The organism is Fibrobacter sp. UBA7003 (assembly GCA_002449765.1).
In the GTDB taxonomy this organism is placed as follows: domain Bacteria; phylum Fibrobacterota; class Fibrobacteria; order Fibrobacterales; family Fibrobacteraceae; genus Fibrobacter.
Genome location: DJXN01000005.1, coordinates 57,672 through 115,342 on the forward strand (window position 1 = coordinate 57,672; position 57,671 = coordinate 115,342).

48 protein-coding genes and 2 tRNA genes (2 of these 50 cut by a window edge) are annotated in these 57,671 nt (G+C 55.5%); 20 read left to right on the forward strand and 30 right to left on the reverse strand.

All coding sequences use genetic code 11. The features are described 5' to 3' along the window. Positions 1 to 1,169, forward strand: the 3' portion of a protein-coding gene (thrC, locus tag B2952_RS03990; RefSeq protein WP_290735025.1) for a threonine synthase. Its footprint begins 172 nt before the window's first position; only the last 1,169 of its 1,341 coding nucleotides appear in the window; its start codon lies off the left edge, out of view; it ends in the stop codon at positions 1,167 to 1,169. An 89-nt stretch (positions 1,170 to 1,258) separates the two neighbouring features. Here the strand turns inward: thrC and B2952_RS03995 are convergent, their stop codons facing one another. The 3 genes from B2952_RS03995 to hemW all read right to left on the reverse strand — a co-directional run bounded on the left by B2952_RS03995 (position 1,259) and on the right by hemW (position 9,471). Next, entirely contained in the window at positions 1,259 to 5,446 is a 4,188-nt protein-coding gene (locus B2952_RS03995; RefSeq protein WP_290735028.1) for a hypothetical protein, read from the reverse strand. 24 nt (positions 5,447 to 5,470) lie between these two features. Further along, a complete protein-coding gene (locus B2952_RS04000) occupies positions 5,471 to 8,206 on the reverse strand; it encodes a hypothetical protein (RefSeq protein WP_290735031.1) in 2,736 nt (911 codons plus the stop codon). A gap of 119 nt (positions 8,207 to 8,325) precedes the next feature. After that, positions 8,326 to 9,471 carry a radical SAM family heme chaperone HemW gene (gene hemW, locus B2952_RS04005; protein ID WP_290730336.1) on the reverse strand — a complete coding sequence of 382 codons (1,146 nt, stop codon included), beginning with the start codon at positions 9,469 to 9,471 and terminating at the stop codon, positions 8,326 to 8,328. A gap of 102 nt (positions 9,472 to 9,573) precedes the next feature. Here hemW and B2952_RS04010 point away from each other — a divergent pair, with 102 nt between their 5' ends. From B2952_RS04010 to B2952_RS04020, 3 genes are all read left to right on the forward strand, one after another. Further along, the gene (locus tag B2952_RS04010; RefSeq protein ID WP_173364805.1) at positions 9,574 to 9,717 is read left to right on the forward strand and encodes a hypothetical protein; all 144 of its coding nucleotides are present in this window, start codon (positions 9,574 to 9,576) and stop codon (positions 9,715 to 9,717) included. Between the two features lie 5 nt (positions 9,718 to 9,722). Continuing rightward, complete coding sequence (locus B2952_RS04015; RefSeq protein WP_290735034.1) at positions 9,723 to 10,808, forward strand: adenylate/guanylate cyclase domain-containing protein; 1,086 nt, start codon at positions 9,723 to 9,725, stop codon at positions 10,806 to 10,808. 23 nt (positions 10,809 to 10,831) lie between these two features. Beyond that, positions 10,832 to 10,904 (forward strand) — tRNA-Gly (locus tag B2952_RS04020). Positions 10,905 to 11,124: 220 nt separating this feature from the next. On the opposite strand, the gene B2952_RS04025 is transcribed toward B2952_RS04020, so the two are convergent. The 11 genes from B2952_RS04025 to B2952_RS04075 form a co-directional block, all read right to left on the reverse strand. Beyond that, on the reverse strand, positions 11,125 to 11,571 hold the full coding sequence (locus tag B2952_RS04025; RefSeq protein ID WP_290735038.1) for a hypothetical protein: 447 nt from the start codon (positions 11,569 to 11,571) through the stop codon (positions 11,125 to 11,127). 173 nt (positions 11,572 to 11,744) lie between these two features. Then, positions 11,745 to 13,007, reverse strand: coding sequence for a fibrobacter succinogenes major paralogous domain-containing protein (locus tag B2952_RS04030; protein ID WP_290735040.1), 1,263 nt, complete (start codon positions 13,005 to 13,007; stop codon positions 11,745 to 11,747). 13 nt (positions 13,008 to 13,020) lie between these two features. Then, positions 13,021 to 14,397: a PEGA domain-containing protein gene (locus B2952_RS04035; protein WP_290735043.1), complete on the reverse strand. Its 1,377-nt coding sequence runs from the start codon at positions 14,395 to 14,397 to the stop codon at positions 13,021 to 13,023. A gap of 508 nt (positions 14,398 to 14,905) precedes the next feature. Further along, positions 14,906 to 15,466, reverse strand: a complete 561-nt coding sequence (gene nrdG, locus B2952_RS04040) for an anaerobic ribonucleoside-triphosphate reductase activating protein (protein ID WP_290735046.1) — start codon at positions 15,464 to 15,466, stop codon at positions 14,906 to 14,908. Between the two features lies 1 nt (position 15,467). Beyond that, entirely contained in the window at positions 15,468 to 15,614 is a 147-nt protein-coding gene (gene nrdD, locus B2952_RS04045; RefSeq protein ID WP_173364802.1) for an anaerobic ribonucleoside-triphosphate reductase, read from the reverse strand. 36 nt (positions 15,615 to 15,650) lie between these two features. Beyond that, positions 15,651 to 17,981 carry an anaerobic ribonucleoside triphosphate reductase gene (locus B2952_RS04050; protein WP_290735049.1) on the reverse strand — a complete coding sequence of 777 codons (2,331 nt, stop codon included), beginning with the start codon at positions 17,979 to 17,981 and terminating at the stop codon, positions 15,651 to 15,653. Between the two features lie 389 nt (positions 17,982 to 18,370). Then, entirely contained in the window at positions 18,371 to 19,780 is a 1,410-nt protein-coding gene (locus tag B2952_RS04055; RefSeq protein WP_290735052.1) for an SIMPL domain-containing protein, read from the reverse strand. Positions 19,781 to 19,897: 117 nt separating this feature from the next. Beyond that, positions 19,898 to 21,367: a sodium:solute symporter family transporter gene (locus B2952_RS04060; RefSeq protein ID WP_290735055.1), complete on the reverse strand. Its 1,470-nt coding sequence runs from the start codon at positions 21,365 to 21,367 to the stop codon at positions 19,898 to 19,900. A gap of 9 nt (positions 21,368 to 21,376) precedes the next feature. Further along, a complete protein-coding gene (locus tag B2952_RS04065) occupies positions 21,377 to 23,257 on the reverse strand; it encodes a sensor domain-containing diguanylate cyclase (RefSeq protein ID WP_173366073.1) in 1,881 nt (626 codons plus the stop codon). Between the two features lie 8 nt (positions 23,258 to 23,265). Beyond that, entirely contained in the window at positions 23,266 to 24,408 is a 1,143-nt protein-coding gene (locus B2952_RS04070; RefSeq protein WP_290735058.1) for an LptF/LptG family permease, read from the reverse strand. Continuing rightward, positions 24,405 to 25,805 (reverse strand): LptF/LptG family permease, encoded by a 1,401-nt coding sequence (locus B2952_RS04075; RefSeq protein ID WP_173366071.1) that lies wholly within the window; start codon positions 25,803 to 25,805, stop codon positions 24,405 to 24,407. Before B2952_RS04075 ends, B2952_RS04070 begins: the two co-directional genes overlap by 4 nt. 64 nt (positions 25,806 to 25,869) lie before the next feature. Between B2952_RS04075 and B2952_RS04080 the strand changes: the two genes are divergently transcribed. Genes B2952_RS04080 through B2952_RS04095 form a run of 4 tightly spaced genes read left to right on the forward strand, consistent with a single transcriptional unit; the run spans position 25,870 to position 30,393 of the window. Further along, on the forward strand, positions 25,870 to 26,724 hold the full coding sequence (locus B2952_RS04080) for an outer membrane protein assembly factor BamD (protein WP_173366070.1): 855 nt from the start codon (positions 25,870 to 25,872) through the stop codon (positions 26,722 to 26,724). A 27-nt stretch (positions 26,725 to 26,751) separates the two neighbouring features. After that, complete coding sequence (locus tag B2952_RS04085) at positions 26,752 to 27,738, forward strand: hypothetical protein (protein ID WP_290735063.1); 987 nt, start codon at positions 26,752 to 26,754, stop codon at positions 27,736 to 27,738. Further along, a complete protein-coding gene (locus B2952_RS04090) occupies positions 27,739 to 29,316 on the forward strand; it encodes a PHP domain-containing protein (protein WP_290735066.1) in 1,578 nt (525 codons plus the stop codon). It abuts the gene before it with no gap. A 12-nt stretch (positions 29,317 to 29,328) separates the two neighbouring features. Beyond that, entirely contained in the window at positions 29,329 to 30,393 is a 1,065-nt protein-coding gene (locus B2952_RS04095) for a rhomboid family intramembrane serine protease (protein WP_290735069.1), read from the forward strand. On the opposite strand, the gene B2952_RS04100 is transcribed toward B2952_RS04095, so the two are convergent. Next, positions 30,390 to 31,076: a tetratricopeptide repeat protein gene (locus tag B2952_RS04100; RefSeq protein WP_173382061.1), complete on the reverse strand. Its 687-nt coding sequence runs from the start codon at positions 31,074 to 31,076 to the stop codon at positions 30,390 to 30,392. The genes B2952_RS04095 and B2952_RS04100 overlap by 4 nt on opposite strands. Positions 31,077 to 31,194: 118 nt before the next feature. Here B2952_RS04100 and B2952_RS04105 point away from each other — a divergent pair. Together B2952_RS04105 and B2952_RS04110 are read left to right on the forward strand one after the other, a co-directional pair. Beyond that, positions 31,195 to 31,267, forward strand: a tRNA-Thr gene (locus tag B2952_RS04105). 113 nt (positions 31,268 to 31,380) lie between these two features. Next, positions 31,381 to 33,162, forward strand: coding sequence for a DNA repair helicase XPB (locus tag B2952_RS04110; RefSeq protein WP_290735073.1), 1,782 nt, complete (start codon positions 31,381 to 31,383; stop codon positions 33,160 to 33,162). 169 nt (positions 33,163 to 33,331) lie between these two features. Here the strand turns inward: B2952_RS04110 and B2952_RS04115 are convergent, their stop codons facing one another. Beyond that, positions 33,332 to 34,204 carry a flavodoxin gene (locus B2952_RS04115; RefSeq protein WP_290730365.1) on the reverse strand — a complete coding sequence of 291 codons (873 nt, stop codon included), beginning with the start codon at positions 34,202 to 34,204 and terminating at the stop codon, positions 33,332 to 33,334. 41 nt (positions 34,205 to 34,245) lie between these two features. Next, complete coding sequence (locus tag B2952_RS04120; RefSeq protein ID WP_290730368.1) at positions 34,246 to 34,656, reverse strand: very short patch repair endonuclease; 411 nt, start codon at positions 34,654 to 34,656, stop codon at positions 34,246 to 34,248. A 161-nt stretch (positions 34,657 to 34,817) separates the two neighbouring features. Between B2952_RS04120 and B2952_RS04125 the strand changes: the two genes are divergently transcribed. Together B2952_RS04125 and cysS are read left to right on the forward strand one after the other, a co-directional pair. Beyond that, positions 34,818 to 36,197 carry an endo-1,4-beta-xylanase gene (locus B2952_RS04125; RefSeq protein WP_290735075.1) on the forward strand — a complete coding sequence of 460 codons (1,380 nt, stop codon included), beginning with the start codon at positions 34,818 to 34,820 and terminating at the stop codon, positions 36,195 to 36,197. Between the two features lie 178 nt (positions 36,198 to 36,375). Then, positions 36,376 to 37,827, forward strand: a complete 1,452-nt coding sequence (gene cysS, locus B2952_RS04130; protein ID WP_290735078.1) for a cysteine--tRNA ligase — start codon at positions 36,376 to 36,378, stop codon at positions 37,825 to 37,827. 58 nt (positions 37,828 to 37,885) lie between these two features. Here the strand turns inward: cysS and B2952_RS04135 are convergent, their stop codons facing one another. Further along, positions 37,886 to 38,056 (reverse strand): hypothetical protein, encoded by a 171-nt coding sequence (locus B2952_RS04135; RefSeq protein WP_173366904.1) that lies wholly within the window; start codon positions 38,054 to 38,056, stop codon positions 37,886 to 37,888. A gap of 86 nt (positions 38,057 to 38,142) precedes the next feature. Between B2952_RS04135 and B2952_RS04140 the strand changes: the two genes are divergently transcribed. Then, positions 38,143 to 38,796 carry an MBL fold metallo-hydrolase gene (locus tag B2952_RS04140; RefSeq protein ID WP_290730376.1) on the forward strand — a complete coding sequence of 218 codons (654 nt, stop codon included), beginning with the start codon at positions 38,143 to 38,145 and terminating at the stop codon, positions 38,794 to 38,796. 105 nt (positions 38,797 to 38,901) lie between these two features. Further along, the gene (locus B2952_RS04145; RefSeq protein WP_173382067.1) at positions 38,902 to 40,008 is read left to right on the forward strand and encodes an acyltransferase family protein; all 1,107 of its coding nucleotides are present in this window, start codon (positions 38,902 to 38,904) and stop codon (positions 40,006 to 40,008) included. Here B2952_RS04145 and B2952_RS04150 read toward each other — a convergent pair. Beyond that, positions 39,991 to 40,290 carry a hypothetical protein gene (locus B2952_RS04150; protein WP_290735081.1) on the reverse strand — a complete coding sequence of 100 codons (300 nt, stop codon included), beginning with the start codon at positions 40,288 to 40,290 and terminating at the stop codon, positions 39,991 to 39,993. The two genes, B2952_RS04145 and B2952_RS04150, sit on opposite strands and share 18 nt — an antisense overlap. A gap of 226 nt (positions 40,291 to 40,516) precedes the next feature. Continuing rightward, positions 40,517 to 41,773 (reverse strand): phosphoglycerate kinase, encoded by a 1,257-nt coding sequence (gene pgk / locus B2952_RS04155; RefSeq protein WP_073055898.1) that lies wholly within the window; start codon positions 41,771 to 41,773, stop codon positions 40,517 to 40,519. 195 nt (positions 41,774 to 41,968) lie between these two features. Here pgk and B2952_RS04160 point away from each other — a divergent pair, with 195 nt between their 5' ends. Together B2952_RS04160 and B2952_RS04165 are read left to right on the forward strand one after the other, a co-directional pair. Then, a complete protein-coding gene (locus B2952_RS04160; protein WP_290723604.1) occupies positions 41,969 to 43,033 on the forward strand; it encodes a hypothetical protein in 1,065 nt (354 codons plus the stop codon). Continuing rightward, a complete protein-coding gene (locus B2952_RS04165) occupies positions 43,027 to 43,392 on the forward strand; it encodes a dihydroneopterin aldolase (protein ID WP_290723606.1) in 366 nt (121 codons plus the stop codon). Before B2952_RS04160 ends, B2952_RS04165 begins: the two co-directional genes overlap by 7 nt. A gap of 2 nt (positions 43,393 to 43,394) precedes the next feature. On the opposite strand, the gene B2952_RS04170 is transcribed toward B2952_RS04165, so the two are convergent. Together B2952_RS04170 and B2952_RS04175 are read right to left on the reverse strand one after the other, a co-directional pair. Then, positions 43,395 to 44,915: a YifB family Mg chelatase-like AAA ATPase gene (locus B2952_RS04170; RefSeq protein WP_173366847.1), complete on the reverse strand. Its 1,521-nt coding sequence runs from the start codon at positions 44,913 to 44,915 to the stop codon at positions 43,395 to 43,397. A 10-nt stretch (positions 44,916 to 44,925) separates the two neighbouring features. Beyond that, positions 44,926 to 45,249, reverse strand: a complete 324-nt coding sequence (locus B2952_RS04175) for a SpoVG family protein (RefSeq protein WP_290723610.1) — start codon at positions 45,247 to 45,249, stop codon at positions 44,926 to 44,928. A 189-nt stretch (positions 45,250 to 45,438) separates the two neighbouring features. Here B2952_RS04175 and B2952_RS04180 point away from each other — a divergent pair, with 189 nt between their 5' ends. The 3 genes from B2952_RS04180 to B2952_RS04190 are packed head-to-tail and all read left to right on the forward strand — an operon-like array spanning position 45,439 to position 48,656. After that, complete coding sequence (locus tag B2952_RS04180; RefSeq protein ID WP_290735084.1) at positions 45,439 to 45,990, forward strand: carbohydrate-binding family 9-like protein; 552 nt, start codon at positions 45,439 to 45,441, stop codon at positions 45,988 to 45,990. Between the two features lie 50 nt (positions 45,991 to 46,040). Next, positions 46,041 to 47,333: an aminotransferase class I/II-fold pyridoxal phosphate-dependent enzyme gene (locus B2952_RS04185; RefSeq protein WP_290731123.1), complete on the forward strand. Its 1,293-nt coding sequence runs from the start codon at positions 46,041 to 46,043 to the stop codon at positions 47,331 to 47,333. A 33-nt stretch (positions 47,334 to 47,366) separates the two neighbouring features. Then, positions 47,367 to 48,656: a citrate synthase gene (locus B2952_RS04190; protein WP_290731126.1), complete on the forward strand. Its 1,290-nt coding sequence runs from the start codon at positions 47,367 to 47,369 to the stop codon at positions 48,654 to 48,656. Between the two features lie 86 nt (positions 48,657 to 48,742). Here B2952_RS04190 and B2952_RS04195 read toward each other — a convergent pair whose 3' ends face one another. The 3 genes from B2952_RS04195 to B2952_RS04205 are packed head-to-tail and all read right to left on the reverse strand — an operon-like array spanning position 48,743 to position 53,239. Next, positions 48,743 to 49,081, reverse strand: a complete 339-nt coding sequence (locus tag B2952_RS04195; protein ID WP_290731130.1) for a DUF1232 domain-containing protein — start codon at positions 49,079 to 49,081, stop codon at positions 48,743 to 48,745. Positions 49,082 to 49,084: 3 nt separating this feature from the next. Next, positions 49,085 to 52,042, reverse strand: a complete 2,958-nt coding sequence (locus B2952_RS04200; RefSeq protein ID WP_290735085.1) for a glycoside hydrolase family 44 protein — start codon at positions 52,040 to 52,042, stop codon at positions 49,085 to 49,087. A 33-nt stretch (positions 52,043 to 52,075) separates the two neighbouring features. Next, complete coding sequence (locus B2952_RS04205) at positions 52,076 to 53,239, reverse strand: tRNA dihydrouridine synthase (RefSeq protein WP_290731138.1); 1,164 nt, start codon at positions 53,237 to 53,239, stop codon at positions 52,076 to 52,078. Between the two features lie 135 nt (positions 53,240 to 53,374). Here B2952_RS04205 and B2952_RS04210 point away from each other — a divergent pair, with 135 nt between their 5' ends. Beyond that, positions 53,375 to 53,722, forward strand: a complete 348-nt coding sequence (locus B2952_RS04210; RefSeq protein WP_173382507.1) for an HU family DNA-binding protein — start codon at positions 53,375 to 53,377, stop codon at positions 53,720 to 53,722. Positions 53,723 to 53,773: 51 nt separating this feature from the next. On the opposite strand, the gene B2952_RS04215 is transcribed toward B2952_RS04210, so the two are convergent. The 5 genes from B2952_RS04215 to B2952_RS04235 form a co-directional block, all read right to left on the reverse strand. After that, positions 53,774 to 54,478, reverse strand: a complete 705-nt coding sequence (locus B2952_RS04215) for a pseudouridine synthase (RefSeq protein WP_290731141.1) — start codon at positions 54,476 to 54,478, stop codon at positions 53,774 to 53,776. Next, the gene (locus B2952_RS04220) at positions 54,478 to 55,425 is read right to left on the reverse strand and encodes a hypothetical protein (protein ID WP_173382505.1); all 948 of its coding nucleotides are present in this window, start codon (positions 55,423 to 55,425) and stop codon (positions 54,478 to 54,480) included. Before B2952_RS04220 ends, B2952_RS04215 begins: the two co-directional genes overlap by 1 nt. Continuing rightward, complete coding sequence (locus tag B2952_RS04225; RefSeq protein WP_173366575.1) at positions 55,425 to 56,003, reverse strand: MlaC/ttg2D family ABC transporter substrate-binding protein; 579 nt, start codon at positions 56,001 to 56,003, stop codon at positions 55,425 to 55,427. Before B2952_RS04225 ends, B2952_RS04220 begins: the two co-directional genes overlap by 1 nt. Before the next feature lie 9 nt (positions 56,004 to 56,012). Beyond that, positions 56,013 to 57,377 carry a TolC family protein gene (locus tag B2952_RS04230; RefSeq protein ID WP_290731146.1) on the reverse strand — a complete coding sequence of 455 codons (1,365 nt, stop codon included), beginning with the start codon at positions 57,375 to 57,377 and terminating at the stop codon, positions 56,013 to 56,015. Between the two features lie 74 nt (positions 57,378 to 57,451). After that, positions 57,452 to 57,671, reverse strand: the 3' end of a protein-coding gene (locus B2952_RS04235) for a lytic transglycosylase domain-containing protein (RefSeq protein WP_173366573.1). Its footprint extends 482 nt past the window's final position; 220 of the gene's 702 nt are visible here — the last part of the coding sequence; the start codon falls outside the window, past its right edge; its stop codon occupies positions 57,452 to 57,454.

A 57,671-nucleotide genomic window follows, 5' to 3' on the forward strand; every position in this document is an offset into this window, starting at 1 on the left:
GCATGAGCTTTGAACCGGCCGACATGAGCGGCATCTGGAGCAAGCGCGAAATGGTGCTCCCCGACATGCCCCTCGAAGACATCGTCACGATGCGCGAAGGCTGGAGCCCGCTCTTTGACGCGGCCCCGCTGGCCAAGGAAATGGGCATCAAGAGCCTGAAGGTGAAGCTCTGTGGCAACTCCCACACGGGCAGCTTCAAGGACCTCGGCATGACGGTCCTCGTGAGCCAGGTGAACCACATTATCAAGAAGAAGATTCACGAAATAGACGCCGTGGCCTGCGCCTCTACCGGCGACACCTCCGCAGCCTTGAGCGCCTACTGCGCGAAGGCCGGCATTCCGAGCATCGTGTTCCTCCCCGCCGGGAAGACCAGCGTCGCCCAGCTGATTCAGCCGATTTCTAACGGCAGCATCGTGCTCGCCCTTGACACCGACTTTGACGGTTGCATGAAGATTGTGCAGCAGGTCACCGCCGACAACCGCATCTACCTCGCAAACTCCATGAACAGCCTCCGCGTGGAAGGCCAGAAGACCATTTCTCCGGAAATCTGCCAGGAAATGGGCTGGAAGGTTCCCGACACCGTAATTATCCCGGGCGGAAACCTCGGCAACGTGAGCGCCCTCGCGAAGGGTTTCGAAGACTGCAAGGCTATGGGCCTTATCGACCGCATTCCTCGCATTATCGTCGCCCAGGCCGAGAACGCCAACCCGTTCTACCAGGCCTACGAACGCGGCTTCGACAAGCTCGTCCCGATGCAGGCGAAGAAGACGCTCGCATCTGCCATCCAGATCGGTAACCCGGTCAGCTACCCGAAGGCCGTACGCGCCATCCAGAAGACGAACGGCATGGTGGTGAGCGTTACCGAAGAAGAACTCGCGAACGCCGCCCACCGCGGCGACCGCATCGGTCTCTACTGCTGCCCGCATACGGGTGTCGCCCTCGGTGCCCTCGAAAAGCTCGTGGCCGCGGGCAAGATTGACAAGGAAGAGAACGTGGTCGTCATCAGCACGGCACACGGACTCAAGTTCACCGAATTCAAGGTGGGCTACCACGAAAAGAAGCTCGAGAATATCTGCTCCAAGTTCGCGAACCCCGTGTTCAAGGCTCCGGCAGACCTCGGCGCCGTCATGGACATCCTCAAAAAAGAGATGGCTGAACGCCGCCGCTAGCGATTGTCATCCCCGCGCAGGCGGGGATCTTTTTTTAATGAAAGGAAAAGGCCCCGCTTTTGCGGAGCCTTTCTCATATCCATTCTAGGCTATTTCTTTTTCTTGCGGCGCACGCCCCACTTGTCCTTGATTTCTTCTTCGATCCTCTTCTTCTCGTAGCGCACGACCATCTTGAACTGAACGGTGTAAACACCCGTTCCTACGAAGCGTCCGCGGTGATCCTTGAAGTTCCAGTTCACGAAGATCTTCTGGTCAGACTCAAGGCAGTTTCCGCCGAACTTCGGGCTGTTGCACGGCACTATGATAGTCGTGTCGTTCACGTACTGTCCCAGATGATCGTAGTAGTTCACGACGAAGGTAATGAACACCTTTTCCGGGTCGAGAGAATCGAGGACGGACGGGTCCACAGTACCGTCGGCAGATATCTGCGCGCGGTCAAGCAACTGCGGCACAAACCTCTCGCCTAGCTGCACCAGCTGGCCCAGCGCACCCTCCTTCTCCATGTCCTCCTTGGTCGTGGAGCCCGGCATGTAGCGCAGGGTAACGGAACTGAGCGTCTGCAACACTTCGTCTTCGCCATCGAAGGTTCCCATGTTGGTCGCTTCCACGAGGTGGTTCAGGAGGCCTGCAATCACGACCGGGCTCGGATCCTCACCCGCGACGTTGCCGAAGTTGTCCTGGATGACGCTCTTTGCGCCCTTCACGACCATGAGCGAATCGCCCGGGAGAATCGTCGAGACGCTACCGTCGATGATGACCTTCGCGCTCAGGCCGTCCGGAGACCAGTCGATACCCTTCGGCATGATGTCGATTGTATCCTTGCCGTGGATGTAGCTGAAGAAGTCGTTGCCCTTCAAATCCTTGTACTTGATAACCTCGGAGAAGTAGACAATCAGCGTGTCCGCCTTCTTGCCGTAGCTGAGCGTCACGGCAGAAACTACCGGCGACATCTTGTCGACAATAGGTGCGGCCTCTTCGCTAACGAAAGTCTGGCCCAGCACGTCGTAATAGCTATACACCGTCGCCGGCGGGAGCGACTCACTAATGTCCGTCACGCCCTTCGCAATCTGGGTCGTCGAATGGACCTTCCAGACCACGCGGCTAGAATCCTTTCCGTCGAAGCTCAAGTCGGCAGGCTGGGCCTGCAGCTGGATCATCATTCCACGCTGGCTGTACCACGGGAATGTCATGTAGAGCATGGAGAGTTCCTTCGCGGTCAGAGGCTCATCAAAATTCGTGACAATCTGGTCGAGGACACCATCGCCATCCGTATCCCAGTATTCCGCATTGGCCACAGAAGGCAGGCGGTCCACAACAGATACCGGCACCTCGCGGTCAAACTCGTCGGAAGTAATATATTTCAGGTTCGAGAGTTGAACATTGGGATGCAGGGACACGCTGTCGCGCATGTCGCCCTTGAGGCCCATCTTTTCGCCCACGAGAATCACCATGTTCCTGGTCGGCATGTAGATGTTGGTAATCTGGTCCAGGTTGAAACCGTAGCGCTCGGCTTCCTGCTTGAGCATCAACAACTGTTCCGGAGACGAGACATCCTTCGGGATGAGGTCGATGTTGAATTCCACGAACAGAGAATCGCGGCCTCTCTCGTTCCTGATGGCAAACGCATTCTTGATGACCTGGCTACCGACCTCGACAAGGTTGGCATCGCGGACGTAGGTCGTCCCGTCGTTTTCATCGGCATACGTGATAATTGCACGCGCGTTATCCGGGAACTTTTCGGGGAAGACGTCTTCCAGGTCGGACACATCCAGCAAAATGCGGTCTCGGCCTGCATTCAGCTGCGGCAAATTCTTGGTCTTGAGCGTATCGCCGTTCACATAGAGCATCACCGAGGCCACCTTCAAATCGGAGCGCACGGAATCCTTCAGGACAATTTCCACATAGTCAAGTGCCTTGTTTCCGTCGGAGTCCTTGATATAGCCAAGTTCCGAATCAGGGATCGGGTCGTAGAAGTTGATGTTGTCTATAATCACCGTCGTATTCTTCACGGGATCGTAGACGATGATGGAACCGCCATCGACAACCTTGTCCGCAGTCACCCAAATCGTAACGGAACCGTCGGCATTGACGTGGATGGTATCGCTCGCGTTCGGATTTTTGGGGTCAATCAAGGTCAGGCCCGAATTGGTCGCGAACACGAGACTATCCAGATCCGTTCCAAAATACTCCGCGATCTTTGCGGAATCGAGCGTAAGGGCAACCACCTGGCCTACGCGAGCGGAATCGAGATTCGAATTCACATGGAGGTCGAGAGAAATGCTCGAGGGGTTATTCTCTTCCATGTAGTAGTTTTCGCCTATCTTAATCAGGCCCGTTCCGCTTGCAGAATCCACAGGAATGAGGACGACCACTTCCGAAACGATGGAGTCACCCTTCTCGAATTTGTCATCGGACGGATAGAAGTCGATACCTCCGCTGCTGGAGAGGTCGAAATCCTCGAAGCCAACATATACCCTAGAGGAACTGGAGCCGAAATCGATATCCTCGGAACCGGCCTTGTTGCTCGAAGAGCTGACCGTCGAAGAACCGTCCGAACTTCCCGGATTCTCACCGGCAGACGAGCCGGGGTTGTTGCCGCTGCTGCTGCCCGGATTTTCGCCCGTAGAGGAACCGGGGTTGTTGCCGCTAGAACTGCCCGGATTCTCGCCAGTAGAGGAGCCGGGGTTGTTGCCGCTGCTGCTGCCCGGATTCTCGCCGGTAGACGAGCCGGGGTTGTTGCCGCTGCTGCTGCCCGGATTTTCGCCCGTAGAGGAACCAGGGTTATTGCCGCTGCTGCTACCCGGATTCTCGCCGGTAGAGGAACCGGGATTGTTGCCCGAAGAACTGGACTTCGCGCTGCTGCTCGACTTGCCAGAACTGGAGCTCTTGCCGGAGCTGCTCGATTTCGCGCTGCTGGAAGACTCCTCGTAAGTAATACGCGAAGAACTGAAACCGACGCTGCTGCTCGAGAGATCCTCGTCCTCGCCCGTATTCGCACCGGTACGCACGACACCTGCACCCGAAAGCGGAGCCAGGTCATCGAGGAAGTTGTCTATCCACTGCAAGTGAACGAGCACGTTGTCGTTGATGTACTTGTTCGGGTTCGCCGCATAGTCCACGAACACGAGGTGACCCGTATTGCTAGCGACAAACAGGTGACCCATGCCATCGACCGTACCCTGGTCCAGACGCCAGCCAACATACGTTCCGTTGTCCTTGGTTCTCGGCAAGGTAAGGTGCGTAGAATCTTCTTCGAAGAAATAATCGCGCAAATCAATAAAAGCGACAACTTTTGCCGTCATTTTGTTGTTCTTTACTTCGGGCTTAATCTGTACAATGCGGGCACCACCGAACACGAAAATTGTCTCGGAATACGGGTCGTACGTACCGCCGTGCGCCCCTTCCAGGGAGTCTATCAAGATTTTCGTTTTTAGCTTCGTAATGACGGAATCGTCCACCTCGCCACCGATAGAATCCTTGTTCGAACTGGTCACCTTGGTCCAAATCGTATCGGTAACGTAGCCGAAATAGGCGCCAGCCCTCTTTTTCGCCTTGGATTCAGGAGAGCAAGGCGTTCCCGTGACGCTAGTTTCACAGCCTCCCCCAAAGTAGTCGGAATACGTGAAGAACGCATTGCCGTCCTTGTCCCATATAAGTGTCGCCAGTTTATCTTTTTTCAGGCGGTCCGAGGGGTCGGGCTCCAGCACCACCTTGTAGCCCTTGTCCGCAAAATTTTTCTTTTCGGGGTGATCCTTGTCTATCTTGGTCGAGAACCTGAAGAGGTAGCCGGGGATACCTGCCGCCCAGAGCCAATCCTGGTTCGGGTCCATCATCAAATGCCAGAAACCGTCCGTGCTGCCAAACGGGGTCGCAGTCTTCACAACGCACTTACCGCCTTCCTTCTTTGCAGTCTTGCTCACCTTGTGAATGTTTCTGCCCTGTGCCGCAACGAGGAGGTCTCCGTCCGGGTGATGCACGATACCATCAGCACCGACCATGCCGTCAGACGCATTCGAGGTACAGAGAGTCTCCTTATTGAGAAGCTGCAGGTAACCCGCGCCATCGTAATAGTAGCTCAGGTTCTTCACACGGTCGCTCTGGCTATACTTCGTATAATACAGGGTCGCCTTAGTGGAGGCGTGAGGAACAATATCGCCGACCTGCTGAATCCAGATACCGGTCGCCGGGTTTTCCGGCGCCGCAATGGTCCCTCCCGCAGCAAGGGCAGTCCCCGCAGCAGCGACACACATCAAGAACAATTTTGCCAACGTTTTCATAGCGTCAACCTCCGAAAAATTCTACTACCTGGAACGAATCTTGCGAGACCCGGTGATGCCCCAGTTGTAGAACCTTTCCACCTTGAAATTTTCCTTGGCACCGTAGACGCGAACCTTGAAGTGCGCGACATAGGCACCGACCGCCACACGCCTACCGTTGTCGGCAAGCATGTTCCAGCGCAAATACAGCTGATGGGGATTCTCGAAGCAGTTGCCATCGAACAAATCCTTGTCGTCGCAGCGAATCTTCTGCGATGCACCTGCGACATACGTCCCCAAATTCGTGTAGACGCGGAGTTCCCATTCGAGCCCGACCTTCGAGAGGTCCATCTCGCGGGAATCCTTTTCCATAATCGTAGAGAAGCTCACATCCATCAGCACGCCCAGGTTCTTCTTCGCCTCCTCGGAGGAAAGGTTGTCGGCGACATCGAAAGTAATGGCGTCCTGCGCCGACTCGTCAATATCTTCCCTCGAAGCAAAGGCGTAGTTCTGCATGATAACGCGCGGGTCGCCCTCGACCATTTCGGCAGGAGCAAGTCCCGAAGCGCCGTTTCCATCCTTGTCGACAAAGCTCGCGCACTGCGTATCGAGTTTCACGGAATCGGCCGGATTCATGCGTTCCACGAGCCGTGTGCCGCTTTCCATGCGGATTTCGGCAGACTTGCCGTCGGCAGTCCATTCGACCGCAGAGAACGGAATCGACTTCCACTCGCCATCCACGTAGAACTGGAAGGCGTTCTCGAATTCGAGCGTGCTCACGTTCTTGTAGTCAATTGCTTCGGAGAACTCTATCTTGAACACGTCGGAGGCCATCTTCTGGTAGGACTCCGGCATGAGGAACGTTCCCGATATGACCGGCGCCATGCGGTCATTCATCGCGACTTCCTTCGTCACCTCCGAATCCTTCCCGTCCTTGGTCTCGGTGTAAGTGTAGGTGACGTAGCCATAGCGTTCGCCCTGCGCTGCGTAGCTCCTGTCGTCGACAGCGGTGAGCTTCTCCTTGATGGGATACTCGTCCTTCTTCAGGTTCAGGGCAAAGCCGACAACAGTGCCGTCGGCAGAAAGGGTCAGCATGTCGGGATCGGGTTCAATTTCCAGGACATTACCGTTGGTATCGAGCCAGTAGTAGCGGAAGGTCATTTCTTCGAGTTCCTTGCGAGTCAGCGCGTCATCGAACACGACCGAAGCGCTGTCCATACGTCCGTCGCCATCGCGGTCGAAGAAGGCGTTCTTCTCGTTGTCCGCATACCTGCGCCCGGATTTGCCGACGATTGCCGGATTGTTCTTGCCCGTCTCGTTGCCGTCCGCCGCCTTCACGAGGCCGTCGGGGCAGTCCTTCTTGCAGATAGTCGCAATCTGGATGGAATCGCCATACCGCACCAAGCCCTTATCGATGACGAACACCCAGCTCCTGCCGTCCTTCTCTATCGCCTCGAGGTAGACCGGAGCATCGTTCAAGAGGTAGCCCTTCCCTTTCGTCCAGTTCGTATCGACAGCCTTGTTGTAGAAGAGTTCGAGCGTGTCGGTCGAAGCATCCTTGTCGCCCGGAATAAGGTTCGCTGTCAGAATAACCGGGCCAATACGATCGACGAGCGCCTTCTGCGCATCGCCCTTCGCGCCCGTATTCACCGAAGATATCTCGACCTTGAGCGAGCCCTCGCCCACATCCGCCGGGATACCCGTACTCACGTTGGTCAACTGCAGGACGCCGTTCTTCTTGGACCAATCCGACTCGCCCGTATGCTCCTTGAACTTGCCGCCGTCGGGCCAGTTATGGAAGAACGCCTCCATCTTCACGGAATCGAGGCGACCGGTGAAATACGCACCGATGCTGTCGCCCTTTCCGTCACCGTTCGTGTCGTAGATGAACGCGCTGTCGAGGATGGGCATGTCGGGATTCACGAACTGCAGGTCTCCCGGGAAAGTCTCGGTGACGATGAAGCCCGTGTCTCCTTCCGCTATCTCGTACTTGAAAGAACCGATGGTGAACGTGGGGCCATCGGTCACCGCCTTCGTCGCGCGGATGATGAACTCGGCGCGCCCCTTGTAGAAGTCGATCTGGTAGCCGAAAACCGTCTTCTGGAGTTCTATGCCGCTCACGCTGTAGTAGCGCAGGTTCTCACCCGCCGCAAGCGACTGGATGTAAAAAGATTTTTCGTTCACGGCAGTATCGGTCTTTGCGGAATCGGGGCCTATCGGGATATAGGCGCGCACGTAAATTTTGACCTCGTCACCCACCTCGAGCTGAATCTTGGTTTCACTGTCCACAGGATGGTCGCATTCCTCGTCTAGGCAATACTGAATGCCCGGCACGTAGAAGTTGTAGACTCGGGCAACATTGAAATCCGCATCCGGCCTGAGCGCCGTTCCGACAGCCACGTTGTAGACAGGGAATTTCGCTTCGGCCACTACACGTACAATCCCGCTTGCACCGGAATTGACTTTTTCCATGTGGGTCACCTGCGGCATCCCTTCCGAAACGAGCTTTACGGCTACGGAATCGGAAGACGCCTTCGGGGCATAGATGTAGAAATCCGTATTCGGGAGCGCGTTTGCCGAAACGGGATCCTCTTTTTCGGGCACGACAAACAGGCCGAGAGCCTTCGTGATTTTCGTCTGCAACAGCTGGTAGGCGCAGCGCGGGTCCGGTTTGTCGCCCTCGTAGTCGATGCAGTCGATCGATTCCTGCGCCAAAAGCCCTGCAGGGAGCAACAGCAACCACAGGAAAAGGAGCGGAAAATGTCGATTCAGGAACTGCATAAAAACCTCAAAAACACGGCCTATACACCAAGTACGACCATTACATTATAAAATGTATCTTTTTTTTTAGAAAATAGAGGCTCGTTTCTATTCCACTTTGGAATAAAAAACGGCCAAAATCAGTGATTTTGCATACATTTTGAATACAAGTCGAGAACTATCGTATCCATAAACAGCCAACCCCTCCCGACCAGGCGGAAAATGCCATCCGACATCTCGGCAAACCCCTCCGAAATCCACCTCGAAAAAACGCTTCCCGGGACACTAAAGCCGAGCCTTTCCAGACCCTCCAGACTCATGCCGAACTTTGTCCGTAACGACAGCTGGATGAATTCCGCGGCTCCGTCCTCGGGCGTGAGCGTATCGAGCGAAAGTCCCGACTCGGGACACCCCGCCTTCACATAGTCCCGCCACTTCGCATAGCGTTCCGGGGCATAAAAGCGGACCCCGTCCAAAAAGCCGTGCGCGCTGGGGCCGAAGGCCAGGTATTCTCCCCGTTTCCAGTAGTTCAGATTATGCAGGCTTTCCTCGCCTTCGCGGGCAAAATTCGATGTCTCGTAGCGTCCGAAGCCCCGTGTTTCAAGGCATTCCACGCCCCGCAGGTACATGTCCGCATACAGGTCCTCGTCCACCGATTCAAGCCCCTTCGCGATACGCAACCCGAGCCGGCGCGAAGGGTCAATCTTCAGCCCGTAGAGGCTTATGTGCCCGACACCGCTTTCCGCAAGCCAGGCGGCATCTTCCACGACATCTTCCACGGTCTGCCCCGGCAAATCGAACATGAGGTCAGCATTGACCCTCAGCCGCGACTCCCCCACGAGCCGTTCGAGGGCGCGGATGCCCGTTTCCACGTCGTGATGCCGCCCCACGCGGTCGAGCAGGCGCTGATGCAGGCTCTGGAGCCCGAGACTCGCCCGCGTAATTCCCGATTCCAAGGCCACCGCCACGCGCTCAGCGTCGCAGGACTCAGGATTGAACTCCATCGTCGCCTCGCGGAGCGCCCCCATCGGGACTCCGGCCCCCGCAATCACCCCGAAAAAACGCTCCAGGAGCTCGGGAGGTATCAGCGAGGGCGTTCCCCCGCCTATGTAAAGCGTCTCGACCCGTTCAAGGAGCCCCGGACGCCTCCCGGCAAAGGTGCTCATTTCGGCCTCTATCAAGTTCAAATATTCCAACTGCAACCATTCCGGTGCCGGAAACGCATGAAAATCGCAATAATCGCAGATTTTCTTACAAAAAGGGACATGTATATATAGGCCGAGCATCAAAATTCCAATTTTTTGATAATTTTAGACATCCGTTTTGTAAAAATTTAATTTATAATCGTAAACATGGAAGAGCAGAAAAAAGACAATTTCGCGCAAAGGATGAAAAAGAGGCTTCCCCTCTTTGTTTTTCTTGCTATCGCGACCACCTGTTTCTTCCTCGCGTCGTCGCTTCTCCTGGACGATTCCTACAAGGACATCATCCTCATTTCCATGGTCTGGGCGCTCCCCCTCTTCATCCACTGACTCCAATGGCTATATCGCGACAGACAGAAAGAAAGTTCAGGGCCGTCTGCTATTACGTCTTTTGCTGGATCCTTGCGGCCGTAGGCACAGACGTGCTCATCATGTATGCGCAACATGCCCAGATCGACGGCGTGCACCTGCTCCAGATGCTCCAGTTCGCCCTTTTCATGGGACTCTCGCACGGCGTCTACGACATCCTCATCCTGAAAGACGAGATGGACTGCCGGGCCGTCTGGAAATCGCTGCTCCTGCGTTCCGCCTACTTCATCTGCGCCATATCCTCGAGCATCATCCTCTGCATCCTGCTTTCGAGGGTCAAGGCAGGCGAAGGCATCGTGAACGAGGACGGGTTCTCCGGCGTCATCGCGGGCTTCCACAATCCGGCAGTACAGGTACGGATGCTCCTGTTCTTCGCGCTCGCGAACCTCATCACCTTTATCCGCAGCGTCCACAAGAAGTTCGGCACGCGAGTTTTCTGGAACACGTTGCTCGGCAAGTCGCAGGAACCACTCGAAGAGAACCTCATCTTCATGTTCATCGACCTGAAACATTCGACCGAACTCGCCGAAGAACTGGGGCATGTCACCTACAGCAACTTCATGAAGGACTACTACAAGCTGCTCTCGAACTGTTGCGAGGAAAACCAGGGCGAAATCTACCAGATTGCAGGTGACGGGGCATTCCTCACCTGGCCCATGTCCGCATGCAGGACCAAGGCGCGGCCCGTGGACTGCTTCTACGACTTCAACGAATGCCTCGAGAAGATCGCGCCCAAGTTCATCAAGAAGTACGGCGTCGCCCCGAGTTTCAAGGCCGGAGCACACTGCGGTACCGTCATTTCTACCGAGGTCGGTAATTTCGGCAGCGAGATGGCCTATCACGGCGACGTGCTGAACACCACCAGCCGCATCCAGTCGCTCTGCGCCAAGCTCGGGCAGGAATTCCTGATTTCCGAGGACCTCTACGCCATGCTCCCGCGCCCCCTCCCCCACGGCTACATGAGCAAGAAGGAAGGTTTTTTCGAATTGAGAGGAAAAAAGCATGAAATTTTGATTTTTTCTCTGCAAAGACCCTTGACAAGCCTAAAATAATATTCTATAATTGGTCTCACCTCGCGGGAATAGCTCAGTTGGTAGAGCACGACCTTGCCAAGGTCGGGGTCGAGGGTCCGAGTCCCTTTTCCCGCTCTAAAAAAGAAAACCACCTTTCAAGGTGGTTTTTCTTTTTTATGTGCCGGGATAAAAAGGAACTCGGAGCCGAGAAGAGGGGCCGACTGAAATTTTTCACATGCGAACATCGTGAGCATAACTGAAAAATTTCAGCACTTGAGGCGCAAGCCTCAAGCCCGTAGGGCGAGGCTTCGGCTCGCGTAGCGAGAGACCGAAGCCGAGTATTCCCTTTTCCCGCTCACCCATAAACAATCCCCTTCAAACTGCTGTAATAGCCGTAACGCTTGATACAGCACAAGATCACATTCTCCCAGAAACAGATTTCCTTCCCTTCCGGGCAACAAGACAGCGCATAACCATAGCAACATTTCCCATTGAAATTTATTTCCGTGTATCCGGCATCCAAGGCATCGCCAAACAATTCCCCAGGAAACTGCGAAATAACTTTTTCTTTTTCATGAATCAGGTTCAAGACTTCTTCCGCCATCTGCGGAGCAAAACCAACCGGCGTGATAGTTTCCCTGGCATCATCTTCTTCAGGAAACTGATCCCTTTCGTATGTGCACAGGACTCCGTCGGAATAAAGGATTATGCCTTTAGGGTTGGCGCCCCAACACCCGTAGTGTACGGTCGCAAACGCAATCGGCGCGCTGTCAAGATGTTTCATTCTTTCAAAACAAGTCATGGGAACCTCCTCGTTTTTCTACGAAGATATATTCTTTGACGCTCCCGAGGGTCGCCTGCCAGGCGACATTTTTTGCACTAGACCCGTTGTTGTATAGCCCTTCTCACCCTTTTGACAGAGTTTCTATCTGTTCCGCAGGGATACCCATGAATTCGACAATTTCTTCGACAGGTCTATTTTTCGCCTTCGTCCTTGAGGCAACGAACAGAGAGACCGTAATGCTTATAATGATCTCCTAGATACACATACGCTTCCCAGTATCTCAAGCGCGCATAAGACGCACTTTCTCTATTAAATTCATCGGCCATCCAAAAACTGGCTTCATCGCCGCTATTATTAAAATAGCCTTGATCATAGTTGCCAGCAGGGAGCGCCGAGAATCCAAAAACATCCGAGCCATTGCCATTACCATACCAACCGGATGTAGCCCTGAGAACCGGACCTGCAGTCGATGCGCCCCCGACCACAGTGAACAGGGTATTCCACTCATCATTGCTAGGCAAATGCCATCCGTTCGGGCAAGCGGACATCGCCACAGACCACGTATAAAGCCGCCCGTACGTGACACAATTGGCTTCATCGTTGCTGTAACAAAAGCTTGAGTCCGTTTTGAAGTTGAGATTTTCCGCCATCCAAGTTTGCGTGCCGATTTTCACAATCTTGTAAGTTTGGCCGTCGCGGGAGTCCGTAAAAGTCCCTTCAGCAAGCTCAGGGACCTTGCTTGATGAGCTAGAACTCAACTTCGGTGTAATACTGGAACTACTTACATCCTTTTTGCTAGAAGATGATTCGGCAGTAATGCTTTCGTCCTTGAGGCAACGAACTGAATATGCAAGAGACAAATCAGAATTATCTATTTCTGGATTATCGCTATTGTCATCCATATAAATGTAATTAGCTCCATAACTAGAATTCTCCGTTGAACTCCAAAAATATGCGGCATATCCATTTAAATAATAACGGCCATCATCAGGATATCTCCGGCCGACGGGCAATGCTGAGAAAGCGTAATTATCCAACCCATTACCATCTTGCCAACCGCTCGAAGACTTGAGCATTTTTGCTGCAACAGATTGTCCTCCGACAGCAGCAAAGAGTGTATTAAATTCATCTTCCGAAGGCAGATGCCAACCATCAGGGCAAGCCTTCATTGCAGCATCCCAGGTATAAAGATGTCCATACTTAGCACAGTATTTAGTAGAGTCTTTGTAGCAAAAACTATTACTCTTATAATTCACCTCGTAATTCAGATTCTCTGCCATCCACGTCTGATTACCAATGGTGACAGTCTTGTAAGTTTTTCCATCACGAAGATCAGTCATTCTAGAAAGAACAAAACGATTCCATTCACCATCGCGATCATCGATTTGTTGAACATAATCGGTACAGGCGGCAAGAAGGGCGGTAAGGATGACACTAATCAAAAACTTTTTCATTATCGTTCCCTTCCTAGAATGCGAAACTTATGCCGATGCCGGCAGCTCCGACGACAGCAAGGCCAAATCCTACACCGCGGAGCACCTGACCGGCCTGGGCCTTGTCTTTAGCGTCATTGAATTCACTCTTATTCGCAAAGTATTCTGTCTCTGCGGCATCCTTCGCTTTGCTGTCCCCGACAACCGCAAGTACGACGCCCGTCACAGCGGTTACAGCACCAATACCGAATACAATCCAGCGGGCCGAACCACTTCCTTTACCATTTTCCACATTCGCGGGCACGCTCTCACCCGCATAAGGCGAACCATCCTTGCCGTCGAGTTCATCGTATGCGGCATTCGCCCTCGCGCGTGTCGCATCTTCTGCCATGTCAACGCCATCAGGGGCATGTACCAGCTGGTGCGTCACCTGCACCACCTCGTGCCACTCGGCTTGCACATCCACCTTCTCTCTCCACCCGTCACCCCTGAGCATGACTTCCGCACACAACGGGATCTCGCCCGCATAGGGCGTACTGCCCGCTTCCTCACCATCGATAAATACGGCAACCGCTTGCGGTTCGCCGTTGTACTCAGCATCAAGTTTAAGACCGCCCTTGCCACGCGACATTTTCTTATTAAATACCACGGTCCTGTTTCTCGCTATTTTCACCTTGAATTCCACAGGATTGTAGCACGGGTGTTCCAAACGTACACTATGCTCCCCAGGAGCAAGTTCCACCTTACCTTCACGCATCCGGTCTCCGTCTACAAAAGTTTTTAACACTCCACGGTCCGCAGCACCATCCGTCAGCACAGGATTCAATATCAAATAACCAAACTTCGGTTCAAGAGTCAATTCAACCTTTTGGTTATTCGCATTAATCTCGACATCAACATCGGCATCGATATAACGATCCATAGAAGCGACAATATGGTGAACACCCTCCTCGATTTGCACTTTGCAAGGAGTACTTAGGCACTTTGTCGAAGCCTTTCCGTCTATGGTTGGCACCGCTCCAGCGGGTTCCGTTATAATTTCAACGACATACTGGTTGGAACCAGAGAAAGAGAACGAATCATCGCTAGAGACGTCGCTGATGCCGCCCACATCCGAAAAACCGGTAGAATTGCCCATAATCTTTCTGAAGAACGCCGGAGCCTTCAACTTGATGATTTTCTCAAGTTCATCAACACTCGCTCCGCGCTCGTTGATGGTCGCAACTAGATTGTTTTTTGCAGTCTCGTAGAGTTCTACAGAAAGCGAGAGCGCGTCGCCAAAGCTACTCACATGAGCTTGGCAAACATAATCTGCAGCAATGTTTCTTCCAGTCTCAACAAGGCAAGAGCCTTCACAATCCTCGATAGTTTTGCCCGGAGGGAGCATCGCTTCGATATTCTCTCGCGTCATGATAGTGTAATACTTGGCGGGAAGTTGTCTTATAGCCTCTCCGCGCAACACGTTAGTCAAGAACTGTCTCTCGGAACGTTTAACCCTCTCATTCACACTAGGGTCTGCAACCGTTTCAAGCACGGCGACATACGCCGCCGAGGCCCACGCCGCAAGGCAAAGAAAAAGGGTAAAAGCTGATTTCAAATATCTCATATTTTCCGCCGGGGAGCACCCATCAAGTATTAAAAAAAATATACATTAATTACATCAAAAAAGGATGCCATTTTCTGCCGTAAACCGAATCAGAGAAAAAAAATGCCAAAAAAGGAACACTTCCGCATTTCAATCGTTTTTACGTATAGATAGGGTTTTCCCTGTCCGCCTTTGCGGGGGCGTTCCCGCAATAAAAGAGAAAATGCTCCGAGAGCTCGGGAAACTATAGTCCCTGGGACAATCCGTTCGTTTAACAGATATTAGCGAAAAAGCCCCGGCATCAGCCAGGGTTTTTCAAATTACGAGGAAAGCACTACACCATGGGAGCGAATTCCGGATGTTCTTCCATTTCCTGTAGCTGGAGCTGGTGCAACACAGCACGGCCCTCGACAAGGCTCTTCTGCACGTCGATGATACGCTGGTTGCTTGAGCCGCGGAACTTGAGTTCGAGCGACTTCTTCGCCATGACGAACGGACCGTCGATAAGGATATCGGCAAACGAAAGAAGTTCCAGTAAATCCGGTTTTTCTTCCCAGTGCTGCTGCAGATACTCGAACGTGTAACCCGTAAAGATGACAAGGTTGAGTCCGCGTTCCTTGATTTCGCGGGCAAGCGGGATAAGCGCCGCCGCCTGGTCCATCGGGTCTCCGCCACTGAAGGTGATTCCGTCCAGGAGCGGGTTTTCGTCGATCATCGAGAGGATTTCTTCGATATCAATAAAATGACCCCCGTTGAAATCGTGGGTCTGGGGATTCTGGCACCCGGGGCAGTTGTGATGGCACCCCTGGGTAAAGATGGTCATGCGGATCCCGGGACCGTCCACGAAGGATTCGGGCTCGATTCCGGCAATCCGCAAGCGCGGGTATTCGTCCATATTATACGCTGTGCTTTACGCGGTCGTTGACTTCGGCGCGCTTCGCGTTATTGAAGCGGTCGACTGTTCCCACGAGGTAGCCCGTGATGCGGCGGATGCGTTCGAAGCAAACGCCTTCTCCATACAGATTCATTTCTCTTTCTGACATTTTTCACTCCTTGATAGTTTGTTTTAATTCCTGTGATTAGCGGATGCCCTTGAACGCCGGCATTCCCGGGTAGAGCCTGCGCAATTCCTTCAGTTTCTCTTCCGAGATGGCATGGCCATCGCTACGTCCGCAACGGGGGCAGCTGTCGCCGATAACGCCCACGAAGCCGCAGACGGGGTCGCGGTCAACCGGGTGGTTGATGGAGCCGTAGCCGATGCCCGACTTCGCCATGTGATGCACAATCTTTTCGAAGGCATCGAGGTTCTGCGTCGGGTCGCCGTCGAGTTCCACGTAGCTGATGTGGCCCGCGTTGGTGAGCGCGTGGTAGGGGGCTTCGAGCGAAATCTTCTTGAACGCCGAAATCTTGTAGTACACCGGCACGTGGAACGAGTTGGTGTAGTAGTCACGGTCAGTGACGCCCTTGATTTCGCCGAACTTCTTCTTGTCCATGCGCACGAAGCGGCCAGAAAGGCCTTCGGCAGGCGTTGCGAGCAAGCTGAAGTTGAGGCCGAGGCGCTTGGATTCCTTGTCGCAGAAGTCACGCATGTGGCCCACAATCTTGAGGCCAAGCTGCTGGGATTCCTCGGATTCGCCATGGTGCTTGCCCGTGAGCATCACGAGTGTTTCGGCAAGGCCGATAAAGCCGATGGAGAGCGTGCCGTGCTTGATGACTTCGCCCACCGTATCTTCCCAGCCGAGCTTCTCGGAATCGATCCACACGCCCTGGCCCATGAGGAACGGGAAGTTCTTTACCTTGCGGCGGCTCTGGACGGCGAAACGTTCCATAAGCTGGTCGCTCACAAGCTGCATCATGCGGTCGAGTTCCTTGAAGAACAGGTCCACGGACTTCATCTTGATGGCGATACGCGGAAGGTTGATGGAGGTAAAGCTCAGGTTGCCACGGCCATACGAAATCTCGCGGGTCGGGTCGTAGTTGTTGCCGATGACGCGCGTGCGGCAGCCCATGTAGGCGATTTCGGTTTCCGGGTGGCCTTCCTTATAATACTGGAGGTTGTAGGGCGCATCCTGGAAGCTGAAGTTCGGGAACAGGCGCTTCGCGCTCACGCGACAGGCGAGCTTGAACAGGTCATAGTTCGGGTCGCCCGGATTGAGGCTGATGCCTTCCTTCACGCGGAAAATCTGGATCGGGAAAATAGCCGTCTCGCCACCGCCCAAGCCTTCTTCGGTGGTGAGAAGCAGGTTACGCATAGCCATGCGAGCTTCGGGCTCGGTACACATACCGTAGTTGATGCTGGAGAACGGAGTCTGGGCACCGGCACGGCTGTGCATGGAGTTCAGGTTATGAACGAAAGCTTCCATAGCCTGGAAGGTTGCCTTGTCGGTTTCTTCGTAAGCCATCTTCTCGGCAAACTTCTGGGCCTTCATCACGATTTCGGTATCGAAGGTCTTGGAAAGTTCGCGGGCTTCCGCTTCCACGAACTTCTCGTTCGGCACGAGCGTCGCGACCATGCCCATCTCCGCCATTTCGGCGTGGAGCTTCTTCACCACCGGCTGGATTTCTTCTTCGGTCTTGCCGGTAAGGAGGATGAGAGCCTTCACCATGTTCGAGAGGTAGGCCTTGCGATAGGTAATGCGCACGCCGTCGGCCATGGCATAGTCGAAGTTCGGAATGGACTGACCGCCGTGCTGGTCGTTCTGGTTACTTTGTATGGCAATCGCCGCGAGGGCCGCATAGCTGCGGATGTCCTTCGGTTCGCGGAGATGACCGTGCCCCGTATTGAAGCCGTTCTTGAAGAGCTTCTTCAGGTCGATCTGGCAGCACGTCATGGTAAGGGAATAGAAATCCAGATCGTGGATATGGATATCGCCTTCCATGTGGGCGCGGCTATGCTCGGGCTTGAGCATCATCATCGTGTAGAAGTGCTTGGCGGATTCGCTACCGTACTTGAGCATGGTGCCCATGGCGGTATCGCCGTCAATGTTCGCGTTTTCGCGCTTGAGGTCGGATTCCTTCGCGGAGCTGAACGTGATGTCACGGAGCGTGTGCATGAGGCGCGTGTTGACTTCGCGGATGCGGGTGCGTTCGGCACGGTAAAGGATGTAGCTCTTGGCCGTATCGGCATAGTTGTTGTCGGTAAGGGCCTTTTCGACGGCGTCCTGGATTTCTTCGATATCCGGCTTGGTCTTGCCTTCGGCCTCGAGGCGGCCCACCGCATAGGCGGCTACCTTCAGGGCAGTACTGCTCAAAATGTCTTCTTGGCCAAGGAGGTCCATCTGCTCCTGGGAGGCCTTGATTTGGTCCTTGAGTTCACCCGATGCGCGGAAAGCCTTAACAATGGCGTCTGCAATCTTCTCGATGTTGAACGGCATTTCGCGGCCGTCGCGCTTCTTGACTGTAAAAATCATCACCTATCCTTCAAATCCCTTAACTAAGCCCTAGTCAAAAGACGTTTGTTCAAAATAAGCCTGTTTTCCTTTTTTCTACTATATCTTGTGTTCAACACCAAACCAATAACACAAGATATAGACATAAGATAATAAAAAGATTTTGGAAATGGGAACTTTTTTTCATAAATTCCCGTAATTTTTTTGTAATATAGAGGCAAACTATCAACACGGCCCCAAAACCGGAATCCGGACCACCACCGCAGGTCGGGTTTCGAGTGGTCCAAGTCCCTATTGCACAAACATTTAGCTGTTTCCGGAGCGTAAAAAATCTATTCACACCCCAAAAAGGGGCTTTTTTCACAAAACCGAGTTGACAAGCTGCCGCAGCCGAGCGGTATTCTTGGAGGCTATTTTATCTCGGCCATGATGGCCAAATACGCCGAGACGGAGACGGAATCGGCGATATTCATCTTGGATTCCGAAGAACCTGCCATCAGTATGTCATACGCCGGCAAGGACTTTCCCCTGGCCTTGCGCAAAGAAAGGTCGTTGTAGCGAGCACCGAGAACGGTCCCGCCAAACTCGTCTAAGGGCTTGTTGCTCACCGCAACGACCTTGCCCAAGGAACCGCCAAAGCCCTCGACAATCGCCTTGGCGCGCGCCATCGCCTTTTTCCCAGCAATGTTTACGACCTGCACCCTGAGCGAATCCTCGTTCTTCAGAACAGGCTCGGCTTTAAACACGTTAACGTTTTCTAGACCGACAATTCCATCCAGGAACGCACCGGCGGCGTCCTTGGATGTAAAGTTGACCGTAACCCTCTGGGTCGCCAAAAAGACATTCTTGGACGATTCGTTGCCGTAAAACTCGTACTTCTGCTTTTTGCGCAGCGTCATGGACTGCGCCTCTATCTCCGATTCGGCAACGCCAAGGCCTTTCGCCATCTGCACCACATCGCCACGACGCACATTCATCTGCTTAAAAAGCTGTTCCTTGTCAGTTCCATCGAACATGATATTCGCGATTACGACAAACTTGTCTGCAAGAAACTTCTTGTGCTCGACCTGGACAACGCGAACATACGACTTCCCGCTACTTTCCATACCATCCAGGGAAAGCGTCGCCATAAGCGATGCCGACACCTCCACGGAATCCGAGGAACTCAACTTTTCCACTTCCGAAGAGCCTTCCACGGAAATCACCTTCCCGATATTCGCGCCAACACTCTGCGCGTTCACTTCGGCCTGGCGGGACGCCTTTTTGCAGGCGCTCTTGATAACGTCAACCTCTAGCGTTTCGGCATTCTTGAGCCGCGACTGCGTGGACACGTTATCGACAAACGCAAAACTGGCCAAGTCGAATTCCAGGGAATCGGATTCCTGCTTGCTATGCGAAATAACCTTTACCATCTGCGATGCCGTATACCCCAGAAAAAACCTCTTGCCCTTTGCATAATCCCATTCCTTCTCGAGCGACGTGCTGAGAAGTTCGTACCCCTGCGGGCCTACGGAATGCTTCTGCAGCAGGGCGAGAATCTTTTCACGGCTCTCGTTCAAGCGCTTGTAAGCGACATCCTTGTTCTTGTCCTTCAGAACCATCTTGAAACTGGTGACATACTCGTCGGCGAGAAAGTTCTTCGTCTCCTCGCTCGAGACGGTCACGCCACCTAAAGACTGTCCCTCCTGTTCCGGAGCCGGTTCCAGGGACGATACCTTCGTTTGTGCAGAAATGTCGGAGGCGCGCCCGATACTGAGTGAAAGTACGAGGCACACGAACGCAAGCACGATGATGACGACGTATGATACTTTGTTCTGCATAGGGCACTCCTTTTTGAGATTTCCTTTTCAATCTACACAAAAAAGAATCCCAAAAACAACGGCTCTCGGGCAAAAAGAATTTTACCGGTTCTTATAGTCTAAACTAGAATATGGCTTTTATTTCTTTGCAAGCAGCATCGCAGAGAACTTCAGCACGACCGCGACGAGCACGGTGGTCGTCATGCTGATGAACGGCATCCACGGCCAGCTGAAGATTCCACCAAGAACCGCAGGCACACCAAAGGCGGGAATGCCTTGAATAAGCACGAGACTCCCCATGCCGCAAACGACGGCAACAATCACCTGCCAGCTCTTGAGGCCCTTCACGAAGAACGCGAGCAGGAACATGCCGAGGAGCGGGCCTGTAAAGAGTCCGGTAAAGAAGAGCGCATTCTTGAGGAGGCTCCCCTGCTGCGTCGCGGCAAACAGAGCGAAAAACACGCCGAGCACGCCCCACACGACCGTCCAGATTTTAGCACGTTTGAGCCCGCCCATTCCGGTAGATTCGTCCCAGCCGAGAAAATCCCGTTCGGATGTATTGCTGAGCGAATTGATGGAACTGGAAAGGCTGCTCATGGCGGCGGCACAGATGGCGGCGACAATCAAGCCGGTCACGCCTACCGGAAGCCCGTTTACGATAAAATAAGGGAATACATCGTTCTGGCCGACGCTCTCGGGAAGGGCGGCAACATGCGAAACCTTGTAATACACATAGAGTGCAGCACCTACCCAGTAGAAAAGAATCGAGACGAAGCAACCAAGCACCATCGAGAGGATACTGGAACGGTTTGCCGCCTTCACGTCCTTGCAGCTCAGATAACGTTGTACAAACTGCTGGTCGCATCCGCGGATAGCAATTTCGAGAATGGCATAAGCAAAGCCCGCCGAGACAAGCGTGCGCGCATTGGAAACATCAAGACTTGCGTCCCACCACTTTGTCTTGCCCGCCGCGCTCGCAAGGGCAGCCATTTCGCCGAAACCGCCAACCGCATTCGAGATAAGCACGAGCACCAGGACGCCGCCGCCGAAAAACACACAGAACTGCATCACGTCGGTCCAAATGACCGCCTTGATTCCGCCAAACCACGTGTAGAAAATCGCGACCGCAGCGCTTACCACGATAGCCAGTTTAAGGTCGATGTGGAGGATTTGCGCAAGCACAAGCGACGGCGCATAGAGCAAAATTCCCGTGCGCAGCAGCAAGTGCAGGCTGTAGAAAACAGCCGCAAGACGACGCACCGTCTTCGAGCCAAACCGCACCTCGAAAAGTTCGTATGCACTGGAAATGCCCGACGTGCGGAAACGCGGGATAAACACGAAACCCACGACGACGATACTCAGGAGAGCTCCTATCTGGAACATGAGGAACGTCATGTTGTCGCCGTACACGTCGGCGGGCGCACCGAGGAAAGTCGTCGCGCTTACGGAAGTAGCGATGAGGCTAATGCCCACGGCGACCCACGGAATGGATCCGCCACCGAACATATATTCCTTGAGGTTCTTGTTGCCACGGGAAACCCAGAGACCAATAAGCAGAGAAAGCAGCAGGTATGCCGCAAGAACAAGCCAGTCAACAGCGGTAAACATAAATCGGGGTTACGCCTTGAGCGATGAAGTTAGGACCGGGATGTCGTCGTCCGTTTCGGGAGCAGGCTCAAGCGGCAATTCCGTATACTGGATAACCTGATTTCGACCACCTTCTTTCGCCTTGTAGAGCGCCTGGTCCGCATAGGTTACCGCCTTCTTCATGTCGTGGAATTCCGGAGTCACGAGGAAGGCGCCAATACTCACCGTCACGCGGAGCGGGTCCTGCTGATGTACATCGAATTCGAGCTTCATCACCGCATGGCGGATTCGTTCGGCGGTTTCGATCATGCCCTCGGGAGTCGTGTCGATGAGGCCCACAACAAATTCCTCGCCGCCGTAGCGAGCAACGACATCGATTTCCTTGCGGATTTCTCCACTGATAGCACCAGCGATTCCCTTGATGACCACGTCACCAATCGGATGGCCGTAAGTGTCGTTCACGCTCTTGAAGTGGTCGATGTCCATCATCAAGACGCCAATGTTATACTTCTGGCGGTCAGCGCGAATCTTTTCGGTACGCAAATTCTCGTGCAACGTGCGGTGGTTGATAAGGCCCGTAAGGCCGTCGCGGGTTGCCAGATCCTTGCCGCGTTCGAACTGGCAGGCACGCGCATAGGCAAACCCGGCGACCCCCGCAAACGCCTTGAGCAAGTTCATCTCGTGCTCAGTATAGCGGTCGCTCTTGCGACTTTCGAGGCAAATAGCGAGCTCCGCCTGTTCCGTGTTCGCATCCGAAGGCACCGGCATTACGAACAGCTGGCGGATTTCCATGTTCTTCTTTTCCTGGTTGTCGATACGCGGGATATAGGCGTTGAACGAGGACTGGTTGAAGGTGCGTTCTACAGGGCGGTTGTGGTAGAGCGCGAGAATCGCGAGCCCCTTGTCCGAAAGCGAGAACTTCTTGCCAAAGAACTGGTCGGCATCGATTCCGTCGCAGCAGACCACATGGCCGACACGTTCCTGGTGAAGGTTGTTGTCGTCCTGCTTGTCGAGGGCAAGGAGCATCATGCGGTCAAACGGGATATTCCCCTTGACATACTCGAAAATCTGGTGGTAAATATCCTTGACCGTCATGTTCTTGAAGAACTGATGCTGATAGTGGTAAAGGACGCTGAACTGCTGCTGCTCGATGTAGTTCTTGGCGGAAGCGAAACTCTTGAAGTAGAGGGCGTAGAGCGTACTTGCGATATAGGTAAGCGCCTGCGCCGTCTGCTGGCCGAACGCATTGGGATAGAGCGAGTCCATCACGAGCGCCCCCACACGATTTTTGCTCCTGTCGAGCATGGGAACCGCCACCAGGGACTTGATCATCGGATTGTCGATGTAGTAGAGCAGGCTCTTGCCGCCAGAAAGGTCTCCTTCGAGAAGGCGGTTCACGTCAAGGCGGAACAGCTGGCTGATAAGTCCGGAATTCTCGGTAATCTTCACATCGGTCGCCACCTGCGCGTTCGGGTCGGTGCTTGCGTAGGCACGGATTCCCCATTCCTTCATGGAATTGAGCGGAGAGAAAACCACAACCGTATGGACATTGGGGACAACCCGCTTGAGCCCTTCGAGCATATCGCCAAACGCCTTTTTCACGTCGGCATCGGCCCGCGCCCACACCTGGTTCACGCGGAGGGTGGAACCAGGCTCGTTGTAGTCGGCGGCAGAGTCATCGAAGGAATTTTTTAGTTCGGGGGTTACAGCGGGGGCTATCCCCGTCGCGCGCATGGCGCGGGTCACCACCGGAAGCGAGGCCGTCTTACCGCCCGGAACCCGGGGCAAGTTCATATAGCCGAGCGCGGCGGCGACACCGGCAAACGGAATCAGGAACAGGAGAAGCCCGCCCTGGAACGAAAGTCCCAGCAGCAATCCTGCAACGACAAACAAAATTATGGACATCAGCATCCGACCCTCTACAGCCTAAACGAACGGGAAAGCATCAGACAAGCTACGCCGCCATAAATAATATGGCTTATCCAGGCCGCCAGAAACGGCGTCAAGGCACCATTTTCGCCCATCTTCAGCCCAATCCGTTCAAGGATATAATAGCTAAAAACGAGCAAAAGGCCAACACCGAACTTCTGGGAAAGCCCCCCAGAGCGGCTATAACGATGGCAGAGCGCCGCCCCGATCAAAAGGACAATCAGGTTCATCCAGTGCGCAGAGAGCTTGAAATGGAGCGCAGTCTCCATGACCCGGGTGTCTTCGCCCGAGCGCTTGAGCACCTCGATGCGCTGCTTGACCATTTTCGAATCCATCTCGTCGGAAACCTGGCGTTCGTTAATCAAGTCCTCAGGCCGAGTAAACACCTTTCCCCGCATCTTCTCGCGCACAAGGGGCATGACCGTCACAGTGCCGTCCTTGTTGAAGATGCGCTTCATGCCGCGTTCGAACATCCAGTACGACTCGTCCGAAAAAGTCTTCATCACGCTGTCGCGGGCGGCACTGTCGAGGGATGCCGTATCCGGCTCCACCCAGCGGACCGTCTTGGCGTCGTAACGTTCCACTAGCCTTCCCTGCTCGCGCAAGAGCAGCACCACGTCGCGCCCCGTCCTGGATTTCCCCGAATAGAACTTGAAAAACCAGCTCGCACGCTCACTGTCGATAAAGGTAAAATCGTTCTTTTCCTTGATGCGCGGGTTCTTCTTTTTCTGCGCATTCGTCTCCATGATTTCCAGGCGTTTGTGGTTTGCATCGGGAAGCCAGAGTTCGCTCATCTCGTAGGAACCGACCGAAGCGAGAACGCCCAGAAAGAAAATGGGGAATAGGGTCTTGAGAGGGCTCTGCCCGGAGCTCTGCATAGCACTCATCTCGAGGTGCCGAGCCATGTTGCCCACCGAAGCGAGCACCGCAATAAAAAGCGACACCGGGGTAATGAGATAGAGCATGTACGGAATGTAGCTCACATAGTAATCGACAGCATCCTTCGTATCGCGCGCAAGCCACGTCTTGATGTTTCCGACAAAGTCGATGACCGCGAACATGAAGATGGCCCCGATCGTCACGATAAGGAACATCTTTAAAAAATTCCAGACAAGGTAACGAGAGAATTTCACGCATGCCCCCTGCCGATAGAACGGAACCAGCGACCGATGGCACGCATCGCCCTGAAAAATTTCGAATCCCCCGTAAAGCGGTCCCGGACCATCGCGATGGTAATGAACACGCCGAACGCCCCAATAATCATGTTGGAAGACCACATGGCAAGTTCCGGCGAGATGATGAGTCGGTCAGCCAGGTTCTCCCCGCCGATAAGGCAAATCCAGTAGATGACGAAAAAGGCAAGGCTGTAGATGATTCCCGTGCCAATGCCACCCTTGCGCGCCATAATCCCGAGCGGCGCCCCGATCAGAATAAAGATAAAGCAGGCAAAGGAAGTGCTGAACTTCTTGTGGATTTCGACAAGGTATTGCGCCTCGCGCTTTTTTTCGGATTCCATGCGCCCCCAGAGGCGTTCTGTCGTGCGGAGTGCGCTGATTTCCTGAAGACGCATCTTCTGTAGCGACCGCCGGGCTTGGACCGAATCAAGTTCGGCAATTCCTTCCGCATCCGCCGGGAGAATACTATCACCCAACACGGAAGCCTTCGCATCTGCAAGAGTGGATAGTCTGACTTTCATGGCCTGTTGCGAGACCGTATCATACTTCGCGCGAGCCTCGTTCACCACGTCCATCATCATTTCGACAGGCATCTCGCGGTCGCTCCTATAGCTGCGGCTACGGCGTTCCAGACGCTCATCTACATTCTGCATGGCGAGGTCCTGCGAAAAGAACCGGATGCGGAAGTAGTTTTCGGGCTTATCAGGGTCCACGATATGCGTCTCGCCACTGCGCAAACGGAACATGAGCGTCGCCCCGTTATCCACGTAGTCCAGCGTCGCACTGTCGGCATAGACCACGCGCGGAGGGCCCTTGCGTTCCATCTCGTACACCTGGATTCCGTAAAGCACACCCGAAACCGGGTCGATGCGGTTCACCCAGAGCTGCACGTCGGGAAACTGCGTAATCAGGCGCCCGGCATCGACAAACACGTGCGGTTTCTTGCGCGAAATGGCATTCATCAGTTCCACCGAACGGTGATTCGCCTCGGGCAGCACCCAGTTGTTGAACAGCACCATCAGAACCGAAAGGAGCATCGCGACAAGCATCACCGGACGCATCAGGGACAAGGGCGAGACTCCCGCCGCCTTTACCGCCGTAATCTCGTGGTCGCCAGAAAGGCGCCCGAAGGCCATAAGACACGCAACAAGCACGGCCATCGGGATCGAGAGCGAAAGCATCCAGGCGAGGTTCAACGCAAAAATTTCAAGGACAGTCGATGCGGGCAGTCCCTTGGACAGGACGTTGTCCAGAATTTTCACGAGAAAATCGACGACAAACAAAAACGTTATGCCGAAAAGCGCCGCCATAAAGGGGCCAATGAGTTCTTTCAACACATAACGGACTAGAATCATTTTTCTTTTCGGTAATATTTTTCTACTTTGATAAGCGAAAGTTAGAATTAACCAAAGAAAAAGAATGAACCACATCGCAAAGACAGCCCTGTTCTCAAGCATTTTTTTCGCATTGACCCTCTTTAGCGGCTGCGCATCGTCCGATGGCGCAAAGAAAACACACACGCAATTCTGCAAGGAAAAGTTCGACAAGGCCGAGGAGCTCTTCAAGAAAGAGAAATACGGACGCGTCATAGACAAACTTGAAGAAATCATGAGCTATTGCGCAGGGACTGGCTACCTGGAACAGACGTCCTTCCTTCTCGCCGAAAGCTACTTCAATCTGGAAGAATGGATCGACGCCCGCGGAGAGTACGGAAGCTTCATCACGAACTTCCCCGGATCCCCCTTCGTGGAGACAGCCGAATTCAAGAAGGCGATTGCTTCGTTCAACATGGAATTCCGCGTGAGCCGCGACGAGGCGAACACCACCATCGCAATGAAGGATTTCGAGCGCTACCTGTCGAACCACCCGGATACGCCGCTCCGCGACTCCATCAACTACTACTACGGGCTCCTCATCGAACGCCTTGCCGAAAAAGAATTCCAGACTGCGCGCCTCTACCTGCGCATGGACAAGCCTCAGGCAGCCGTCATCTACTTCAAGGAATTCCTCGAGACATACCAACAGTCCAAGAGGCGCAAGGAAGCGCTCTTCCTCACCTCGCAGGCCTATACCGACCTCGACCAGTTCGAGACCGCCCGCGAATACCTCGCTCTTGCCAAGGAAGAACTCAAAGAAGACGACAAGGACGGGCAAAAACTCCTCGCGAAGACCGAGAAGAAAATCGCAAAGGCCGAGAAGAATTTTGAAAAGCGCATGAAGAAGGATTCCGAGAAGAAACGCATCCAGAAAGAAGAGAAGACCCTTTTCTACTAGCGATTCGCCAGGCGCCCGGTGGTTGGCATGAAGAACTTCCTGAAGATACTGTTCGCACTCCTCATCGTCTCGACGGCCTATGCCGACGAGGAAGTGAGGGTCGAGCACGACAACTCGCGCCTTTCCATATTCATGCAGCCAGCGATTTCGTTCCTGAGTTTCGACGAACGTGAATACTTCCAAAAGGCCATCGACACCATCTACGCCGACTTCAGGGCGCAGGCCGTCGACAAGGAAGAATCGCTCAGCGTCGCAAAGCAAAACTTCCAGAAGGTCAACTTCTGCTTCCCCGTCATGGGTGGCATCCAGTTCCAGGTGCACAAGGACCACTTCCTGAGTGCCGGAATCGGATTCATCTACGACAAGGAATCCGTCGTGCTTACCGACCGCAAGAACAAGGCGCACAACTATAGCTACACAATCCAGGGCGTGCCCATGTTCCTCGAATACAGGCTCGCCATTCCCACAAGCCTCATCACGCTTTCGAACGGTTCGCTCTTCAGCATCGGAGTCCGGTGGTACTGGACACTTCCCGGCACCGAGATCTACACCACCTGGGGCAAGCTCGAAGCAGAAAACAGCCCGTTGGGTGCCGGGTTCGGAGTAAGTCTCGGCTACCTGGTCACCAGTTGGAACGGATTCAACATCTACGGAGACATCGGGTTCAGTTCCATCTCCGTCGAATCCAAGGAGCGCTTTGCCGACATCGTCCCCGACGGCCCCGAAGAAAAGGCCAAGTGGAACATCGGCGGGCTGCAGCTGCAGATACGCGTGAGCTTCGGGCTGTGGAACTACCCCAAGGAAGCACTCATGCCGAAGAGCGGAACCGAAAGCGAAACGGCACCGGCAATTCCTGCCGAAAGCACTCCCGCACAAGGGAACGCGGCCGCGGCCGACCCGACTGGCGAAGGGACGGGCACCTCCGAATCAACGACGGCCAAGGAGCCTGCGGCCGAAGCCCCCAGCGCTCAGGAACCAGAACAACCCGCAAGCGAAAAAGCAAAGGCGGAATAAATGAGTTTCTGGCCGGGGGAAAAACTGCGTTACGCCGAAACGCACTTCAAGTTCAGGCTTCCGTGGTCACTTCTATACAGGCCGTGGCCCGAAATCATCGTAGACGCGCCGTTCCAGTTTATACCCGGCGAAGAGCCAACCCTATGGATTGTCGTGCGTGATGCGCACCGGTTCCCGACGCTTATCGAGAAAGCGGAAATCAATGGCAAGAACTTTGATTTAAACATTCAGGCGGAAGAACAATTCGGCTTTTACCCTATCAAGCTTGGGCACCTGGAAGCGGGCGTTCATGAACTGAACTGCAGGATTTATGCAAAAAGAACCAGCGAAGATGGGAAAAGTTGCGCGACCAAGATTTTCAACCGCTGGAACTACCCCGGATTAAAGCCCAAGCCGCTCAAAATTCACGTACTCGCGGAACAGCCCCCGAAGGCACCCGGATTTGTCGCCGGCGAGATGCACTGCCACACGCGATTCTCCTGCGACCACGTGGAACACGGAGCATCCCCTGCCGTATTGCAACAGGCGGCAAAGGCAGTCGGGCTTGATTTCGTAAGCTGCACCGACCACGCCTACGATTTCGCATTCACTGAAGAAGACTACACGAAGGAAGCGCCATCGCCCGCGCCCAGGTTCCAGGCACTGCGCGACGAGATTGCGTCGCTTCCTGCCGGCGAAGGCATGCCCCTCCTGCTCGCGGGCGAAGAAGTTTCCGCAGGCAACAGCAAGGGTGAAAACGTCCACATGCTCGCCTTCGCGCCCGACAGCTACCTGCCCGGCCTCGGCGACTGCGGCCGCAACTGGCTCGAGAACAAGCCCACGTTCAAAATTCCGAAACTCCTGGAAATGACCGAAGCGCACTGCTTCGCGGCGCACCCAATGCAGCCCATGGGACTGCTCGAAAAGTTCATCTTCCGGCGCGGTTACTGGAGTCACAAGGACCTGAACCTCGAAGCTCGCCACAAGATTCGCGGAATCCAGTTCTGGAACGGCATCCGCGACGAAGGATTCAAACTCGGACGCCAATGGTGGATCGAGGAACTCGGCAAGGGAAACTACCTACTCCCTATCGGCGGCAACGACGCGCACGGCGACCTGAATGACACCACCTCCGTCGCGACCCCGCTATTCACATTGCGCCACACCCGCGACCATATCTTCGGCAAGGTGCGGACAGTCGTGAAAGAAGATCCCCGGTCGGAGCCGGGGATGACAAAAACGCAACTCACGCGCGAGGCGCTGACCGCAGCCTTCGCAGGCGACAACTGCTACATCACCGACGGGCCCGCGCTCTGGTGGGAACGCGCCGAAATCCACGGGAGCAAGGGAATCATCTTCCACGCCCGCAATACGGCCGACTTCGGCGGCGGATTCCGCTACATCCGCATTTTCGGACGCCGCAACCTGAGCAACGGCAAGCTCTCCCCGAACGAGGAAATCTGCAAGGAAAGCCTCGTCGCCGCCCGTGCGAACAGCGACATCGAAGTCTACTTCGACAACTTCGCCTATCTCCGCGCCGAATGTGAAACAGCCACCGGCAAGTTCGCACTCACGTCGGCGGCAAGGGCCGAAGGATAAGGGGATCGCATCATGCCTCGCTTGATGTCGCCACTGCGTCCGCGCTACATGCGTTATCCCACGGACATCCCGCGGGAAGGCCTCCAGGTGCATCCGCTCCCCCGCGAAAACGATGCCGCACACGGCGATACCGCGACCCCGCAAGACGCATTAAAAAACGCTTCCGGCAACCAGGCGCCAGACACGACAGCAGATACTTTCGAGGAGCCGCAGTACCCCGAAACGATTCGCATATCCGAAGGGACATTCCGCCAAATCCGCGACTACAGCCTCGTGCTCCTTTCGCAGGGCATCACCCACCGCATCATGCGCTCCGAAGAGGGCCCGTTCCAGATTTTCATCCTACCCGAAAACGAGGACCGCGCACGCCTGCAGCTCGCGCTCTACCGCAAGGAGAACCCTCCCCGAGAAGAGAACCCGCCGCTCCCCCTCACGCTGAGCCTGCAACCCATCTGGGTTCTTCTTGTTCCTGTCGTCTGCACGCTTCTCGACTTTTCGGGCAAGGTCGCCCGCATGCATAGTCTCGGGCTTTCCGATGCCGACAAGGTGATGCACGGGCAGTGGTGGCGCACCATCACCGCGCTCACGCTGCACGCCGACGCGCGCCACATCGCATCGAACCTCGTGAGCGGCTACATCGTGCTCACCCTCATGTCGTACCGCACGCCGCTCGCACGCATGGCCCCGTTCCTCGCCATCGCAAGCGCCGTCGCGAACTTCTTCGTCGCGTTCACCGTGCAGACGGACTACCGCGCCCTCGGGTTCTCCACGTTCGTGTTCGCCGCCATCGGCGCGCTTTCCGTCATCGAATTCAGGCTCATGCCCAGGGAGACCCACGGCATGCTCCGGCGGTTCGCCCCCCTCTGCGGCGCCGCCTCGCTCGCCGTATTCCTCGGCATCGGCGAGAACGCCGACGTGCTGGGCCACGCCTACGGGTTTGTCGCGGGCGCGCTCTGCGGGTTCATCCCAAAGAAGAAGGCGCTCCACTGGGGAACGCCTGCCAAACTGGTCGACCTCGTGTGGGTCACTATCTATTTCGCGATTTTCGCTATCGGCTGGAAGTTCGCTCTAAGCTAAAGGCTTGCGAGGAACTTCTTCGCCTTGTCGGCATACATCGCATTGTCGCCGTAGACCTCGACGATGCGTTCGGCGGTATTCTTCGCCTTGTCGTTTGCACCCTGCTGCTGGTATACAAGCACGAGCTTCCACATGGCGTCGGCAACCATCGGGACCTGGTCAACCGGTTCTTCCTTCTGGAAGCGGTCTTCCTTGTCGCCAGTGCGCTTGCCGAACTCGGACACGTACTGTTCGAGCAGACCGGCAGCGGCAGTGTAGTCCGCCTTTTCAATCTTCACGGAAGCGAGACCGTGCAGGGCAGCCGAGCGGACCAAATCTACGGAACCCGCGTTATCGAGCGACTTCTGGAAAAGCGAGGCGGCGCCATCGAAATCACCCTTCTCATACTTGATATTTCCAGCGAAGAGGGCTGCCTTCGCAAGAGCGAGGCCGTCAATCTTGCCGGAATTAATCTGCGCCTCGAATTCGGCGAGGGCGGCATCCTTGTCGTTCGTGTAGAGGAGCGCCATTCCCTTGCCGAGAATTTCGGCCTGTTCGGCAGCAGCGGCCTTCTGGCTGTCCCTAAACTGGACAACGCCGGCCACAACGGCAAGGACAATCACCAGGGCCACGAGGACCTTGGTTCCGTGTTGGACAAAAAATTCCTTGATTTCAGAATTGCTCTGGTTAGATTCGTTAGCCATTTTCGACTTCCATTTTAAATTTAGTGACCCAAACATAGAAAAAATGGAAGACTTTGCCAACTCACACCAAACGCATCTTGACAAAAAAGGGGCCTATTGCTATTTTTGACCCCGCTATGCCACTCTAGCTCAGCTGGTAGAGCAGCTGATTCGTAATCAGCAGGTCGGCAGTTCAAATCTGCTGGGTGGCTCGAAAGCCCCGGTTTCTACAGGAAATCGGGGTTTTTCTTTTGCTCCGCCGGAAAAACCATTCATCGCCTCCCCTCTAACCAAAAAACGCTTTTTTTACTATCTTTGGCGCCCTATGAATCCGAATGGCGCAATCATTGTTCAGAGCAACCTCGAAATCATGGTCGAGGTCGATTCCCCCTCCTACGAAGCGGCACGCGACGCAATCGCCCCCTTTACCGAACTGGTCAAGAGCCCCGAGCACCTGCACACCTACAAGATATCGCACCTGAGCCTCTGGAACGCCGCCTCTACCGGGCTCCGTGCCAAGGATGTCATAGAACGACTCGAAAGCCAGAGCCGCTTCCCGATCCCGGAGACCGTCATCACCGAGATCGAGGACTACATGGCCCGCTACGGGCTTTTGCGTCTCAAGAAAGACGGCGACCGCCTGATTGTCGAATCCGACGACAACTACATGTTCGCCGAAATCTGTCGCCTCAAGGAAGTCGAGCCATTCGTGCTGAACTTCATCGACGACCTGCATGCCGAGGTGGACCCGGAACGCCGCGGCCACCTCAAAATGGCGCTTACCAACGCCGGGTTCCCAGTCGAGGACCTCGCGGGCTACACCGTGGGCGACCCCTTGCCCATCCACCTGCGCGAAACAACTCTCAGCGGCAAGAAGTTCGAACTCCGCGACTACCAGAAAGAAGCGGCACAGATTTTCTATGCGAGTGGTTCCGAGAAGGGCGGTTCGGGCGTCATCGTGCTCCCCTGCGGCTCGGGCAAGACGGTGATTGGCCTTGCCACCATGGCATTGGTGCAGACCAAGACACTCATCCTCACCCCGAATATTTCGGCATCGCGCCAGTGGATCCGCGAAATCTGCGACAAGACCGACTTAACCCTCGACCAGGTGAAGGAATACTCCGGCGAAGTCAAGGAAATCGGCCCGGTGACCGTCGCGACCTACCAGATATTGACCCAGCGCAAGCGCGCGAAAAAAGACGAGAACGCCCCCGACACCGCAGACCTCGAAATGAGCGACGAGGAAGTCAAGAAGGAACTTGCGAACTTCCCGCTGTTCAGCCAGCAGAAATGGGGACTCATGATTTACGACGAGGTGCACTTGCTGCCCGCCCCGGTGTTCCGCCTGAGTACCGAAATGCAGGCGACCCGCCGCCTTGGCCTTACAGCGACACTCGTGCGCGAAGACCACAAGGAAACGGAAGTCTTCAGCCTTATCGGCCCCAAGAAGTACGATATCCCGTGGCGCATCCTGGAAGCGCAGGGCTGGATCGCGACCGCCGACTGTAACGAGATTCGCATCCCGATGGAAGCGGAACTCAAGATGAAGTACGCCCTCGCGCCCATCCGCGAGAAGATTACACTCGCCTCGACGAACCCCGAAAAGACGGACATCGTGGAGCGCCTGCTCAAGCATTTCGACAAGCCCGACGACCGCGTGCTGATTATCGGCCAGTACATCGACCAGCTCGAGGCCCTCTCCGAAGACCTGCAGATTCCGCTCATCACGGGCAAGACCCCGAACAAGGAACGCGAACGCCTGTACGCCGCCTTCCGCGACGGCAGCCAGAAGAACCTCATGGTTTCGAAGGTGGGCAACTTCGCCATCGACCTTCCCGACGCGAACGTGCTTATCCAGGTTTCGGGAACGTTCGGAAGCCGCCAGGAAGAAGCCCAGCGACTGGGCCGCGTGCTGCGCCCCAAGAGCGATGGCGGTGCCGCGCACTTCTACAGCATCGTGACGCAGGATTCCAAGGAACAGGAATTCGCCATGAACCGCCAGCTGTTCCTCACGGAACAGGGTTATGCCTACAAGATAATCAAGCGCGGCGACTGGGATATACTTGTGCGCACGCCCGAAGAACTGGCTGCGCGGGTCTCGCAATAAACTTCGCATAGTTTCGTTCTCGGACTCTCGCTGTACTATTTGTACAGCTTCGGTCCTGCGGCCTCACTCTGCTCGTTTCTTGTTTCGACCTAATTTATTTAAAAAAAAGAGCTAGGAATCTAAATCCTAGTTCTTAATTTTTTTTAGTTACGTCAAGCGATGGCGTCGGCTACTTTTCCATGACGATAAGTTCAGGTTCGCCACGGCCGGGGAGCGGCTTGAATATTTTCACCATCGTCTCGGTCGAAGGGCGGTTGAACCCGCTGGTCGTGCACACGAACAGATAGTTCATACCGGCGACGACCTGCGTGGCCACGCTCAACGGAGCAAGTTTCAAGTAGGCGTAATCCTTCGTCGCGGTCGCAAACACCGCAGAATCTTCTGCAGTAAGCGCTCTCTGGTCCGAAAAGCCACCCATGAGCATTTCGTCCGTCTTGCCGGCGGCAAGGTCCGCGAAAAATCCCTCGACTTCCTTAGCAGCGACTTCCGCACCGTTCTCGGCCGTAATGCGCTTGTTCGAAATCCCGTAGGCAAGCGTCACGTTCGCGTTCGGTTCAAGCGTCTTGAGTTCCGCGGCGGAAGCCTTGCGGCCGCCGCTACCGTAAGTGCAGAACGGCACCACCACCTTGCCCGAAAGGTCGTTCGAAGCGAGGAAGGTATAGATCGGCGGCGCGAAACTCCCGAACATGATCGGGTAGCCGAGGTAGACCGTATCGTATTTCGCGAGGTCGGCCTTCGTGTTCACGAGCGCGGGCCACAGCTTGGTCTGGCGCTGGGCGGCCACCGCATCAATCGTGCTGTCGTATGTCGAGGGGTACGGCGTCACCATCGCAAGTTCGAACACGTCGGCGTTCTTCGCTTTCTGGAAAATCTCCGCAAGCTTCTTGGTCGCGCCCGTCTGCGAGTAATAGACAACGAGCGACTTCGACACGGCCGGCTTTGCCGCCTCCGCGGCAGGTTCCGCCTTGGACTGTTCCTGGTTTCCGCAGGCACACAGCGCAAGCGCCGCGGCAACAACCACAATACCAAATTTGCAATTCATAAACGACCTCCGTTTTCCCTAATTATAATTTTTTCGCGCGGCTAGATTTCGACAGATTCCTCGTCGCCCCGTATAAATGCAGCAAGGCGCTCCACCGTGCGGGCAAAGTCGTTCTTGACGGAACATTCCCAGACCGTCGCCACGCGGAACCCCATGAGCGAGAGCTTCCAGGCTGTCTTCACATCGCGCACCACGTTGTTCGTGAATTTATCGTTCCAGAACTCCGGATTGCTCTTGGGACGGCTCGTAAACTTGCAGCCGTGCTGATGCCAGAAACATCCGTTCACGAAAACGACCACGTTGTACCTGAGGATGAACAGGTCGGGCGAACCCGGCAGGTCATGACGGTGGAGCCTGTAGCGGAACCCCGCACGGAACAGCGCGCGACGCACGAGCACCTCAGGCTTCGTATCCTCGGAGCGTACAGCCCGCATCATTTGCGAACGTGTCATGGGGGGACGAGATTTCCGCTTGCGCTTTTTCACGGTAAAAAATATAGCCATTTTGGGCATGTCGTGCCTTTTTCTGTTTCGGTTAATTTACACCCGTCCCCGCTTTTTTTGATTATTTTACATGTGGGTGTTTACGTATTAGGGAAAAACAAGGAGTAACAATGAGAAACCTTTTTCCCGTTTCTGGGTTTATGCTCAGCGTAGCCCTGATTGGCGCAGGCATCGCAAGCACCTTCGCCGCAGATGAAACCCTCCGATCGTACGCAGAAAAGAACGACATCTATATCGGTGCCATTCTGAACTCGCAGTGGTTTGGCGGCGGACTTCCCGCGCAGTACGAGCAAATTCACAAGACGCAGTTCAACATCGTCGTCGCCGAAAACGAGATGAAGTTCGACGCGACCGAACCTAGCGAAAACAGGTTCAACTACAACAACGGCGACAAGATGGTCAAGTACGCGAAGCAGAACGGCATGCGCGTCCGCGGCCACGCCCTCGCCTGGCACAGCCAGGTTCCGAACTGGGTGAACAACTACAAGAACGACAAGAAGAAGCTGCTCTCCGTTCTCAAGAACCACATCAACAACGTTGTCGGACACTGGAAAGGGCAAGTGGACGAATGGGACGTGGTGAACGAGGCCATCAGCAACAACGAACCCATGTGGCGTTCCTATTCCGTATGGTACCAGGGAATCGGCCCTGAATTTATCGACTCTGCTTTCGTGTGGGCGCACGCCGCCGACCCCGACGCGGAACTCTGCTACAACGACTACAACCTCGAGCAGGGTGTCAACCCGAAAGCCAAGGCAGGGTTCTTGCTGGAACAGGTGAAACGCTGGGTTGCAAACGGCATTCCTATCACCTGCGTGGGCTCGCAGACGCACGTGGAAGACACCACTACCGACAAGCACTTTATCGGTTCGCCGGACAGCCTCCGCTCGCTTGCCAGGGAACTTGCAAAGCTCAACATCAAGCTGAAAATCACCGAGCTCGATATCGGTTTCAAGAGCGGCATCAACGTGAGCAAGAGCGACCTCGAGCGTCAGGGCCAGACATTCCGCCAGTACCTGGACATTATCCTTGAAGAACCGAATGCAGATACCTACCTGATCTGGGGCGTTTCTGACAAGTGGAGTTGGCTTGGCGGGCTCAACAGGCAGAAGGGACTTATTTACGACGACAACCTGAAACCGAAGCCGGCTTTCGACAGCCTGCTGGTGAGGCTCCAGAACTTCGAACCGCCCCAAGATACAATTGTCACGGACACGACAAGCTCCGACACAACTGCCCAAGACTCCTCCATCGCGATTGCACAGTCTGCCGGTCCGGGAAGCGTCACCATGCACGTTGCAGGCCGCACGCTGTTTATTGCCGGCACGCAGTCTGCGAAGGTCGACGTGTTCGACATGCGGGGCCGCCCGGTGTTCAGCGCAAGGAGCGAAAACGGCTCCGTCGAACTGAAGGGAATCCCGGAAGGGCTTTACGTGGTTCGCGTGCGCAACGGGTCAGCAAGTTTGACGAAGCGCTTCGCCATCAAGTAGAAAAAAACTATATTGGCGCACCTTCGGAGTGCATTTTTCTATATTGGCGCCCCTTCGGTGCGCATATAGCTCGGCTCGGTCATGCCAAATGGCACAAGCGCCTTTGTCGTGACTCTCGCCTTTTTTCTATATTTGCCCCCGCTTGGCGCAGGTTGCGCCGCATTTAACGGAGGCTAAAATGGCTCTACAGTTCTACAACACCGCATCGCGCAAGAAAGAAGTATTCACTCTCCCGGAAGGCGTTCCCGCCGTGCGCATGTACTGTTGTGGCCCGACGGTGTACCATTTCGCCCACATCGGCAACCTCCGCACCTACATTTTCGAAGACTTTTTGGTCCGTACGCTCAAGTACTACGGCTACAAGGTGAATCACATCGTGAACATTACCGACGTGGGCCACCTCACCAGTGACGCAGACTCTGGCGACGACAAGATGGAAAAGGGCGCCGCCCGCGAAGGCAAGTCCGTCTGGGACATCGCGAAGTTCTACACCGACGCGTTTATGGCCGACTGGCACCGTCTGAACATCCAGGAACCGACCCGCTGGACGCCTGCCACGCAGCACATCCAGGAACAGATTGAACTGGTGAAGACGCTTGAGGAAAAGGGCTACACCTACCGCACCAGCGACGGCATCTACTTCGATAGCCTCAAGTTCCCGCGCTATGCCGACTTCGCGCGCCTTGACGTGGAAAACCTGCGCAAGGGTAGCCGCATCGACATGGGCGAAAAGCACAACGCTACCGACTTTGCCCTGTGGAAGTTCAGCCCGAAGGACAAGAAGCGCGCCATGGAATGGGACAGCCCGTGGGGCGTCGGTTTCCCCGGCTGGCACATCGAATGCTCCGCCATGGCCATGAAGTACAACGGCCCGACGCTCGACATCCACTGCGGCGGTACCGACCACATCCGCGTGCACCACACGAACGAAATCGCCCAGAGCGAATGCGCCAACGGCGTGCAGTTCGCCCGCTTCTGGATGCACGGCGAATTCCTCCGCACCGCTAGCGAAGAAAAGCTGGAAGACGGCACCACCGAGCAGAAGTTCGGCAAGATGAGCAAGTCCAGCGGCGAATTCCTGACGGTTTCCCTCCTGATGGACCGCGGCTTCAACCCGCTGGACTACCGCTTCTTCGCCATTGGCAGCCACTACCGCAACTACCTGAACTTCACTTGGGAAGCCCTGGAAGGCGCGAAGGAAGGCCTCAAGAGCTTGCACAAGAAGACGGACCCGCTGATTGGCAAGGCCACCGCGATTACAAGCGAAGCCGCCAAGGCTTTCCAAAACGAATTCAAGGACGCCATCGGTGACGACCTGAACATGCCGCGTGCACTCGGCATCATGAACACGATGCTCAAGAGCGATATCGATGACGGCGAGAAGGCCGCCCTGGTGGCCGACTTCGACCAGATTTTCGGCCTGAAGCTCGACGAGCCCCGCGAAGAATATGCCAAGAAGGGTGCCAACGACGGCGTGGATGTCGCAAAGATTGAAGCGCTGATTGCTGCCCGTAAGGAAGCCCGTGCCGCCAAGAACTGGGCCGAAAGTGACCGCATCCGCGACGAACTCGCCGCGATGAATGTTGTCATCAAGGACAGCAAGGAAGGCACGACCTGGGAATTGAAATAACCCGGAAGCCCCTTGAATAAACTAATATTTTCCGACCGTTATGCGCGGTCGGATTTTTTTATCCCTTGGCCTTCGCCTTGGGAATGCGCGGCATTTTCGCCGTATGGTGTCGCACGACGGCACCCGAATGATGAATCGGCAAGGGCTTTTCGTCACGAATAACCTCGCCCGTGCGGGCAAGGCCGTCTGACTTTAACTGACCGGTCAAAAGATTAGGATTGATCGCCATAGGTCCTCTCCAAAAACGTGAGTCTAATCAAGATAATTAAATTTTTTCAGTTGTCAAGTGTCCTGTCCGATTTTACATTTTATCTTATGCGTATCAAGCAATTTGTATTCAATCCCTTCGGCGTAAACGGCTTTGTACTCAGCAATGACGCGGGCGATGCCATCCTGATAGACCCTAGCGTGTCGAACGAACGTGAAGAGGACGCCCTAGCAAGCTACATCGAGCAGAGCAAACTCACGGTAAAGCACCTTTTCAACACGCACCTGCACCTGGACCACGTGCTGGGCAATGCGTTTGTCGCCCGCAAGTACGGCGTGCAGCCCGAGGCTCACGAAGAAGACGCATTCATGCTGGATTTGCAAGAAGAACAGAGCGAGATGTTCGGACTCCCGCTGCGTGAACCTTCGCCCGGGCTCGGCAACTACCTTGCCGAGGGCGATGCCGTCGGGGTGCCGGAAATAGAATTGCAGGTCATCCACGTGGCTGGCCACTCCCCCGGCGGCATCGCGTTTTTTTGCGAAAAACCGGGCGAAGTGAACGGTCAGAAGGCACCACCGCTCCTGTTCCCCGGAGACATCATCTTCGCAGGAAGCCGCGGCCGCAGCGACCTATTCGGCGGCGACGACGATGCACTTGTAAGCGGGATTAAGAACAAACTTCTTTCACTCCCGAAAGAGACGGTGGTGTTCCCCGGACACGGGCCCATGACGACGATCGGGGATGAGAGAAGGTGGTATTAAAGCAGATCCCCGCCTTCTCCTCAAAGAGGATAACTCTACTATGGCAACAAGTTGCCAAGTATCGTATAGCGGGGATGACAAATGCGGGGATGGTGAGCACGAAGCATGAGTGACAAGGCGACGGCAAGAATTGGGTGGATTGACGAATTCAAGGGATTCGTGTTGCTGCTCGTGTGCCTTTATCACGTGGAACAGTCGTTTCCGCAGGCGCAAATGGGAATGCTGCACCTGAGCGCACTCCGCATGTCGGCCTTCTTCTTTATTTCGGGAATGCTGTTCAGCACGCGGCGCTTCGGCAATTTCAAGGCTTACTTTATCCACAAGACGCACGTCCTGCTCGTCCCCTACATTTTGCTTTCGCTCCTGTTCCTCGCGCTAGACCCGGTACTCTACAATTTCGACCTTTTCCCGAAGGCGCCGCGCATGACGGTGATGAACATCCGGCCCGAAATCGCGACTGTGTGGAACTACATCTACTGGAACCTCGCGAAAATCTTCGTAGCAGGCAAATCTTCCATCGGGTCGGGGCCGCTCTGGTTCGTGTTCACGCTGTACTCGGTAAGTTTACTGTTTTATGGGGTGCAAAAAATTGTACCGAGAAGATTCATCTTCTTTGTTTCGCTGGCAAGTCTTGCGGGTGGCTGGCTCCTGTATGTCAACCACATCCGCCTGCCGCTCGGAATAGAGCGCGACCTGACAGTACTGTTCTTCTTTGCAAACGGCTGGCTATGTAAGGGAATGTTGAAAGAAAACACAAAAAAAATCTTGGCTCTCGTTGCAGCCACTATCGTCTCTTTCGCCGCCTACGCATACCTCGAAGTTCCCGACCCAGATTTCAGCATCATGAACAACGACCTCGGGAAAGACTTCCGCATTTTTGTTGCGAGTTCCTTCTTCGGCATCGCGGGCCTCATAGGCACTTTCGTTCTCGCCGACAAATTGCCGAACATCATCCCCGTCCGCATTGCCAAGGGAATTCTCCGCAACATCTCGCGTAACGCGCTCGTGATTCTCGCCGTCCACTGGTACACCCTGCTCGTGATGCGCCTGCTTTTCCGCGAAGCTTTCAACAAGCCAGGTGTCGCCTACCTTGCCATCCCCGTGGTCGCAACCGTGGTTATCGCAGCCATACCGCTATTCCGCTGCAAGCTCTACCGCCTGCTCGGCAAAGAGAAAATCGGCGTCCGCGAAAGTCTAAGCATCAAGGATTAGGGCCGCGCCGTCCGCACAGAGATAGCTCTTGTTCATGCGCGGGACCTCGGCCTCTTCCCGCTTCTTCGGAACAAACACCTTGATTGCATAGACATTCTGCTCCGTCTCCGCGACGATATCGCCTTCCTGCAGGTCTTCGTAGAGTTCCATTTCGATTTCAACACCATCGCGGGCAATGCAGCGCACCGACCGCGCCGTGAGTTCCTCTCGCAAGAGAGGAACATCTACAACCTTCTTGTAGGTGCCATGATGTGTCGTCCCGAGGATTCTGTTGCAAAACATGAGCCAAATATAAAATATATGCGAACGCAAGCGTTCGCGCTTCACTCGCCTTACGATTTTTTTCAGTTGCGAGCAGAGCAAAAAAAAAGAATCTCGACTTTCATCGAGATTCACAAAATCCAATTTTTTCTTAGAGGCGAGTGAGACAAGGCGGAGGGACCGAAGCTGTATAAGACATACAGCGAGGGTCCCGACAACGCAGTATCGCGAAGCCTATAAGGGAAAATTACTTATCCGTGAGGAATGCGACGCCCGGAAGAACCTTGCCTTCCAGCAGTTCGAGGGAAGCGCCACCACCCGTAGAGGTGTGGGTCACCTTCTTGTCTGCGCCGTACTTCTTGGCAGCCGTAGCGGTATCGCCACCACCGATCACGGTGATTGCGCCGGCAGCGGTAGCTTCGACGATAGCGTCGGCCATAGCCTTGGTAGCCTTTTCGAAAGCTTCGAATTCGAACACGCCTGCAGGGCCGTTCCAGACGATGGTCTTGGCGGACTTGATAGCGTTCACGAAGAGCTTGGTGGATTCAGCGCCCACATCGAGGCCCATCCAGCCAGCCGGAATGCCTTCGGCGTCAGAAACAGCCTTCGTGGCAGCGTCGGCAGCGAACTTGTCAGCAGCGATGTAGTCGACCGGGAGGATGATTTCCTTGCCAGCAGCCTTGGCCTTGGCCATCAGATCCGGAACGAGCTTGGCACCTTCTTCGTCAAACAAAGAAGAACCGATTTCGATGTTGTTCAAAACCTTCTTGAAGGTGAAAGCCATGCCACCGCCGATGATGATCTTGTCGGCCTTGTCGAGGAGGTTGTTGATGAGCTGGATCTTGTCAGCGACCTTTGCACCGCCGAGGATGGCGAGGAACGGACGCGGAGGATTGTTGAGCACCTGGTCGAATGCCTTGAGTTCCTTGTTCATGAGGAACCCGGCAGCGCGCTGCGGAAGTTCAACACCAGTCATGGAGGAGTGGTCGCGGTGAGCGGTACCGAAAGCGTCGTTCACGTAGACGTCAGCGAGCTTGGTAAGGCTTGCGCGGAAGGCCTTCACGGCTTCCTTGTCGGCCTTTTCCTTGGTTTCGGTGCCATCGGCGTTCTTGATCTTGCGCTTGCCTTCTTCTTCGATGTGGAAGCGGAGGTTTTCGAGGAGGATGATTTCACCCGGCTTGATAGCGGCGCAGGCGGCTTCGACTTCCGGACCCACGCAGTCGGAGAGGAACTTCACCGGCTTCTTGATGAGTTCTTCGAGCTTCTTGGCAACCGGGGCGAGCGTGTACTTCATGTTCTTTTCGCCATTCGGACGACCCAGGTGGGAAGCGAGCACGACGGCTGCACCGTGATCGAGAGCGTACTGGATGGTCGGGAGAGCGGCTTCGATACGCTTGGTGTTGGTGATTTCGCCAGTCACCTTGTCCTGCGGAACGTTGAAGTCAACACGGATGAACACGCGCTTGCCGGCGAGTTCGAGATCTTCGATAGAGAGCTTTGCCATTATGGATTCCTCTTTTAGGGTTAAAATTTACGGGCTAAAAAGTAGAATTTTTCGTGCCGAAATACCATATAAATGGCAAGAAAGATTGTTCTACGTCATAAAATGGGGTTAAAAGCCTCAAAAAAACTTATTTTTTTTAACATCTTCCCTTTTTTTTATATATTTCTCCAAAAAGAGTCTGAATCGGAGATTAAGATGAAGATGAAGCGTCTGTTTTTTGTGGCACTCTGCCTTTCCGTTGCATCGGCTTTCGCCGGGCCCTATGACATTGAAGAATTTACAGCGACCGATGCCGGAAGCCCCGACAACTATATTACAGCCGAATTCGGCGGCCAGCTCAAGACCGCTCCGGCAGACGAGGTCAGCTCCCTCCAGGAAGGCCGTCTCGTCGTCCGTCAGAAGTTTACAGACCCGTTTGGCGAGCAGCCCACCGCCTACCAGCTCTACCAGGGAGGCAAAGGCAACCTTTCCTCGATAGCCGCCCTGAAGGCCGACGGCGTTGACTACTCCAAGCTCGTCACGGCCAAGTTCTACGCCCGCCGCGGCATGCCTGCCGAAGAAGATGTCGAGACCGTCTACTTCGATGGCAAGTCCGTCTTTATCCCGGGCTACTCCACCGCTTTCGCCTTCATCGACGGCGCCTCCGTGCAACTGACCGGCTCCGCTCCCGCCGAAGAACCTCCTTCCGCAAAGCCCGCCGTGGCCTCCAGCGAAGAAGAGGAATGCGACGAATACGATCCGGACTGCGAAGAAGAAGACGAAGATGAGGATGTCGATGTCACCGGCGATCTCGACGAATCCAACGCCAAGGCCGACGCCCGCGACTATGCCATCAGCGACGCTTCCGAAAACGCCACCGACCGTTTCGGTATCGCCGACGAAGTCCGCTTCTGGACTGCCATCGGTCTTTCCGCATTGGCAGCCACCGGCGCCGTTATCGGCGTGCTGCAGCACATGGAAGCGAACAAGGCCGGCAGCGCCTACGACGACCTCAGCGGCCTTCATGACAAGATTATGAACGGCGACGGCGAAGGTTTCCAGGGCATCAACAACGCCTGCCAGACAAACGACAATCCGGAAGCTTGCGTCATCGCGATGAAGCAGTATGCCGATTTCGGTATTCCCTACACGGTTAACGAACTCGAAAAGCGCATAGAAACCAACAAGAACACCCGCGATTCCTACGCATTCGCCCGTAACCTCTGGTTTGGCTTCACCGCAGTCTCCCTGACGGCAGCCATCGTGCTCTTCGTATGGTAATCGAAACCGGGAAAATTTCACTAAAAGACATTAAGTTCTGCTGTATCCTCGGCACCCTCCCAAGCGAGAGGGTAAGGGAACAGCCTGTTGTCCTGAACGTATCCGTATGGCTGGATTTTTCGCTGGCCGCCCAAAATGACGACCTGGTCCATTCCATAGACTACGCCCGACTTTCGGACGATTTAAAGAAATTCATCCAGGACTCCCAGTTCCAGCTCGAAGAGACGCTAGTCCTCGAAACGGCGAAGCATATCCTGGAAAACTACCCCAAGGCCCAGATGGCCGAAGTTTCCATCTGCAAGCCGCAGGCTATCCCGGACTGTGCAGGGGCAGAATCGACCATCCGCATCCGCCGATAAGGCTATCCCATAGTCCTATAGCGCAGGGCCTCGGCGAGGTCCGCGATCTCCACGTCGGGTGCCTGCCTCAAATCGGCAATCGTGCGCGCCACCTTCAGGAGCCTGAAGAATCCTCTCGCGCTCAGGTTCATCTTGTCCGACGAAGCGACAGCGAAACGCTCGGTCTCGCTCGACATGTTCGCAAACTTGCGGGCGCACTCCGATGTCATTTCGGAATTCGACTTGAACGGCAATCCCTCGAACCTGCGGCGTTGCACAGCTCGCGCGGCACAGACCCTGCGACGGATGTCGGCAGAACTTTCGCGGCCGCCGCCATCCACAAGCGATCGCGAATCCATGGGAGGCACGCTCACCTGGATATCGATACGGTCCAACAGCGGTCCCGATATCTTTTCGCGGTAGCGCTTGCGGGCATCGGGCAGGCACGTGCAGGCGCGTCGCGGATCCATGGCGAATCCGCAGGGGCAGGGGTTCATCGCGGCTCCCATCATGAACCGAGCAGGCCAAACGACCGTGCCGCTTGCCCGGCTCACCGAGATAAAGCCGTCTTCCATCGGCTCACGCAGAGCTTCCAGCACGCAGCGGTTGAACTCCGGGAGTTCGTCCAAAAAGAGAACCCCGTTATGCGCAAGGCTAGCCTCCCCGGGCAACAGCCTCGAACCGCCGCCCACGAGCGACACCATCGACGCGCTATGGTGCGGGGTCCTGAAAGGCCGCGACCGCACCGGGCGAAACGAGAACGCATCCCCCGCGCGACTCGCACAGGAATGGATGCGGGTCGTCTCCAGAACTTCCTCGTCCGTCATGTCCGGCAGTATTCCCGGCAAGCACCGGGCGCAGAGCGTCTTGCCCGCGCCCGGCGAACCGACCAGCAAAAAATTGTGGGCGCCCGCCGCGGCAACTTCCAGGGCACGCTTCACCCCCTCCATCCCAACCACATTGGCAAAATCGGGGACGCACCCCTGTACCGAGACATCCCGTTTCAACCCCTCGGCAATCTGGACTTTCCCCGATTTTCCCTCCAGAAAATCAACACACTCCTTCAGCGTCGAGACGCTCACATAGCGAAGACCTTCCACCAGCGCGGCCTCTTCCGCATTTGCATGCGGAACGACCAAGACGCTTGAACCGTCCTTGGGCAAACTCATCGCGATGGACAGAACTCCCCTCACTGGCTTCAACAACCCATCTAAAGAAAGTTCACCCACAAAGACAAAGCGTTCCAGGTTCCGGATTTCGATCTCTCCAGTCGAATCCAGCATCCCTATCGCCAGTGGAAGGTCGAGTGCACTCCCCTCCTTCCGCAGATCCGCCGGTGACAAGTTCACGGTCGTCCTAAACCCGGTCACGACCTTCCCGATAGACCTCACCGCCGACACGACGCGCTCCCGCGACTCGCGCACGGCATTGTCGGGAAGCCCGACAAGGGTGAACCCCGGTAAACCCTGGGAAGAATCTACTTCGACACTAACGGGAACAGCCTTTATCCCGAACAGGCAATACGAACGAATTCTGCGGAACAAGATACACCCACTAAGCCACTGCCGCCTGGAATTTTTCGAGCACGCAATTTTCGATATGCTCGCGGAGCTGGCGCGAAATCGGCGTGCAGACAGTCTTGTATTCCTCACCCTTGAAGAACGGGTCGATCGGGTAGGACACGAACAGACCGTTCACGCCATCCATCACGCGAAGCCCGCGAATTTCAATCTGGTCGTTGAGGACAATGGTCGCAATCGCCTTCATGTGCCCGAGGCTCACGCCATCGCGGAACGGATAGACAAGGACCTGCGTCACGGCAAGACAATCGAATGCCGTCGACACGTTCACCACTTTTTCTTTTTTTTCTTCTGCCATAAGGCCTCCTGTAATTTGTATGAAACCCGCACCGGAAAACTCACTTTGCTCCGGACCTTCACGGGCGCCCTATAAGTGCAAAAAGCATGCCAATTCCAGAAACAGCGTTTTTGAGCAAAAAACGGCATTTCCCCATTTTTTTAGTCAGTGACTAAAGTGATTAATCAGTGATTTAATTATCTTGGAGGCATGCTGCTTCAACCGAACATGAACTGGGAAAAGAACCAGGGGATCGCCCTCCCCACCGTACTTGCCGAACTGACCGTCTCCCCCGACGCCATCCGAGTCGACTTTACCGTCGAGGAACCGCTCGACTGCTTCAGGGCAGACGTCATGGTGAACGGCGGACCCTGCTGGGAAGACTCCTGTGTCGAGATTTTTCTGCAGAATCCACGCAACTCTAGCGAATACTTCAACTTCGAGACGACCAGCCGCGGATTCATCCTCGCCGCACGTGGACTGGGACGCGAAAACAGGACCAAGCTCGACGATTCTGAAATCGGGACCATCAAGCGCACGAAGCAACTCGCGAGCGTCGTCGGGGACTTCATCAGCTGGGGTATGAGCGTCACCCTCCCCGCGGCCCTGTTCGGGATTGAATCGTTCGAAGGGATGCGCCTTCGTGGCAACCTCTACAAGTGCGCCGACAAGGCAAAGACCCCCCATTACCTCAGCGCCTTCCCAATCGACACTGAGAGGCCGGATTTCCACCGTCCCGAGTTTTTCAGGGATTTAAATTAGACCTCCATTTTACTATCTTTGGCCTCGGAATTTTTAACAGGACCAAGGTCATGAGCTACAATCCTCTCGCCGAACAGGCAAATGCGGAACTCTCCGCAAACGGCTGCAACGTTCTCTCCATGCTTTCCGAAAGGGGCAAGGCGATCTTCTTCCCGCGCAAGGGCATTCTGGGCCAGGGCGCCGAAGCCAAGGGCTCCGAAATCAACGCGACTATCGGCACCGCCCTCGAAGACGACGGGAGCCCGCTCGTGCTCGACTGCGTGCTCAAGAGCCTGAACCTCCCCAAGCAGGCGTTCCTGTACGCCCCGAGTTTCGGCAACCCCGACCTCCGCAAGGCCTGGAAGGAACAAATTGTCCGCAAGAACCCGAGCCTAGAGGGCAAGCAGTTCAGCAACCCGGTCGTGACCTGTGCTTTGACCCACGCCATCAGCTGCGCGGGCTACCTCTTTTTGGACCCGGGTGACGAAGTCATCATCCCCGACCTCTACTGGGACAACTACGAGCTCGTGTTCGTGAACAGCTGCGGCGCGAAGATCAAGACGTTCAACACCTTCAAGGACGGCGGGTTCGATACCGAAGCCCTCAAGGCCGCCCTCGCCGAAAGCAAGAGCCAGAAGAAGGTCGTGCTCCTGAACTTCCCGAACAACCCGACCGGCTACACCGCAACAGAGAAGGAAGCCGTCGAAATCGCGAAGATCCTCACCGACTGCGCCGCCGCGGGCAACAAGGTCGTGGCCCTGCTCGACGACGCCTACTTCGGACTCGTGTACGAGGAAGGCGTGACCAAGGAATCCCTGTTCGTGAAGCTGCTCGAAGCCAACGAGAACCTGCTCGCCGTCAAGCTCGACGGCCCCACCAAGGAAGACTACGTGTGGGGCTTCCGCGTCGGGTTCATGACCTTCGGTTTCAAGGGCGCCACCGAAGCCCAGCTCAAGGCCCTCGAGGACAAGGCCGCCGGTACGGTCCGCGGCAACATCTCTAACGCCCCGAGCATCAGCCAGAAGATCCTGCTCGCCGCCTTCCAGAGCCCGGAATACCTGCAGCAGAAACAGGAAAAGTACAACACGCTCAAGAAGCGCTTCGACATCATCAAGAACGAACTCGCCGCGCACCCGGAATACAAGGAGGCCTTCGAGGCCATGCCCTGCAACAGCGGTTACTTTATGTGCATCAAGCCGAAGGGCGTCGATGCCGAGGAACTCCGCCAGAAGCTCATCAAGGACTACAGCACGGGAACCATCATGCTTTCGGGCCTTATCCGCATCGCATTCAGCGCCGTCCCGACCGAAAAACTCGGCAAGCTGTTCGAAAATATTTATAATTGCATTTTGAAGATGAAATAATTGGCGGTTGAAACCCGCCCCTCCGGAGGATAAATGTCCGAAAAGGCAACACTGAACTATAATGGCAAGAGCTACGAACTAAGCGTGGTGGAAGGTTCCGAGGGCGAACACGGCCTCGACATCAGCACGCTGCGCAAGGATTCCGGGCTTGTCACGCTGGATTACGGCTACCTGAACACGGGCAGCACCAAGAGCGCCATTACGTTTGTTGACGGCGAAAAGGGCGTCCTCCGCTACCGAGGCTACTCCATCGAAGATCTTGCCGAGAAGGCCACCTTCCCCGAGACCGCGTGGCTCCTGATTTACGGAGAACTCCCCACGCAGGAACAGCTCGGGCACTTCCGCACGCTCCTTACCGAGAATGCGCTTTTGCACGAGAACCTGCTGCACTTCTTCCGCGAAATGCCGCCGAGCGCGCACCCGATGGGCATCCTCAGTTCCATCGTGAACGCCGTGGGCCTCTTTACCCCGCGCTTCTACGACGACGAAAACATCGCGAGCGCCTTCGAGCTCACTACCGCGGGCCTTATTTCCAAGATCCGCACCATCGCCGCCTTCGCCTACAAGGCAAGCATCGGCGAACCGTTCGTGTACCCCGAAGCGGAACGCAGCTACTGCAGCAACTTCCTCAACATGATGTTCAGCAGCAAGGCCCGCCCCTACCACCCGGACCCGATCATGGAACGCGCGCTCAACACGCTCCTGATTGTGCATGCCGACCACGAGCAGAACTGCTCCACCTCGACCGTGCGCATGGTGGGCAGTTCGCAGGCGAACCTCTACGCGAGTATCTGTGCTGGCATCTGCGCCCTGTGGGGCCCGCTCCACGGCGGTGCAAACCAGGCCGTGCTCGAGACACTGCTCCGCATCCAGCAGAGCGGCATGACCATCGAGCAGGTGATGGACAAGGCCAAGGACAAGAAGGACCCGTTCCGTCTTTCCGGATTCGGCCACCGCGTGTACAAGAGCTACGACCCGCGCGCCAAGGTGCTCAAGAAACTCATGTACCAAGTGTTCGAGCGCGAACACGTGCACGACCCGCTCCTGGATATCGCCATCAAGCTCGAAGAAGCCGCCCTGAAGGACGACTACTTCATCGCGCGCAAGCTCTACCCGAACGTGGACTTCTACTCGGGCATCCTCTATCGCGCCATGGGCATCCCGACGAACATGCTTACCGTGATGTTCGCCATCGGACGCCTCCCCGGCTGGATTGCCCACTGGAAGGAAATGCACGACGACCCGAATTCCAAGATCAACCGTCCGCGCCAGATTTACACCGGCTACACGGAACGGCCCTGGATTGATAGGGACAAGCGATAAACAATAGGCTCGCCAGCCCTGCAGACCACTTTAAAGCAAAACGAGCGGACGACAATTATTGTCGTTCGCTTTTTGTATAAGATTTCTTACTTCACCACCAACGCCACAATCGCGGCAATCAAGCCGCCAAGCAACAGCGCAGCGATTACGACGGCGATGACCATGAACCACTTGGCGTATTTCAGGATTTTCACCATGGCTGAATTCTGGTCCTTTGTGAACTGCTGAACCGCATTCATGGTCGCAGTCACGAGGAATCCGATGTCGTCAATCCAGCCCACTACGGGGATGGCATCGGGCGCCAAGTCGATGGGCGATGCCGTGTACAAAAGCGACATGATGACGAGGAAAACGGCAAGCCCCTTCTGCATAGGCGAGGCACCGTTCAATTCCTTCACATCGAAAACTTCGGGTTCTTTATCCATATCTTACCTCAGTCTCCTCAGCCCACGCGGCATCGGGATTTCCTCGCCGTCTTCGCCGAGCAGGTAGATGTTGTCAAGGCTGATGTAGCCCATGCCGCTATGGCGTGCGCGGAAGGCGAAGTTCTTGATTTTTTTCGGGTCGAGCTGCGGGATAGTCTTGCCCCAGCCTTCCTGTTTCATGTTCTCCCAGATGAGCGTGTCGCGCACCCAAGAACCGCGGGTGTTCTTGAGGCGGACCATGAACTCATCGTAGTCTTCCACCTGGCTGCTCGCAATCTGCACTTCAAAGTAGCCGTCGGGATTGTTGTGGTTCGTCGCGTAGTCGAACACGATGCCCACGGAGTTCTTGACTTCTTCGGGTATCACGTAGTAGGCGCCCGCAAAGTTCGGCCAGCCCTGTGCAGGCGGCTGCTCGATCTGGAAGTCATGGCGGATAAAGCCTCCGTGCGGGGGAGCGCCGTTGAACACCTTCGCGCCGATAGTTGTCGCGTTGTCGCCGTTTGCGACCGGGTACCAGTCTACCGCATCGAGCCCGTTGTCAAAGTTCTGCATGGCCATCGTAGTGCGGTAGGCGCCACGCACGCGGAACGGGATGTTGAGGGCAGTCACCTTGCCCCCGAGCCCCTGTACAACAACGCGGAGTTCCCGCGGGGCGGAATACATTTCGGGCGGAATCGGGATTTTCACGTGGAAGCTCTCGATGGACGCATTCCACTTGCCGTCATCGGGAACGGCGGACACCTCGATCATGCCGCGCTTGCCCCAGTTGCCCACGCTCACAGAGCCGTTCGTAAGCTGGCCGTTTTCCTGCACCGCCGTCACAAACAGGTCTATCGTATCGCCCGCAAGGAGCACCTTCTTCTCGAGGGATGCGGAAATGATTTGCGGGATTGCGGCATCCGCCTTCGTGGCCTTGTCAAGCCCGACAACCTTCGGGTTGATGCGCACCACGGCAAGCCCGAACGCGGGAATCGTGATGTCCTTCGACTTGCTCGGGTTTATGCGGCGCCCGCTCGGGCCCATTTTCGGGTACGGGAAGGCATCCTGCCGGGTTCCTACCCACTTGAATTGCTCGGCGCCAAAGATATCCACCTCGGTACGCACCAAGTCGCCCTTGCCCACTTCGGTACTCCCGGTAGCGGCAACGCTTGCGCGGTCCACCTGCACCACCTGCGGGACTTCGGACAAGTTCACAAGCATCACACGCACGGAATCGCCCTTGCCAATCGCATACGCCTCCACGTCGGGGCTCATGCTCGAAACCGGCAACACGGCAAAGCCGTCTTCCAGGAACTGTTTGTACGTCATATACATGCCGTAATATTCCGCAGTCGGTTCCAGCGACTTCCAGTAGTTCCAGGAACCTTCCTTCAACAGCGCCGTCATGCTGATGGTACCCCAGGTATCGTCCGGGCCCTTGAACAGGTTGCCGAACGCATCCCACGGGAGCACCTGCAGGCGGTTACCGAAACGCATCGCGTGCTGGGCAAAGATGCTCGCCACCGCGGTCGCCTGCGGGTAATCCATGAGCAGGCTGAATCCCTGCACGCACGTGCTGAATTCCGAGAGGAACACGCGGCGTTCACCTTCGAGGTGGCGCTTCATCCACACGTCGAGCGTATCCATGTTCGGGCCCACGTCAAGCATCGCCTTGAGCATCTCGGCAGGCTTCGGCTCATTGGGAGTCCAGTACGGGTAATTGTGCAGGTCCACCACATCGAGGTAGCGCTTGCCATCCTTCTTTTCGGCCTCACCCACAATGCGCAGGAATTCTTCCATCCAGTACTTGCCATCGAGCAGGCCCGCGCCCTTCTGCTGCATCTTGTGCGTGCTGAACAGCGGACCATGCAAGATAATCGTAGAATCCACGGCCTTCATCGCGCGGGCGTATTCCAGGTAACGTGCCGCATAATGCCTTGCCGAAATCGGGCCGGATTCTTCCCACTCGCCGTCAAGTTCGTTACCGATTTGCCACTGCCTGATGTTGTAGCCTTTTACTTTGTTTGCATATCGCACCCAGGCGGCAGCTTCCTTCGAAGTTCCCGTGCCCGCGTTCACGCAAATCACGGCCTGTGCGTTCGGGAGCGTCTTGATATACTTCATGAACTCCTCGAAATCCCACTTGATGTCGGTCCAGTCCGTGCGGGCCTTGTCGCCATTGCGCGTAGACATCGCGTAGAACTTGTAGTTGTTGCCCTCGAGCAAGTCACTCTCGCCGCTGAACAGCTTCATCTCGCGAATCTGCACGCCCTTGCTCGGCAGGTCGGGAGTCTTGAAGCGGATGGCCACATAGCGGGTCCTGATCTGCGCGAACTTGTACTTGGTCGTCTCGGAGTTCACGCGCACCACGGATTCCGTCTTCAGCTTGTTTTCCAGCGCCTGGTGCACGCCCGGATATTCGGCATAGTCCTCGGTCCAGTACGCAAACTCGAACGCCTTCGGGCGCAATTCACCCCAGTCAATCTGCAGCGAGTCAAGATTCATCTTCTCCGGAAATTCCACCACTATCCACGGCGGGTCCACCGGGTCGAGGATTTCGCCCCACCACATCGTTTCCTTCTTGCCATCGGCGAGGTGGCTCCTGCGAACAAAGCCGTAGTTGTCCTTCGTGGTACCGCGGTAAATCGTCTCGCCCAAGAATCCGCGCGCCCACTTCGTAGTATCCGCTGTCCAGAGCCCGGTGCTATCGTAGCTGCCGATTCCGTTCCAGTGATAATCGTTCGAGAGGCTCCCGTTCGGGAAGCGGAACAGCGTGTAGCCGCCGTCCACAAGCGCACTGGTCATATCGTAGTAACGGCTGGGCGGGTTCCAAATCGCAAGGTCCGCCGCCATCATGTTCTGCTTGTCGATAACGACGCCCGGATGCAGGTCATCGACAATCACCGCGTTCTGCGCGGCAAGGGCAGTTCCAACACCAGCGAGTACAGAAAGCGCACCCGCGAACAAAGGGGAAATATTCATAGAAACCTCACCTTGTAAATATAATATAGGCGGCTAACGGCCCTTGAACTGGTCGCCGAACTTGAGTTCAGTTTCCTTGGCGCCGTTCAGGTTCACGAGGCGGCCGGGGTCGAACACCAAGTCCTTCGCAACGCCTTCCTTGAGGGACTGCGCACGGTCCAGGAGTTCGGCTGCGCAACTGCTCGAAAGGAGCGCCTGGCGCACCTGCATCGCGACATCCGAACCCGAAGTTGCATCGTCTAAGCAAAAACCCTTACAGAGCCTTGCGGCGAGCTGCTTGAGCCTGCCTTCGGCCCCCTTGTCGGTACTGCCATCCTCAATCTTGAAACCGTAGTAAAGCTTGAACACGTCGAGCGCCTCGCCCGCGGTTATCACGCGCTTCGGCTTGCCTTCCCAGGCGTCGGCAATCTGCCCGAAAATCCACGGGTTGTGCATGGCGCCGCGCCCGATGGCCACGCCGGACACGCCATAATTTTCAATTCGCTCGCGGGCGACTTCCACGCTGTTCACGTCGCCGTTCCCGATTACAGGAATCCTTGCGGCAGCGGCGACCTTCCCTATCCAGTCCCAATCGGCGAGGCCGTTATAGCCCTGCAGGCGGGTGCGGCCGTGCACCGTAAGCATTTCAACGCCCTCGCCCTCGGCTATCCGGAGCGTCTCCAGCACGTTGATGCTCTCAGAGTCCCAGCCGATACGGCACTTGAGCGTGAGGGGCATATCCACCCCGCAGCCGTCCAGCGCGGCACACACGTCGTGCAATATCTCCTGCAGGCGGGGCAGGTCACGCAACAGGCCCGAGCCGCTGCCCTTGCCCGCCACCTTCGGCGCCGGACACCCCGCATTCACCTCGATGTAGTCGGGCTTGAGCGCCACCGCAATCTTCCGTGCGGCATCCGCCATCTTGTCGGGGAAACGCCCGAAAATCTGCACCCCGAAGGGCCTCTCCTCCGGGAAAAACCTGAGCTGCTTGTGGCCTTCCAGGTTGAACACCGCATCGCCGTCCGTGGGCACGAACTCCGACACCAGGAGCCCCATGCGGTCACCCGAAAGCACGCGGCACAGCCTGCGGAAGGGCGCGTCCGTCACCCCGTCCATCGGTGAGAGTATCGTGTTCGGGAACACTTCCAGATTCCGCAACCGGAAAGTTGTCCGCGACGGCTTTTCGACCTTTTCCAAATTTTCAACATCTTTCAACATTTTAGCAACAATTATCCACACATTGTCCGCAACGAGAGCCCGAAAAAATTATTTAATTTTCAGCCAAGGTATACGCTAACTCTTTGTTAAACTTATATTTATGACGTAAAAAATCTATTAACCCCACACTGAACCGTGCCAAACGTTACAAAACAATCGCTAATTCAAGAAATCGCCAAGTCCACTGGATTTGTGCGCAACGACATCAAGACCGTCATCGAACAGTTCCTTGACCTTGTCGGCGAGAAACTTATCGAGGGCAACACCATCGAAATCCGCGGATTCGGCACGTTTGCGTGCAAGCCGCGCAAGGCCCGCCCCGCAAGGAACCCGCGCACCGGCGAGACCGTCCAGATCGAAGAACGCATGGTCCCCACGTTCAAGTTCAGTAACGACATCAAGGACAAGATTAACTCGCTCGAAGGCATCCTTGGAGAATCGGCAACCGAACCCGAAGAAGCCGAGGCCAAGATCGAAATTTAATTCTCGCTCAAGACTATACGCAAAGCCGACGCACAAGCGCCGGCTTTACTTTTACATTAATGAGGCTATCTCGGCGTCACTTAAAAAGCGCCACCCACCCTTGCCGAGCGTCGCATCCAGCTGCAGGGGGCCGATTGAGATGCGTTCCAGCGTCTCCACGTGGTTCCCTACGGCTGCGAACATGCGGCGGACCTGGTGGTAGAGTCCCTCGCCAATGGCTATCACCACGGAGCCCTCCTCGCGAACGATTTCACGGGCAAGCACGGGTCTACGTTCGTCCTTGAGCATCACGCCCGCAAGGAGCTCCTTCTCCTGCGCATCCGTAAATTCACGAGCAAGCGTCACGCGGTAACGCTTGAGACAGCCCTTCTTGGGGCTCTCGACGCGGTGGATGAAGTCGCCCTGGTTGCTCAGGAGCAAAAGGCCTTCCGAATCCGCATCAAGCCTTCCCACCGTCTGGATTCCCATGGCAGAGAACCTATCCGGCAACAGAGAATATACTGACTGGTGGTCGCGCGGATTGTGGCTGCATTCCACATCCACGGGCTTGTGGAGCATCACGTACAACTTTTCTACGGTCGGGACATCCTCGCCATTCACCATGATACTCTCGGGACGTGAGGCAAACTCCATAAACGGGTCGTCGAGCACCTCGCCATCCAGTTCGACAAGTCCCATACGCACAAGCGCACGGGCCTCCTTGCGGCTTCCGAAGCCGATGCTAGCAAGCAGGCGGTCCAAGGTCAAAGCGGGCATCAATCCTCCACCATAAAAGCGACTATCTTGTTGCGGATATATCCGAGTTCCGGCAGTTCCCCCGTCTTAAGCACACGGGCGCGACGGCGCCAGAACGAAACAAAGAGAATTCCGCCGTAGACGGCCACAAGGAACAGCCAAAAGAAAATGCGGCAGAAGTTGGTCGAAGCGCAAATTTTCCCCGCCGCACGCAGTTCACGGTTACGTTCCCAGTCCATCCGAAAATCCCAGGCTTCCAGGTAAGGAAAACCCTTCGCAACCGCATTTGCGGCGGCTCCATAACCCATCGAAGTATAGTCCCCGCGAATTCCTTCGACATAGCAGTCCACGAACTTGATGTCGAGTAGTCGGAGGCTTTCCGCAATAATATTTTTGAGGTAACGGAAGGCACGACCGTCCAGATCCGGCGTAAGCAGAATCGTCCAGAACTCCTTGTCCGTAAGCTTGCGCTTTTCCTCTTTCTCCGCGGCAGGCTCTTCATCGGGCTTCCCGGATTCCCTGGCCTCAGGTTCTGCTGGATTCGCCTTGATTTTTTCCTCGGTTTGTTGTTTAGGCTCCGCTTCTACAGGCCCTGGCACGGCTGGTTCAGCCGGTTCTATCTTGAGGGGCTTTGCCTCTGACGGCTCGGGTCCAGAAGTTTTTTCTTCGGCAGGTTTCGATTCTACCGGAGCCGGTTTCTTCTCGACGACCGGCGCAGGGGCAGTATCTACAAACTCCGGCACGGCGGCGTCGGAATCACCCGAAGCGTCGACATCGAAAGCCTCTTCGCCATCCTTGTGCTTTCGCTTCTTCTCGCCGCTCCACAGCCGCTTTCCCAGAAAGAAAAACTCGGCACGTCCGCCGCGTTCGTTCGCATCGAAGTCAACCCTGAACTTGAGAGGGAAAAACAGGACAACCAGCGCGATGACGCAGACGACAACCAGCAGCCAGAAGAAGAATCCGCCCATTACTTTTCGGCTTCGTCAGCCTTCTTGCTAATGATGTCGATGAGTTCGGCAAAGCTCTTGGTCTTCAAGATCTGGCCGAACTGTTCCTTGTAGTTGCGTGCGGTCGAAAGGTCGTCGATGACCAGGTCCCAAGCCTTCCAGTTGCCGTTCACGAGGCTCATCTTGTACTCAAGCACGGATTCCTTGCCCTTGTTCCAGAGGTGGGCCGTCACGCGGGCCTCGTCCGTTCCCTTCATCTTCGCAGGTTCATAGACGGTGGAATCGGCACGGTAGAGTTCAAGACGCTTTGCGCTGGAATTGCGTACCATGCGCTGGAACTCCGCGACAAACTTTTCCTGCGAGGCGGCATCCTGCTTGTCCCAGTCGCCCTTCGCAAGCGACTTCTTAGCAAGGAGCGCAAAGTCGAACGAATCGTTCAGCAACGACTTCACGCGTTCCATTTCCTTCGCGTTCCTGCTAGACTTTTTAAGGAGCGTCTGAAGTTCGGCGTCCTTTTTCTTGATTGCAGCCACGGGATCATCGGCAGCGAAAGCAAGAACCGATGCGAGCGAGAGCAACACAAACATCTTCCTAATCATACACATCTCCTATTTTTCCATGAATTCTTTATGAAAATCCGCAAGCGACATCCCCATCTTGGATATCAGGGACGCAAACTCGATATTATACTTGCACACGGCGAAGTAATAATCCTTCTGCAAAGATACATTCTGCGTGTAGGCAGAGACAAGGTCACCCGTCTTGGACTTGTCCAAATCATACTGCATGGCGGCCCCTTTCAGGATTGCTTCCGACGCCCGCAGGCTCTCCTTGATGGCATCAAGCTTGTCCTTCGCAGCAACCACCTGGTAATACTGCTCCACAGCCTTCGCGACAAGGCCATCGGCCGCATAGTGCTCCTTCATCTGCAATCCGCGGTATTCCGTGCGCGCCTCGCGGAAATTGGACCAGTCTTTCCAGAAGTTCAGGCGGTAGCGCAAACCGACCCCAATAAGCCCCGAAAGCTTGTTGACGGCATCTTCGGCAAAGGCGTTCTTCACCATGACCTTGCGGTTGCCCGCCCAGCTCTTCACGTATTCAAACTGGCCCATGATAAAGAACTCCGGAGCAAGCCTAGCCTCGGCCAAGTCCATCTGCAGCCTCCGCGCCGAAAGTCCCGCCGCAAGCTGCTTGAGTTCCGGATGGAACAGCACCGTATAATTCTGCACCTCTTCCAGCGTCGGAAGCGGTTCCGGGCGCGGCGCAAGGCATGTATCTTCGGCAACAAAGACGTCTCCCTCGGAAAGCCCCAGCGAGAACCTTATCGCGAGCTGCACGCGTTTCATTCCCAGATCCGCATCCGTAACGCCCTCCTTCACCGAATGGAGCTGCGCTTTCAGCTTCAGGAGGTCCATCTGCGAAACGTTCGGGTCATCGTCATCCAGCGCCTCCTCGAGCTGTTCGTAGGCCTTGTCCACCTGCTTCTGAGCATCGGACGCAATCCGCTGCATTTCCTTTGCAAGGAGGTAGTTGTAGTAATACGACTGAAGTTCGACGTCCTTCTTGTTGACCTGGCTTTCAATGGAGTACTGCTTTTGCTGGACATCCGCCTCCAGAGCCTTTTTCCCAGAGCGATACTGTCCAAAGTTCAGCGGTTGAATAAACTTGCCCTCGACACCCCAGAACGGGCCCATCTTCGAAAAGTCATAGACATCGATAGTATCGCCCCAGTTGTCTATGGCTTCCTTCAAGCCAGGTGCGGGCCCAACCATCATCGCGATATTGAATGTCGGGAGGATTACCTCGGAAGTGAGCGCGGAAAGCTTTTCCTTCTTGGCCTGCACACCGAATCTGGTTTCGGCAAGCTGGGGATCATTGGCAAGCCCCTTTTCCACAAAGCGCATACAGTCATAGCGGACCTCTCCCGAAAAGGCAAAGGTCGCCACCAAAAGGACTGCCACGATGCGGAACATAATATAAATCTAGCAAAAACATGACAGGAAAGCCCGTCAGCGGTCGCCAAATTACCTCCGTTGGTCAGGAGATTCTACTTGCCGCCATCTGCAAGAAAATCGATGCGCGAAAGATTCCAGTATTTCGCCATCACGTTCTCGTAATAGCCCGTGGGAAGCGGACGGTTCTGTTCCTGCATCCTGTCAACTGCCGAATGCCCGATATTGTAGGCAACGAGCGCATCTTTCCAGTTTCCGTACTTCGCGATAAGGCGAATGAGATAGGCGGTTCCCACAATCACGTTCACTTCGGGT

What these genes read in the sequence shown, in the direction of transcription:
- B2952_RS03995 (WP_290735028.1), bottom strand. Translation starts at nt 5,446, where the DNA reads ATGAAAACGTTGGCAAAATTGTTCTTGATGTGTGTCGCTGCTGCGGGG.
- B2952_RS04000 (WP_290735031.1), bottom strand. Translation starts at nt 8,206, where the DNA reads ATGCAGTTCCTGAATCGACATTTTCCGCTCCTTTTCCTGTGGTTGCTG.
- hemW (WP_290730336.1), bottom strand. Translation starts at nt 9,471, where the DNA reads ATGCTCGGCCTATATATACATGTCCCTTTTTGTAAGAAAATCTGCGAT.
- B2952_RS04010 (WP_173364805.1), top strand. Translation starts at nt 9,574, where the DNA reads ATGAAAAAGAGGCTTCCCCTCTTTGTTTTTCTTGCTATCGCGACCACC.
- B2952_RS04015 (WP_290735034.1), top strand. Translation starts at nt 9,723, where the DNA reads ATGGCTATATCGCGACAGACAGAAAGAAAGTTCAGGGCCGTCTGCTAT.
- B2952_RS04025 (WP_290735038.1), bottom strand. Translation starts at nt 11,571, where the DNA reads ATGACTTGTTTTGAAAGAATGAAACATCTTGACAGCGCGCCGATTGCG.
- B2952_RS04030 (WP_290735040.1), bottom strand. Translation starts at nt 13,007, where the DNA reads ATGAAAAAGTTTTTGATTAGTGTCATCCTTACCGCCCTTCTTGCCGCC.
- B2952_RS04035 (WP_290735043.1), bottom strand. Translation starts at nt 14,397, where the DNA reads ATGACGCGAGAGAATATCGAAGCGATGCTCCCTCCGGGCAAAACTATC.
- nrdG (WP_290735046.1), bottom strand. Translation starts at nt 15,466, where the DNA reads ATGGACGAATACCCGCGCTTGCGGATTGCCGGAATCGAGCCCGAATCC.
- nrdD (WP_173364802.1), bottom strand. Translation starts at nt 15,614, where the DNA reads ATGTCAGAAAGAGAAATGAATCTGTATGGAGAAGGCGTTTGCTTCGAA.
- B2952_RS04050 (WP_290735049.1), bottom strand. Translation starts at nt 17,981, where the DNA reads ATGATTTTTACAGTCAAGAAGCGCGACGGCCGCGAAATGCCGTTCAAC.
- B2952_RS04055 (WP_290735052.1), bottom strand. Translation starts at nt 19,780, where the DNA reads ATGCAGAACAAAGTATCATACGTCGTCATCATCGTGCTTGCGTTCGTG.
- B2952_RS04060 (WP_290735055.1), bottom strand. Translation starts at nt 21,367, where the DNA reads ATGTTTACCGCTGTTGACTGGCTTGTTCTTGCGGCATACCTGCTGCTT.
- B2952_RS04065 (WP_173366073.1), bottom strand. Translation starts at nt 23,257, where the DNA reads ATGCTGATGTCCATAATTTTGTTTGTCGTTGCAGGATTGCTGCTGGGA.
- B2952_RS04075 (WP_173366071.1), bottom strand. Translation starts at nt 25,805, where the DNA reads ATGATTCTAGTCCGTTATGTGTTGAAAGAACTCATTGGCCCCTTTATG.
- B2952_RS04080 (WP_173366070.1), top strand. Translation starts at nt 25,870, where the DNA reads ATGAACCACATCGCAAAGACAGCCCTGTTCTCAAGCATTTTTTTCGCA.
- B2952_RS04085 (WP_290735063.1), top strand. Translation starts at nt 26,752, where the DNA reads ATGAAGAACTTCCTGAAGATACTGTTCGCACTCCTCATCGTCTCGACG.
- B2952_RS04090 (WP_290735066.1), top strand. Translation starts at nt 27,739, where the DNA reads ATGAGTTTCTGGCCGGGGGAAAAACTGCGTTACGCCGAAACGCACTTC.
- B2952_RS04095 (WP_290735069.1), top strand. Translation starts at nt 29,329, where the DNA reads ATGCCTCGCTTGATGTCGCCACTGCGTCCGCGCTACATGCGTTATCCC.
- B2952_RS04100 (WP_173382061.1), bottom strand. Translation starts at nt 31,076, where the DNA reads ATGGCTAACGAATCTAACCAGAGCAATTCTGAAATCAAGGAATTTTTT.
- B2952_RS04110 (WP_290735073.1), top strand. Translation starts at nt 31,381, where the DNA reads ATGAATCCGAATGGCGCAATCATTGTTCAGAGCAACCTCGAAATCATG.
- B2952_RS04115 (WP_290730365.1), bottom strand. Translation starts at nt 34,204, where the DNA reads ATGAATTGCAAATTTGGTATTGTGGTTGTTGCCGCGGCGCTTGCGCTG.
- B2952_RS04120 (WP_290730368.1), bottom strand. Translation starts at nt 34,656, where the DNA reads ATGACACGTTCGCAAATGATGCGGGCTGTACGCTCCGAGGATACGAAG.
- B2952_RS04125 (WP_290735075.1), top strand. Translation starts at nt 34,818, where the DNA reads ATGAGAAACCTTTTTCCCGTTTCTGGGTTTATGCTCAGCGTAGCCCTG.
- cysS (WP_290735078.1), top strand. Translation starts at nt 36,376, where the DNA reads ATGGCTCTACAGTTCTACAACACCGCATCGCGCAAGAAAGAAGTATTC.
- B2952_RS04135 (WP_173366904.1), bottom strand. Translation starts at nt 38,056, where the DNA reads ATGGCGATCAATCCTAATCTTTTGACCGGTCAGTTAAAGTCAGACGGC.
- B2952_RS04140 (WP_290730376.1), top strand. Translation starts at nt 38,143, where the DNA reads ATGCGTATCAAGCAATTTGTATTCAATCCCTTCGGCGTAAACGGCTTT.
- B2952_RS04145 (WP_173382067.1), top strand. Translation starts at nt 38,902, where the DNA reads ATGAGTGACAAGGCGACGGCAAGAATTGGGTGGATTGACGAATTCAAG.
- B2952_RS04150 (WP_290735081.1), bottom strand. Translation starts at nt 40,290, where the DNA reads ATGTTTTGCAACAGAATCCTCGGGACGACACATCATGGCACCTACAAG.
- pgk (WP_073055898.1), bottom strand. Translation starts at nt 41,773, where the DNA reads ATGGCAAAGCTCTCTATCGAAGATCTCGAACTCGCCGGCAAGCGCGTG.
- B2952_RS04160 (WP_290723604.1), top strand. Translation starts at nt 41,969, where the DNA reads ATGAAGATGAAGCGTCTGTTTTTTGTGGCACTCTGCCTTTCCGTTGCA.
- B2952_RS04165 (WP_290723606.1), top strand. Translation starts at nt 43,027, where the DNA reads ATGGTAATCGAAACCGGGAAAATTTCACTAAAAGACATTAAGTTCTGC.
- B2952_RS04175 (WP_290723610.1), bottom strand. Translation starts at nt 45,249, where the DNA reads ATGGCAGAAGAAAAAAAAGAAAAAGTGGTGAACGTGTCGACGGCATTC.
- B2952_RS04180 (WP_290735084.1), top strand. Translation starts at nt 45,439, where the DNA reads ATGCTGCTTCAACCGAACATGAACTGGGAAAAGAACCAGGGGATCGCC.
- B2952_RS04185 (WP_290731123.1), top strand. Translation starts at nt 46,041, where the DNA reads ATGAGCTACAATCCTCTCGCCGAACAGGCAAATGCGGAACTCTCCGCA.
- B2952_RS04190 (WP_290731126.1), top strand. Translation starts at nt 47,367, where the DNA reads ATGTCCGAAAAGGCAACACTGAACTATAATGGCAAGAGCTACGAACTA.
- B2952_RS04195 (WP_290731130.1), bottom strand. Translation starts at nt 49,081, where the DNA reads ATGGATAAAGAACCCGAAGTTTTCGATGTGAAGGAATTGAACGGTGCC.
- B2952_RS04200 (WP_290735085.1), bottom strand. Translation starts at nt 52,042, where the DNA reads ATGAATATTTCCCCTTTGTTCGCGGGTGCGCTTTCTGTACTCGCTGGT.
- B2952_RS04205 (WP_290731138.1), bottom strand. Translation starts at nt 53,239, where the DNA reads ATGTTGAAAGATGTTGAAAATTTGGAAAAGGTCGAAAAGCCGTCGCGG.
- B2952_RS04215 (WP_290731141.1), bottom strand. Translation starts at nt 54,478, where the DNA reads ATGCCCGCTTTGACCTTGGACCGCCTGCTTGCTAGCATCGGCTTCGGA.
- B2952_RS04220 (WP_173382505.1), bottom strand. Translation starts at nt 55,425, where the DNA reads ATGGGCGGATTCTTCTTCTGGCTGCTGGTTGTCGTCTGCGTCATCGCG.
- B2952_RS04225 (WP_173366575.1), bottom strand. Translation starts at nt 56,003, where the DNA reads ATGATTAGGAAGATGTTTGTGTTGCTCTCGCTCGCATCGGTTCTTGCT.
- B2952_RS04230 (WP_290731146.1), bottom strand. Translation starts at nt 57,377, where the DNA reads ATGTTCCGCATCGTGGCAGTCCTTTTGGTGGCGACCTTTGCCTTTTCG.